Annotated in this window: 57 protein-coding genes, 1 tRNA gene and 3 pseudogenes (1 of these 61 cut by a window edge); 23 read left to right on the top strand and 38 right to left on the bottom strand. The window is 69.7% G+C overall.

Features of this window, described 5'->3' with window-relative positions:
- Positions 1-367, top strand: partial view of a YiiD C-terminal domain-containing protein gene (locus tag LWC35_RS18445; RefSeq protein WP_232871392.1) — the 3' portion only. The gene continues 167 nt to the left of window position 1, outside the view; 367 of the gene's 534 nt are visible here — the last part of the coding sequence; its start codon lies off the left edge, out of view; it ends in the stop codon at positions 365-367.
- 119 nt (positions 368-486) lie between these two features.
- Here LWC35_RS18445 and LWC35_RS18440 read toward each other — a convergent pair whose 3' ends face one another.
- The 3 genes from LWC35_RS18440 to LWC35_RS18430 form a co-directional block, all read right to left on the bottom strand.
- Entirely contained in the window at positions 487-2109 is a 1623-nt protein-coding gene (locus LWC35_RS18440) for an AMP-dependent synthetase/ligase (protein ID WP_232871391.1), read from the bottom strand.
- Between the two features lie 62 nt (positions 2110-2171).
- On the bottom strand, positions 2172-3029 hold the full coding sequence (locus LWC35_RS18435; protein ID WP_232871390.1) for an MBL fold metallo-hydrolase: 858 nt from the start codon (positions 3027-3029) through the stop codon (positions 2172-2174).
- Positions 3030-3141: 112 nt separating this feature from the next.
- A complete protein-coding gene (locus tag LWC35_RS18430) occupies positions 3142-4056 on the bottom strand; it encodes a LysR family transcriptional regulator (RefSeq protein WP_232871389.1) in 915 nt (304 codons plus the stop codon).
- Between the two features lie 222 nt (positions 4057-4278).
- Between LWC35_RS18430 and LWC35_RS18425 the strand changes: the two genes are divergently transcribed.
- From LWC35_RS18425 to LWC35_RS18400, 6 genes are all read left to right on the top strand, one after another.
- Positions 4279-5151, top strand: a complete 873-nt coding sequence (locus LWC35_RS18425; protein ID WP_232871388.1) for a PDR/VanB family oxidoreductase — start codon at positions 4279-4281, stop codon at positions 5149-5151.
- 159 nt (positions 5152-5310) lie between these two features.
- Positions 5311-6426: an ABC transporter ATP-binding protein gene (locus tag LWC35_RS18420; RefSeq protein ID WP_308194583.1), complete on the top strand. Its 1116-nt coding sequence runs from the start codon at positions 5311-5313 to the stop codon at positions 6424-6426.
- 16 nt (positions 6427-6442) lie between these two features.
- Entirely contained in the window at positions 6443-7816 is a 1374-nt protein-coding gene (locus LWC35_RS18415; protein WP_232871387.1) for an ABC transporter substrate-binding protein, read from the top strand.
- Between the two features lie 20 nt (positions 7817-7836).
- Entirely contained in the window at positions 7837-8601 is a 765-nt protein-coding gene (locus LWC35_RS18410) for a metallophosphoesterase (RefSeq protein ID WP_232871386.1), read from the top strand.
- Positions 8598-9557: a carbohydrate ABC transporter permease gene (locus LWC35_RS18405; protein ID WP_232871385.1), complete on the top strand. Its 960-nt coding sequence runs from the start codon at positions 8598-8600 to the stop codon at positions 9555-9557. The genes LWC35_RS18410 and LWC35_RS18405 overlap by 4 nt, the downstream gene beginning before the upstream one ends.
- Before the next feature lie 18 nt (positions 9558-9575).
- Positions 9576-10445, top strand: a complete 870-nt coding sequence (locus LWC35_RS18400; RefSeq protein ID WP_232871384.1) for a carbohydrate ABC transporter permease — start codon at positions 9576-9578, stop codon at positions 10443-10445.
- A gap of 53 nt (positions 10446-10498) precedes the next feature.
- Here LWC35_RS18400 and LWC35_RS18395 read toward each other — a convergent pair whose 3' ends face one another.
- Positions 10499-11701, bottom strand: coding sequence for a cytochrome P450 (locus tag LWC35_RS18395; protein ID WP_232871383.1), 1203 nt, complete (start codon positions 11699-11701; stop codon positions 10499-10501).
- A 163-nt stretch (positions 11702-11864) separates the two neighbouring features.
- On the opposite strand from LWC35_RS18395, the gene LWC35_RS18390 reads away from it, so the two are divergent.
- The 9 genes from LWC35_RS18390 (at position 11865) to LWC35_RS18350 (ending at position 19002) form a co-directional block, all read left to right on the top strand.
- Entirely contained in the window at positions 11865-12296 is a 432-nt protein-coding gene (locus LWC35_RS18390; RefSeq protein ID WP_232871382.1) for an acyl-CoA thioesterase, read from the top strand.
- Positions 12297-13580, top strand: a complete 1284-nt coding sequence (locus tag LWC35_RS18385; protein ID WP_232871381.1) for an FAD-dependent oxidoreductase — start codon at positions 12297-12299, stop codon at positions 13578-13580.
- Positions 13577-15190 (top strand): AMP-binding protein, encoded by a 1614-nt coding sequence (locus LWC35_RS18380; RefSeq protein WP_232871380.1) that lies wholly within the window; start codon positions 13577-13579, stop codon positions 15188-15190. Before LWC35_RS18385 ends, LWC35_RS18380 begins: the two co-directional genes overlap by 4 nt.
- A 5-nt stretch (positions 15191-15195) precedes the next feature.
- Positions 15196-16014 (top strand): ferritin-like domain-containing protein, encoded by an 819-nt coding sequence (locus LWC35_RS18375; protein WP_232871379.1) that lies wholly within the window; start codon positions 15196-15198, stop codon positions 16012-16014.
- Positions 16011-16475: a PaaI family thioesterase gene (locus LWC35_RS18370; protein WP_232871378.1), complete on the top strand. Its 465-nt coding sequence runs from the start codon at positions 16011-16013 to the stop codon at positions 16473-16475. The genes LWC35_RS18375 and LWC35_RS18370 overlap by 4 nt, the downstream gene beginning before the upstream one ends.
- Positions 16476-16485: 10 nt before the next feature.
- Positions 16486-16740, top strand: a complete 255-nt coding sequence (locus LWC35_RS18365) for an acyl carrier protein (protein WP_232871377.1) — start codon at positions 16486-16488, stop codon at positions 16738-16740.
- A complete protein-coding gene (locus LWC35_RS18360) occupies positions 16737-17573 on the top strand; it encodes an SAM-dependent methyltransferase (RefSeq protein ID WP_232871376.1) in 837 nt (278 codons plus the stop codon). The genes LWC35_RS18365 and LWC35_RS18360 overlap by 4 nt, the downstream gene beginning before the upstream one ends.
- A complete protein-coding gene (locus LWC35_RS18355) occupies positions 17570-18403 on the top strand; it encodes an acyl-ACP desaturase (RefSeq protein ID WP_232871375.1) in 834 nt (277 codons plus the stop codon). The genes LWC35_RS18360 and LWC35_RS18355 overlap by 4 nt, the downstream gene beginning before the upstream one ends.
- A gap of 164 nt (positions 18404-18567) precedes the next feature.
- Positions 18568-19002, top strand: a complete 435-nt coding sequence (locus tag LWC35_RS18350; protein WP_308194581.1) for a ketoacyl-ACP synthase III — start codon at positions 18568-18570, stop codon at positions 19000-19002.
- 393 nt (positions 19003-19395) lie between these two features.
- Here the strand turns inward: LWC35_RS18350 and LWC35_RS40975 are convergent, their stop codons facing one another.
- The 5 genes and pseudogenes from LWC35_RS40975 to LWC35_RS18330 all read right to left on the bottom strand — a co-directional run bounded on the left by LWC35_RS40975 (position 19396) and on the right by LWC35_RS18330 (position 24370).
- Positions 19396-19746, bottom strand: a complete 351-nt coding sequence (locus tag LWC35_RS40975; RefSeq protein ID WP_372463064.1) for a DUF4386 family protein — start codon at positions 19744-19746, stop codon at positions 19396-19398.
- A 154-nt stretch (positions 19747-19900) separates the two neighbouring features.
- On the bottom strand, positions 19901-20581 hold the full coding sequence (locus LWC35_RS18345; RefSeq protein ID WP_232871373.1) for a response regulator: 681 nt from the start codon (positions 20579-20581) through the stop codon (positions 19901-19903).
- Between the two features lie 463 nt (positions 20582-21044).
- Positions 21045-22282, bottom strand: a pseudogene (locus LWC35_RS18340) (IS701 family transposase).
- A 117-nt stretch (positions 22283-22399) separates the two neighbouring features.
- Positions 22400-23002 (bottom strand): cadmium resistance transporter, encoded by a 603-nt coding sequence (locus LWC35_RS18335; protein ID WP_232871372.1) that lies wholly within the window; start codon positions 23000-23002, stop codon positions 22400-22402.
- Positions 23003-23365: 363 nt separating this feature from the next.
- Positions 23366-24370, bottom strand: coding sequence for an Abi family protein (locus tag LWC35_RS18330; RefSeq protein ID WP_232871371.1), 1005 nt, complete (start codon positions 24368-24370; stop codon positions 23366-23368).
- Positions 24371-24465: 95 nt separating this feature from the next.
- On the opposite strand from LWC35_RS18330, the gene LWC35_RS18325 reads away from it, so the two are divergent.
- The gene (locus LWC35_RS18325; protein ID WP_269804394.1) at positions 24466-25611 is read left to right on the top strand and encodes a tyrosine-type recombinase/integrase; all 1146 of its coding nucleotides are present in this window, start codon (positions 24466-24468) and stop codon (positions 25609-25611) included.
- Positions 25612-25811: 200 nt separating this feature from the next.
- Here LWC35_RS18325 and LWC35_RS18320 read toward each other — a convergent pair whose 3' ends face one another.
- The 13 genes from LWC35_RS18320 to LWC35_RS18260 form a co-directional block, all read right to left on the bottom strand.
- A complete protein-coding gene (locus LWC35_RS18320) occupies positions 25812-26735 on the bottom strand; it encodes an IS982 family transposase (protein ID WP_232871369.1) in 924 nt (307 codons plus the stop codon).
- Between the two features lie 142 nt (positions 26736-26877).
- Complete coding sequence (locus LWC35_RS18315) at positions 26878-28212, bottom strand: MFS transporter (RefSeq protein WP_232871368.1); 1335 nt, start codon at positions 28210-28212, stop codon at positions 26878-26880.
- A 21-nt stretch (positions 28213-28233) separates the two neighbouring features.
- Positions 28234-29190 (bottom strand): PDR/VanB family oxidoreductase, encoded by a 957-nt coding sequence (locus tag LWC35_RS18310; protein WP_232871367.1) that lies wholly within the window; start codon positions 29188-29190, stop codon positions 28234-28236.
- Positions 29187-30371, bottom strand: a complete 1185-nt coding sequence (locus LWC35_RS18305) for a cytochrome P450 (RefSeq protein WP_232871366.1) — start codon at positions 30369-30371, stop codon at positions 29187-29189. Before LWC35_RS18305 ends, LWC35_RS18310 begins: the two co-directional genes overlap by 4 nt.
- A 115-nt stretch (positions 30372-30486) precedes the next feature.
- A complete protein-coding gene (locus LWC35_RS18300; protein ID WP_232871365.1) occupies positions 30487-31359 on the bottom strand; it encodes an alpha/beta hydrolase in 873 nt (290 codons plus the stop codon).
- On the bottom strand, positions 31356-32360 hold the full coding sequence (locus LWC35_RS18295) for an AraC family transcriptional regulator (RefSeq protein ID WP_232871364.1): 1005 nt from the start codon (positions 32358-32360) through the stop codon (positions 31356-31358). The genes LWC35_RS18300 and LWC35_RS18295 overlap by 4 nt, the downstream gene beginning before the upstream one ends.
- Positions 32361-32388: 28 nt before the next feature.
- On the bottom strand, positions 32389-34050 hold the full coding sequence (locus tag LWC35_RS18290) for an AMP-binding protein (protein ID WP_232871363.1): 1662 nt from the start codon (positions 34048-34050) through the stop codon (positions 32389-32391).
- Between the two features lie 23 nt (positions 34051-34073).
- On the bottom strand, positions 34074-35198 hold the full coding sequence (locus LWC35_RS18285) for an FAD-dependent monooxygenase (protein ID WP_232871362.1): 1125 nt from the start codon (positions 35196-35198) through the stop codon (positions 34074-34076).
- Positions 35195-35767, bottom strand: coding sequence for a flavodoxin family protein (locus LWC35_RS18280; RefSeq protein ID WP_232871361.1), 573 nt, complete (start codon positions 35765-35767; stop codon positions 35195-35197). The genes LWC35_RS18285 and LWC35_RS18280 overlap by 4 nt, the downstream gene beginning before the upstream one ends.
- A gap of 5 nt (positions 35768-35772) precedes the next feature.
- Complete coding sequence (locus LWC35_RS18275; protein ID WP_232871360.1) at positions 35773-37035, bottom strand: alpha/beta hydrolase; 1263 nt, start codon at positions 37033-37035, stop codon at positions 35773-35775.
- Entirely contained in the window at positions 37032-37289 is a 258-nt protein-coding gene (locus LWC35_RS18270; RefSeq protein ID WP_232871359.1) for a hypothetical protein, read from the bottom strand. The genes LWC35_RS18275 and LWC35_RS18270 overlap by 4 nt, the downstream gene beginning before the upstream one ends.
- On the bottom strand, positions 37286-37888 hold the full coding sequence (locus LWC35_RS18265; protein WP_232871358.1) for a VOC family protein: 603 nt from the start codon (positions 37886-37888) through the stop codon (positions 37286-37288). The genes LWC35_RS18270 and LWC35_RS18265 overlap by 4 nt, the downstream gene beginning before the upstream one ends.
- 87 nt (positions 37889-37975) lie before the next feature.
- The gene (locus LWC35_RS18260) at positions 37976-38707 is read right to left on the bottom strand and encodes a TetR/AcrR family transcriptional regulator (RefSeq protein ID WP_232871357.1); all 732 of its coding nucleotides are present in this window, start codon (positions 38705-38707) and stop codon (positions 37976-37978) included.
- 485 nt (positions 38708-39192) lie between these two features.
- Here LWC35_RS18260 and LWC35_RS18255 point away from each other — a divergent pair, with 485 nt between their 5' ends.
- From LWC35_RS18255 to LWC35_RS18240, 4 genes are all read left to right on the top strand, one after another.
- Complete coding sequence (locus LWC35_RS18255) at positions 39193-39417, top strand: hypothetical protein (protein ID WP_232871356.1); 225 nt, start codon at positions 39193-39195, stop codon at positions 39415-39417.
- A 74-nt stretch (positions 39418-39491) separates the two neighbouring features.
- The gene (locus LWC35_RS18250) at positions 39492-39707 is read left to right on the top strand and encodes a hypothetical protein (protein WP_232871355.1); all 216 of its coding nucleotides are present in this window, start codon (positions 39492-39494) and stop codon (positions 39705-39707) included.
- Between the two features lie 11 nt (positions 39708-39718).
- Positions 39719-40048, top strand: a complete 330-nt coding sequence (locus LWC35_RS18245; protein ID WP_232871354.1) for a hypothetical protein — start codon at positions 39719-39721, stop codon at positions 40046-40048.
- 807 nt (positions 40049-40855) lie between these two features.
- On the top strand, positions 40856-41728 hold the full coding sequence (locus tag LWC35_RS18240; RefSeq protein WP_232871353.1) for a trypsin-like peptidase domain-containing protein: 873 nt from the start codon (positions 40856-40858) through the stop codon (positions 41726-41728).
- On the opposite strand, the gene LWC35_RS18235 is transcribed toward LWC35_RS18240, so the two are convergent.
- From LWC35_RS18235 to LWC35_RS18195, 9 genes are all read right to left on the bottom strand, one after another.
- Positions 41725-42291 carry a hypothetical protein gene (locus LWC35_RS18235; RefSeq protein WP_232871352.1) on the bottom strand — a complete coding sequence of 189 codons (567 nt, stop codon included), beginning with the start codon at positions 42289-42291 and terminating at the stop codon, positions 41725-41727. The two genes, LWC35_RS18240 and LWC35_RS18235, sit on opposite strands and share 4 nt — an antisense overlap.
- A gap of 577 nt (positions 42292-42868) precedes the next feature.
- Entirely contained in the window at positions 42869-43447 is a 579-nt protein-coding gene (locus tag LWC35_RS18230; RefSeq protein ID WP_232871351.1) for a hypothetical protein, read from the bottom strand.
- Positions 43444-43629, bottom strand: coding sequence for a hypothetical protein (locus LWC35_RS18225; protein WP_232871350.1), 186 nt, complete (start codon positions 43627-43629; stop codon positions 43444-43446). Before LWC35_RS18225 ends, LWC35_RS18230 begins: the two co-directional genes overlap by 4 nt.
- A complete protein-coding gene (locus LWC35_RS18220) occupies positions 43610-43825 on the bottom strand; it encodes a hypothetical protein (protein WP_232871349.1) in 216 nt (71 codons plus the stop codon). Before LWC35_RS18220 ends, LWC35_RS18225 begins: the two co-directional genes overlap by 20 nt.
- A 286-nt stretch (positions 43826-44111) precedes the next feature.
- Positions 44112-44369, bottom strand: a complete 258-nt coding sequence (locus LWC35_RS18215) for a hypothetical protein (protein WP_232871348.1) — start codon at positions 44367-44369, stop codon at positions 44112-44114.
- Between the two features lie 52 nt (positions 44370-44421).
- A complete protein-coding gene (locus tag LWC35_RS18210) occupies positions 44422-44919 on the bottom strand; it encodes a hypothetical protein (protein WP_232871347.1) in 498 nt (165 codons plus the stop codon).
- 217 nt (positions 44920-45136) lie between these two features.
- The gene (locus tag LWC35_RS18205; protein WP_232871346.1) at positions 45137-45424 is read right to left on the bottom strand and encodes a hypothetical protein; all 288 of its coding nucleotides are present in this window, start codon (positions 45422-45424) and stop codon (positions 45137-45139) included.
- 404 nt (positions 45425-45828) lie between these two features.
- Positions 45829-48090: a hypothetical protein gene (locus LWC35_RS18200; protein ID WP_232871345.1), complete on the bottom strand. Its 2262-nt coding sequence runs from the start codon at positions 48088-48090 to the stop codon at positions 45829-45831.
- Positions 48087-48470, bottom strand: coding sequence for a hypothetical protein (locus LWC35_RS18195; RefSeq protein WP_232871344.1), 384 nt, complete (start codon positions 48468-48470; stop codon positions 48087-48089). The genes LWC35_RS18200 and LWC35_RS18195 overlap by 4 nt, the downstream gene beginning before the upstream one ends.
- Positions 48471-48584: 114 nt before the next feature.
- Here LWC35_RS18195 and LWC35_RS18190 point away from each other — a divergent pair, with 114 nt between their 5' ends.
- A complete protein-coding gene (locus LWC35_RS18190; RefSeq protein ID WP_232871343.1) occupies positions 48585-49157 on the top strand; it encodes a hypothetical protein in 573 nt (190 codons plus the stop codon).
- 44 nt (positions 49158-49201) lie between these two features.
- Positions 49202-50500: a site-specific integrase gene (locus tag LWC35_RS40350; protein ID WP_232871342.1), complete on the top strand. Its 1299-nt coding sequence runs from the start codon at positions 49202-49204 to the stop codon at positions 50498-50500.
- Here the strand turns inward: LWC35_RS40350 and LWC35_RS18180 are convergent.
- The 7 genes and pseudogenes from LWC35_RS18180 to LWC35_RS18150 all read right to left on the bottom strand — a co-directional run.
- Complete coding sequence (locus tag LWC35_RS18180) at positions 50497-50733, bottom strand: hypothetical protein (RefSeq protein ID WP_232871427.1); 237 nt, start codon at positions 50731-50733, stop codon at positions 50497-50499. The genes LWC35_RS40350 and LWC35_RS18180 overlap by 4 nt on opposite strands.
- 197 nt (positions 50734-50930) lie before the next feature.
- Positions 50931-51034, bottom strand: a pseudogene (locus LWC35_RS18175) (transcriptional regulator NrdR); the annotation flags it as partial.
- Positions 51035-51226: 192 nt separating this feature from the next.
- Positions 51227-51742 carry a hypothetical protein gene (locus LWC35_RS18170; protein WP_232871341.1) on the bottom strand — a complete coding sequence of 172 codons (516 nt, stop codon included), beginning with the start codon at positions 51740-51742 and terminating at the stop codon, positions 51227-51229.
- A gap of 120 nt (positions 51743-51862) precedes the next feature.
- A tRNA-Thr gene (locus LWC35_RS18165) sits at positions 51863-51939 on the bottom strand.
- 889 nt (positions 51940-52828) lie between these two features.
- Entirely contained in the window at positions 52829-53986 is a 1158-nt protein-coding gene (locus tag LWC35_RS18160) for a DNA polymerase III subunit delta' (RefSeq protein ID WP_232871340.1), read from the bottom strand.
- A complete protein-coding gene (locus LWC35_RS18155) occupies positions 53983-55956 on the bottom strand; it encodes an MFS transporter (protein ID WP_232871339.1) in 1974 nt (657 codons plus the stop codon). The genes LWC35_RS18160 and LWC35_RS18155 overlap by 4 nt, the downstream gene beginning before the upstream one ends.
- 219 nt (positions 55957-56175) lie before the next feature.
- Positions 56176-56707: pseudogene (locus LWC35_RS18150) on the bottom strand (hypothetical protein); the annotation flags it as partial.

The following is a 56707-nucleotide window of genomic DNA, read 5'->3' as shown; positions in this document are numbered from 1 at the left end:
CGGGCAGGCCGAGTTGCCCGTCCGCCCCGAGCTGCAGAACCACTTCGGCACCGTGCACGCCGGCGCGCTGTTCCTCGCCGCCGAGGTGGCCGGGGCTGCGGCGTTCGCCGGCGCCATGGCGCCGCGCATCACACAGCTGCAGGGATTCGTGCTCCGCTCGTCCAGGATCGCGTTCCTCAAGCCCGCGAACGGCCACATCCGGGCGCGCGCCACCCTGGAGCAGAAGGCGATCGACGCGGTCCTGACGGGTGGCCAGGCCGGACGCTTCGAGCTCACGGGCCTCGCCCTCCTCCACGACGACGCGGACGTGCTGCTCGGGCGCGTCGAGCTCGACTACGTGGCCTGGCTGGGCGCCGCGTCCTCCTGACCTGGTACATGAAGGGCACTCTCGTGCAGACCTGCCGCGCGAGAGTGCCTTTCGTGCGCATCGGCCGGGACGCACGAGTGGCCTCCTGCTCGAGTGGTGTGAACGAGAGAGCCGCTCGTTCAGCTGTAGAGGGCGGCGATGTCCGCGGCGTAGCGCTCGGCGACCGCGGCCCGGCGCAGCTTCAGGCTGGGGGTGAGGGTGCCGTCGGCGACGGACAGCGCCCCGTCCACGATGCGCCAGCGACGAATCGACTCGGCCCGGCTGACCAGCGTGTTGGCGTCGTCCACCGCGGCTTCGACGGCGGCGTCGTCCAGGAGCGCCCCCGGCTCGGGGAAGACCAGGGCGCTCACGTACGGCCGACCCTCCCCGATCACGACCGCGTGCGCGACCCCGGCGTGCAGCCGGATCCGGTCCTCGAGGGGCTCGGGTGCCACGTTCTTGCCGCCGCTGGTGACGATGATCTCCTTGCGCCGCCCCGTGATCGCGAGGAACCCGTCACGGTCGACCTCGCCGAGGTCACCGGTGCGCAACCACGGCTCGGGCTCCCCGACGAGCGGCCAGTACCCGGGCGAGACCTGCTCGCCGCGGACCAGGATCTCCCCGTCGTCGGCGATCAGCACCTCGCACCCCGGCAGAGCGCGGCCGACCCGGCCGGGTTCGACTGCTGACGGCGAGCTCATGCTGACGACAGTGGTCGACTCGGTGAGGCCGTAGGCGCCCAGCACCTGCACGCCCAGCGCAGCCGTGAAGGCGGCGGTGGTCGGGTCGAGCGGGGCCCCGCCGCAGATCACGTGGTCGAGCCTGCCGCCGAGGGCGGCCCGGAACGTCTCGGCGGCAGACCCGGACCACGCGGCGCCGGCTGCGACGGCCTCGGACTCCAGCTCCGGGGTGAGCCCGCCCGCTCGCGCGCCCTTACGGAGTTTCTCCAGCGCGTACGGGACCAGCACCAGGAACGAGGGCCGGAACCGCGGCAGCTCGGCGGCCAGCTCGGCGGCCGACGCCAGCAGTCCTGTCCGCACACCGGCCCACAGGCAGCCCAACGCACTGACCCGGCCGAACACGTGGGACAGCGGTAGGAAGAGCAGCGTGGAGGCATCGTCACGCGCGAACAGTTCGGGCAGGTAGGTCACGACGTTCCCGGCCGCCGCGAATAGGTTGCGGTGGGTGAGGACACAGCCCTTCGGGGTGCCCGTGGTGCCGCTGGTGTAGACGATCGTGGCGATGTCGTCCGCGCCAATCTCGCCCGCATCCGGCGCCTCCCCGCCGGAGAGCCGCGCAACGGCCTCCGCGAACGGCTCGCCCCGGGACAGCTCCACCTGTGACGGGGTCTCGGCGAAGACCCGGGTCGCACCGGAGTCGGCGAGGACGTGCTCGATCTGGATGCGCGACGCGGTCGGGTAGATCGGTACCGTGATCGCGCCCGCGGCCAGCACGGCCAGGTCCAGCACGATCCAGTCCGGGGTGTTCCCGCCGAGCAGGGCGACGCGGTCCCCCGCCCGGATGCCGTCGCTGCGCAGACCACCTGCGACGGCTCGGATCCGGCCGGCGAGCTCTCGGCCGGTCAGGTCGGCCCAGCTGTACCCGTCGGCCGGGCCAGCCGGATCCGTTCGCTCCGGCCAGGTGGGTCGCAGCGCGGCGAGGACCGGGCGCTCACCGACGGCTTCCAGCCTGCGCAGGATCTCCGCGGCGATCCCGCCACGGCCGGGCAGGGTGACGAGCGACGGATTGAGGACGGCGGTCACGAGGGCCTCCCGGAGGCGGAGCGCGCGGAGCCGACACGGGCACCGCGAGGAAGGCCTGGGCGTCAGCCCCGGGTGGCCGGCGCCGGTGCCGGGCGGGTGTCGACGCGAAGGCCTGGTTCGGCGATGCGGATCGGGCCCGGGTAGGCCGCGGCCGCGTCGTCGCGGCGGGCCTGGAGCCAGGAGGGGTCGGAGGAGATGAAATGGGTGAGGACGAGCTCGCCGACGCCACCCTCGGCCGCGGCCGCACCGGCGTCGGCTCCGGAGAGGTGCCCGTGCGGGCCGGTGTCGGTCGCGGCGAGAGTCGCCTCGGCGAGCAGCAGGTCCACGCCCGCGGCGAGCGGGGCCAGACCGGGCGTGACGCCGGTGTCGCCGGTGTAGGCCAGGGACGAGAGAACGGTGTCGACACGGACGCCGCAGTTCGCTGCCACGTGTCGCAGCGGGTGCAGCGAGACGCGGGCGTCGGCGATCTCGATCTCGTCTCCCGAGGCGTACTCGACGACGTCGAAGGCCAGGTCGAAGACCCTGTCGAGGAGGGGCATGGTGGTGACCGGGAAGAGCGAGGCGAGCCGGTCGAGCACGGTGCGGCCGCCTTGGGGAACGTAGAGCGGGAGCCGCGGACCGCCCAGGTCGAGGTGCCGCGCGGCGGACACCGGGTCGCCGGCCGGTTCGCCGATCGCCTCCTGGAGTCGGCGGTAGAGCAGCGCCTTGCCCAGCGGCAGGAGGTCGTAGCAGTGGTCGGAGTGGAGGTGGCTGATCACGACCCCGTCGAGCGCCGGATCCTCGGCGGTCAGGACGGTCGCGACCCCGGGGCCGCAGTCGAGCAGCAGGCGCGTCCGTTCCTCGGTCTCGACCAGGTAGCCGGAGCTGGCCTGTCCCTCGGCCGGCATCCCCGACCGGCATCCGAGCACCGTGAGCCGCACGGCACCTCCCCTCGCAGGCGACCGGTCGTCGATCACCGGCCGTGGCCGTCACCGTGGCCGACCGTGCCGAGCCCGGGCAAGGAGCGGTTCCCAACCGGCCGATGGGTGAGACCTATCGTCGCTGGTCGGGCCAGGTGAAGGTGAACGGGCCCGCACTCTGCAGGGCATTGAGCAGGGCGTCGATCAGCGGTGTCCGGTCCTCGGTCCGCCACACGACGTGCAGCGCGAGGGTGGGGGACGGGGCGGTGAGCGGTACCGCGACGAGCCCCTGTGCGGGCGCGCGCGCTGCCCGGGAGGCCGACGCGAACCCGATCACCTGGCGGGCCGAGACCAGCACACCGGTCGCCACCGGGTCGTCGACCTCGGCGGTGACGGTCAGCTTGATGCCCGCCTGGTCGGCGGCGCCGATGATGGCGTCGTGCATCGCCGGGCTCTGCTCGCGGCGGAAGAGCAGGCAGGGTTGGCGGTCGAGCATCCGCATCGGCACGACCTCCCGCCCCGCCCACGGGTGCCGTTCCCCGACCACTGCGACGATCGGGACGGTCATGAGCTCCGTCGACGACAGGTCGGGGCTGACCGGGCGCCCGTAGACGAACCCGACGTCCAGCTCCCCGGTGAGGACACCCTCCAGCTGCGGGCCGGTCCGCCGCTCCCACAGCTGCGTCTGCACCCGGGGGTGCTCGGCGTTGAGCGTCGCGAGTGTCGCAGGCAGGACATCCTGCCCGGCCGGGAAGTTGAACCCGATGTTCAGCGTGCCCGCGCGGCCCATCGCGACGGCATTGGCCGCAGCGACGGCGCGTTCGACCTGGTCGAGGAGCTTCCGGGCCTCCTCGCGGAACGCTTCGCCGGCCGGGGTCAGCCGGACCTCGTGCGAGCTGCGGCGCACCAGCTCCACGCCCACGTCGCGCTCCAGTCGCTGCAGCTGTTGCGACAGCGAGGGCTGTGCCAGGTGCAGCCGCTGCGCGGCGCGACCGAAGTGCAGCTCCTCGGCGATCGCCAGGAAAGAACGCAGGTACCGGAACTCCATCTGATCCCTCTCCCCGACGGTGCGCCGCGACGGTAGGCCGCGTGCGTCGTCGGGGGTCGACGGCCAGGGGTTCAACAGACGAACGATCCGTGACCAGCAGACCCACGATCGGGTGAATCCGCTGCTCACAGACGGTGCCCGGACGGTGTGCCGAACCGATCACACGATCGCCGTTCGCGCTCGCGGGGCGCGGGGGGGTAGCTGCGCCCTAGCGTCCGCCTCGTGCTGTGTGAGATCACCTCCCGCCGGACGGTCGCCGACGGCGTCGTGGAGCTCGAGCTGTCCGGCCCGGACCTGCCTGACTGGACGCCCGGTTCGCACATCGACCTCCACCTGGCGCCCGGGCTCGTGCGCCAGTACTCGCTGTGCGGTCCCGGCTTCCGGATCGCCGTGCTGCGCGAGGCCGACGGTCGCGGCGGCTCAGCTTTCGTCCATGACCGGCTCGCCGTGGGCGACCAGGTGGAGGTCGGTGGTCCCCGCAATCACTTCCCACTGGTCGCGGCGTCCAGGTACCTGTTCGTCGCGGGTGGGATCGGGATCACCCCGATCCTGCCGATGATCGAGGCCGCGAAGGCCGCGGGTGCCGACTGGCGCCTGCTCTACGGCGGCCGGTCGCGGGAGTCGATGGCCTACCTCGACCGGCTAGGCGGGGATCCACGGGTCATCGTGCAGGTGGGTGGTCTGCTCGGCCTGCGCGCCGCCGTGGCCGACGCGCCGGGCGCGGAGGTCTACGGGTGCGGCCCGGCCCCGATGCTGGACGCGCTGCTGGAGGTCTGCCCCGCCGCGCATGTCGAGCGGTTCACCCCGGTCGCCCTCGACCTCCCGGAGCGGCCGTTCGAGGCGGTGCTGGAGCGCAGCGGCGTGACCGTGCTGGTCCCGGCCGGGACCAGCCTGCTCGCCGCGATCGAGGCCGGCGGTGTCGACGTCGTGCAGTCCTGTCGCGAGGGGACCTGCGGCACCTGCGAGACCGTGGTGCTCGCCGGCGAGCCGGAACACCGCGACTCCGTGCTCGACGAGGCCGACCGTGAGGCGGGCGACGTGATGATGATCTGTGTCTCCCGGGCCCGTGGGCCGCGACTCGTGCTCGACCTCTGAGTGCCGATCGATCGTCCAAGAACGCCGATCGTCGCAGCTCACGCCCCGCGCCGGGTGCGCGGGCGGCGCTCCACCGTACTCCCGCGACCCGCCGTTCATCTGCGGTCCATCCCGCGCTGCTGACATCCGCCCGTCCCGACCACGCCCGAAGGAGCCACCGTGAGCCGCATCCAGATCGAGGGCTTGACCCGCCGCTTCGGCAGCGGGAACCACGCCGTGAACGCGGTCGACGGCATCTCTCTCGACGTGGCCGACGGTGAGTTCCTCGTGCTGCTCGGCCCGTCCGGTTGCGGCAAGTCCACGCTGTTGCGGATGATCGCCGGGTTGACCCCGCCGACCGGCGGCCGGATCCTCCTCGACGGCCGCGACATCACGGCTGCCGAGCCGCGCGAGCGGAACCTGGCGATGGTCTTCCAGAGCTACGCCCTCTACCCGCACCTGACCGTCGCGAAGAACATCGGCTTCCCGTTGCGCACCCGGCGCCGCAAGGACGTCGACGCGAAGGTGACCGAGGTCGCGAAGGCGCTCGGCCTCGAACAGCTCCTCGACCGGCGCCCACGCGCGCTGTCCGGTGGCCAGCGCCAGCGCGTCGCCCTCGGGCGCGCGCTGGTCCGCGATCCCGGCGCGTTCCTGCTCGACGAACCGCTGTCCAACCTGGACGCCACCCTGCGAACCGCGACCCGGGCCGAGCTCACCGACCTGCACCGCCGGCTGCGCTCCACCTTCGTCTACGTCACCCACGACCAGATCGAGGCGATGACCATGGCCACCCGCATCGCCGTGCTCAACGGTGGGAGGCTGGAGCAGGTCGGCACCCCCGAGGAGGTCTACGACGCCCCGGCGTCGACCTTCGTCGCCGGGTTCATCGGCTCCCCCGCGATCGGCCTGCTGCCCGCCGAGGTGCGCGGCGCGGACGGGGAGCTGCGGGCCGTCGGCGACGGCGTCGACATGCCGCTCGGTCCCGGGCACGACGCCTCGGGCCGTGAGGTGCTCGTCGGCGCCCGGCCCGAGCACCTGCGGATCGGGACCGGCGCCGTCGGCCCGGAGTGGCGCGGCACCGTCCGGCTCGTCGAGAACCTCGGCGGCGAGGAGGTCGCGCACGTCACCGTCGGCGGTGGTCGGGTCGCCCTGCGCGGCCCCCGCCCGCTCGGCCTGGCAGTGGGGGATGCCGTGCGGCTGACCTGCGATCCCGACCGAATCCACCTGTTCTGCGCCACCAGCGGCCGCCGCCTGGTGCGCACCCCCGAACCCCGCCGCGCCGCCGTGGCGGTCTGAGATCCTTGGAGGAACCGTGCGTCCCATCCGTCTCGCCGCGGTCGCGCTCGCCGCGACCGCGCTGCTCGCCGGCTGCGGCGTGGGCGGCGCGGGAAGTGCCGACAGCGCGTCGGCCACCGTGCAGCGCGCCCCCGAGCTGACCCCCGACCAGAAGGTCTCGATCACCTTCGAGTCCTACAACTTCGGCCAGGCCGGCCCCTGGAGCGACACGTTCAACGGGCTGCTCACGGCCTTCCGCGCCCAGCACCCGAACATCACCGTGACCGCCCAGAAGCCGCAGGGCAACAGTTCCAACCCCGCGGCCGACTCCGTTTCCAGCGTGCAGACCCAGGCTGCGACCGGCAACCCCCCGGACGTCGCGCAGCTGGGCTTCTCGGACATGGGCTTCACCGTGCACCAGCTCGGCGCCAAGCCGCTCGACGACCTGGTTGGCGCCGACACCGTCCGGCAGAGCTTCGGCGGGACCCACCCCTACGCCGCGGCGGCGGCCTCGCTGGGGCAGCTCGACGGGAAGACCTACGGCGTCCCGTTCGTGCTCTCGACCCCGGTGCTCTACTACAACGCCTCGCTGTTCACCGCCGCGGGCCTCGACCCGGCGAAGCCGCCGGCCACCTGGGCGGAGGTCGCCGACGCGGCCGCGAAGATCAAGGCCGCGACCGGCAAGGAGGGTGCCTACGCGGACTGCGTGACGACCCAGGCCAAGGACTGGTGCCTGCAGAGCATCGTCCGATCCAACGGCGGGCGCGTGCTCTCCGAGGACCGTACGACGCTCCAGTACGCCGAGCCGAAGTCGGTGCAGGCGGTGTCGACGCTGGCGGACATGGTGAAGTCCGGCGCCAGCCCCAAGTTCAGCCAGCAGCAGGCCGTGGAGGCGTTCACGCGCGGCGACCTGGGCATGATCCTTGAGTCCTCGTCCCTGCAGGGCACCTTCGCCAAGGGCGCGAAGGGGGCAGGCTGGCAGCTGCGCGGCGCCGCCACGCCGTCGTTCGGGAGCACTCCCGCGGTGCCGACCAACTCCGGTGCGGCGCTGTACATCCTGTCGAACGACCCCGCGAAGCAGCGTGCCGCCTGGGAGCTCATCACCTTCCTGACCAGCGACCAGGCCTTCACCGACATCGCGAAGAACATCGGCTACCTGCCGCTGCGCACCGGGCTGATGAACGACTCGCTCAAGGACTGGGCGGCCGCGAACCCGACCACCGGGATCAACGTCGACCAGCTCAACCGGATGGAGCCGTGGGTGTCCTTCCCCGGGGACAACTACCTGCAGATCCGCGACGGCATGATGGACGCCGTCGAGAAGGTCGTCCTGCAGGGCGCCGACGCGCAGGCCACCCTCACCGAGGCCGAGCAGCGGGGGCAGGCGCTCGTGCCGACGGGGGCGCGGTGAAACCCGGCAGGGGCCCCTGTTTGGCCGTCCTGTCCGACACCCACCTGACCGCCGATCCCGGCTCGGCCGCGACGCTGCGCGAGGCGCTCGCGCGGGTCGCGGCCGCGGAGCCGCCGGATGCCCTGCTGCTCGCAGGGGACCTCGCCGCCGACGGCGAGCCCGAGGCGTATCGGCAGCTGAGCGCGCTGCTGGAACCGGTCGCCGTCCCGGTGGTGCCGGTGATGGGCAACCACGACGAGCTCGCCGCGTTCACCGCCGCCTTCGGCACCCCGGACCGCGTGGTCCGGACGGGAGGCGCGCGCGTGGTGGCCCTGGACAGCACGATCCCGGGCCACCACCACGGCAGGGTCGATCCCGAGCAGCTCGAGTGGCTGGCCGCGGAGCTGGCCACCCCGGCTCCCAACGGCACCGTACTGGTACTGCACCATCCGCCGCTGCCGTCGCCGGTGCCCTCGGTGGACCTGCTCCGGCTGCGCGAGCCGGAGAAGCTCGCCGAGGTCGTGGCGGGCTCGGATATCCGCATGATCGTCTGCGGACACGCCCACCACGCCGGAGCCGGCACACTCGCCGGGATTCCGGTATGGGTCGCACCCGCGCTCGTCTACCAGGTCGACCCCTTCCCGCCCGCCGGACGACTGCGCGGGGTCTCGGGCGCGGCGCTCTCCCGCATCGACCTTCTCGACGGGACCGCGGTCGCGACGGCGGTCCCGCTCGGCGGGGAACCCGTCTACGACGTCGACGCCACCGAGCGGGTGGCCTGGATGCGGGAGCGGATCCCGGGATGACCGTCATGGCCCCCGAGACGTTCGTCGAGGTCGCGGCCCCGGAGCGGGTCGCGGCCCCGGCGGCCGTCGCTGTCCCGCTGCTGCGGCGGATCGCGCGGGCGGCCCCGCCGTACCTGTTCCTCGCCCCGGGGCTCGCGCTGCTGGGCGTATGGGTCTACCGGCCGCTGGTCACCTCCATCCAGCTGTCCTTCCTGTCGTGGAACCTGCTGCCGACGAGCCCGGCGAAGTTCGTCGGGTTCAGCAACTACGAACGGCTGTTCGCCCTGCCGGACTTCACGGCCGCCCTCGGCCGCACCGCGGTGCTGATCCTGGGGCTGCTGCCGTTCACGCTGGTGGTGCCGACGGTCGTCGGCCTGCTCGCGCGGCGGGTGCGGGGCCGAGCCGCGACGGTCTACCAGGCGATGGTCTTCGCGCCGCTGCTCGTCGCGCCGGTCGCAGGGGCCGCGGTGTGGCAGTGGATGCTCGACCCGCGGGGCGGCCTGGTCAACCGGGTGCTCGGCACCACCACGAACTGGCTGCAGGAGCCCGGGCCCGCCCAGGTCGCGATCATCGTGATCACGGGCTGGCACGTGCTCGGCTTCGCGACGCTGGTCGTCGCGGCCGGGCTCGCGGGGATCGACTCCGAGTACTCGGCGTCGGCCTCCCTCGACGGCGCCACGCGCTGGCAGACCACCCGCTGGATCACGCTCCCGCTGCTGTCCCCGACGCTGTCGTTCCTGCTGCTCATGACCCTGTTGTTGGCCGCACAGTGGAGCTTCCCGCTGGTCAACACCATCACCCACGGCGGCCCGTCCGGCGCCACCACGAACGTCTACTACCTGCTCTGGGACTACGCCTTCGGCTCCTTCGACGCCGGGCTCGGAGCGGCCGCGGGGATGATCTTCTTCGTGCTCTTCGGGATGGTGGCGCTGGTGCTGGTGCGTCTCACCGAACGGCTGACCTTCCATGACTCCTGACCGGCTCGTGAGGTCCCGATGACGCTGATCGAGGTCACCACTCCGGCGCACACGCCGTCGGACGGGGCGGTCGTGCTCCGCGAGTCGCGGGTGCGCACGGTGCTGGGCCATGTCGTGCTCGGCGGCCTCGGGCTGCTGTGCATCGTGCCCGTGTACTGGTTGTACGCGACGTCGCTGCGGGCCCCCGAGGACATCTACTCGCTGAGACCGTTCCCCTGGCCCCTGTCGGTCGCCAGCTACGCCGAAGCGCGGGACACGGTCGATCTCCCCCAACTGCTGCTCAACACGTTCGTGATGGCGGCGCTGATCGCGCTCGGGCAGCTGGTCACCGGGCTGCTGGCCGGGTACGCGTTCGCGGCGTGGCGCTTCCGCCTGCAGAACACGCTCTACCTCGTGTTCGTGGCCACCTGGCTGGTGCCGTTCCAGGTGACGATGGTGCCGAACTACGCGCTGCTGAACCAGCTCGGAACGCTCAACACCATCACCGGGGTGGTCATCCCCAACCTGTGCTCGGCGCTGGCGGTGATCATGCTCCGCTCGCACCTGCGGTCGATCCCGCACGAGCTGCTCGAGGCGGCGCGGATGGACGGGCGTGGGGCGTGGTCGACGCTGTGGACGGTCGTGGTCCCGAACCTGTGGCCGGCCCTCGCGGCGCTCGGCGTGCTGCTTTTCATCAACGCGTGGAACGAGTACTTCTGGCCCGCACTGGTCCTGCAGCGCACCAACAACGTCCTTCAGCTCGCCCTGCACAGCTTCATCGGCCCCGAGGGCACCCAATGGGGACCGCTCATGGCGACGGCGGGACTGGCCTGCCTGCCCGTCCTCCTGCTGTACCTGATCCTGCAACGCAGAATCGTCGACGGATTCGTCCGCTCGGGCCTCAAGTAGGGGACGACACTTTCGCTCGCACCTGGTGAGCGAAAGTGCCGTCCGTACGTTCTTCAGGCGAATCGGAGAGGCAGTTCCTTCAGGCCGCGGATGAGCAGGTTCGGGCGGTAGACCGGATCGCCCGCGAGCTCCAGCGTCCGCACCCGGCGGGCCAGCTCCCGGAAGAGGACCTCGCCCTCGAGGCGGGCGAGGGCAGCGCCCATGCAGTAGTGAATGCCCAGGGCGAAGCCGAGGTGCCGCGGGGTGGCGGCGGTGCCGGCGTAGCGGGTGACGTCGAACGCGTCCGGATTGTCGTAGGCCCGCGGATCGCGGTTCGCCGAGCCGACCAGGATGCAGACGTTGTGCCCCTCCGGGAACGTCCGGTCCCCCACCACCAGGTCCTGCTTCGCGGTCCGGGTGGTCATGTGCACCGGCGAGTCGAAGCGCAGCACCTCGTCGACCGTCGGGCCCGCCAGCTCGGGGTTCTCGCGGACGGGGGCGAGCTGGTCGGTGTTGCGGGTGAACGCGAGCAGCCCGTTGCCGACCATGTTCACCGTGGTCTCGTGACCGGCGATCAGCATCGTCACGCAGGTCGCCAGCATTTCCCCCTCGGTGAGGACGTCGCCGGAGTCGTAGACCTGCGTGAGGCCGCTGACCAGGTCGTTCCGCGGCCGTGTACGGCGCTCGGCGATCAGCTCGGCGAAATGCAGCAGGATCTCGCGCGAGGCCAGGTCGCGAGCATCGCACTCCTCGGGCGACAGCACGAAGTCCGGATCGAAGCCGCGCGCGAGGTGCGGGCCGACCCGGTGCACCAGCTCGGTGTCCTCCACCCCCAGCAGCTCGCAGATCACGACGAGCGGCAGCGGATAGGCGATCGCCTCGATCGCCTCGACGGTCCCCTCCTCGAGGGCCGCCTCGATCAGCTCCGTGACGAGCGCGGTGATCCGAGGCCGCAGGTCCGTGACGCTCTTCGGGGTGAAAGCCTTGCTCACCAGCCTGCGCAGCCGGGTGTGGTCCGGCGGGTCCATCCACAGGAACGAGGTCGGCAGGTCGACCTTCGCCGCCTCGGGATGGAACAGCTCGGCCTCGTCGCGATGGCTCCACAGGGTCTCGGACAGGATCTGCGTACACTCGGCGTGCCGGGTCACGAACTCGACACCGAAGCCGCTGTCGAGGTAGGGGGTCGCCTCGCGCACGAGAGCGTAGCGGGAGTAGGGATCGGGGCGGTGTTGCGGCGCGAACGCGTCGAACACGGGCGGGGACAGTTCGGTCGTCATCCTTCGAGCCCACCTTCCGAAAATGACTCGCGGTTGAACCGTGAATGGCCGGGGCGGGACCACTCCGACCGTTCTCCGAACGTCGATCGGCGTCCGCGATGGCACGATTCCCGCATTACCGGCGGCGTTGACCGGGCTGGGTTCGAATCGGTCTGCTGGGACCATGAGCGCCCCCACCACGCACCGCACCGAGCTGACCGTGCGGGGCTACGAGATCGACGCCCTCGGGCACGTCCGGCACACCGTGTACCTCGACTACGCCGAGCACGCCCGGTGGGAGTGCCTGCGGGCGGCCGGACTGTCGGCGCAGACCCTCCTCACGAACGGCGTCATGCCGATCATGCTGGAGACGACGATCGCCTACCGCCGCGAGCTGCGCTACGACGACCGGATCACCGTCGGGTGCGAGTTCGAGTGGGGCACCGGGAAGACCGCGCGGATCACCCAGCCGCTGACCCGTCTCGGGGACGGGACGGTGGCCGCCGAGGTGACCAGTGTGTCCGGCTTGCTCGACCTTGCCGCCCGCAAGCTGGTCGCGGACCCGCTGGAGCGGCTGCGCGCCCTCGCCACTGCGCCCGAGATCCTGGGACTGTAGATGCGCTCCGTCGTGATCGGGGGCGGGATCGCCGGGCTGCTCGCCGCGCGGGTGCTCGCCGAGCGCGGCCCCGTGGTCCTCGTCGAGCGGGACACCGGGACCGGTGCGCGCCGCGGGGCCCCGCAGGGCCGCCACCTGCACGGGCTGCTCGACCGCGGCAGGCGGATCGTCGAGGAGCTGCATCCCGGCTTCACCGACGAGCTCGTCGCCGCCGGAGCCCTGACCGCCGAGCCGCTCGTGCAGACCCGCTGGTTCCTGCACGGCCGCAGGCTGCATCCGACCCGGACCGGGCTGCGCTCGGTCCTGGCGTCCCGGCCCTTGATCGAGGACGTCCTGCGCCGCCGGAGCGTGGTACGGGTCCAGGAGGGCAGCGCGACCGGTCTGGAGCTGGATGCCGGACGGATCGCCGGCGTCCGGCTCGCCGACGGCGCGACGCTCGCCGCCGATCTCGTGGTGGACGCGTCCGGGCGCGCCTCGCGGCTCCCGGACCACTTCGTGGAGCTCGGGCTGCGGGCGCCGCGCGAGGACCGGGTCGACGTCGGCCTCGGCTACGCCACCCGCACCTACCGGCGTCTGCCCCACGACCTCGGCGGCGACCTCAACGTGCTGGTCTCGACCGTGCCGCGGTCCCGCGGCGGCGGCGCGATGGCCGTCGAGGGCGACCGCTGGCTGGTCACCCTCGCCGGCCTGCTGGGCGACCATCCCCCGCTCGACGACATCGGCTTCCGCGCCTTCGCCGCCTCCCTGCCCGCCGGCCCGGTCGGGAACATCGTGGCCCACGGCGAGCCGCTCGACGACCCGGTCCCCTTCCGGTTCCGCGGCTCCCGGCACCGGCGCTACGACCTGCATCGCTGCCTCCCGGAGGGCCTCGTGGTCGTGGGCGACTCGGTGTGCAGCCTGAACCCGCTCTACGCCCAGGGGATGACCCTCGCCGCACAGCAGGTCACTGCGCTGCGGGCATGGGACGGTCGGCGAACCCGCGACGTGAACCGCACGATCGGCAGGCTCTGCACCGCAGCCTGGAAGATCGCCACCCGCGCCGATCTGGCGCTGCCGGAGGTGGGGGGCTACCGTCCGCTGCCGGCCCGGGTGCTCGACGCCTACGTGACCCGAGTGCAGCGCGTCGGACACGCCGACCCGGCGGTCGCGCGGGCGCTGATCCGGGTCGCCAATCTCACCGACCCCTCGGCCGCCCTGCTGCATCCGCGGATCCTCGGCCGTGTGCTGCGTCCGGGCTCCGACCGGGTCGTGCCGCACGAGGCACCTGTGGGGGTGCCCGCATGAGTGCCCTCCCGCCCGTCCCGCGAGAGGCGCCCCGGACCGAGCCCACCCTGCACGAGCGGCTCGACGCCGTGGCGGCGACCTGCCCGGACCAGCGCATCCGCTTCCACTCCGAGAACGCCGAGCTGACCTACGCCGAGCTGGTGGCCTCCTCGACGCGAATGGCTGCCGGGCTCGCCGAGCACGGTGCCGGACCCGGTGACACGATCGGCCTGCTCGCCCCCAACGGGCCGGAGTTCCTGCAGGCCGTCTTCGCCGCCTCCCGGCTCGGTACGGCGGCCTGCCCGCTGCCGCTGCCCGCCGGGCTGCGCGACCTCGTGGAGTACGGCCACCGGACGGCGACGATCGTCGCCGCGTCCGGGATGCGCCATCTCGTCCTCTCGACACGGCTGCAGCGCATGCTGGGCGCGCGGGCCGCCCAATTCGGTGCGTCAGCGGTCCTGGACTCGAGGGCGCTCGTCGACTCGAGCGCGGAGCTCGCGCCCCGATCGGTGGACCCCGCGAGTCCGGCTGTCCTGCAGTTCACCTCCGGCAGCACCTCGGCGCCGAAAGGCGTAGTGCTCACCCACGCGAACGTCCTGGCCTGCGCCGAGTCGATCACCGAGGCGATCGCGCTCGGGCCCGCTGACGCGCACGCCTCCTGGCTGCCGCTGTTCCACGACATGGGCCTGTTCGGCACGCTGACCGGAATCTTCACCGGCATCCCGGTCAACCTCTGGAACCCGGCCGCGTTCGTCAAGGACCCGGGTCGCTGGCTCGCCGAGTTCGCCGCCACCCGCTCGACCATCTCGACCATGCCGAACTTCGCGTTCGACGCCCTGCTCGACGCGGAACCGCAGGGCCTCGAACTCTCCGCCTGGCGGGTCTGCTTCAACGGCGCGGAGATCATCCGCCCGGCCTCGGTGGCCGCCTTCGGCGCGCGGTTCGCGCCGGCGGGTTTCCGCGCCGAGGCCATGACACCCGGCTACGGCATGGCCGAGGCGACGCTGGTCGCGACGTTACCGCCGCTCGGACGTACCCCCGTCGTCGACGCCGTTGACCGGGAGGAGCTGACTCGCGGGCGGGTGGTCCCCGGCACCAAGGAGATCATGGGGCTCGGCCGTGCGGTCCCGGGAATGGAGGTCAGGATCGCCGGCGGTGCTCCGGACGGCACCGTCGGGGAGATCGAGCTCCGCGGCGCGGCCGTGACCGGCGGCTACCTCGACGGCACCTGTCCCTTCACGGACGACGGCTGGCTGCGCACCGGCGACCTCGGCTACCTGCGCGGGGGCGAGCTGTTCTTCGCCGGCCGCGTCAAGGAGATGATCACCGTCCGCGGTGTGAACACCTACCCCGCAGACGTCGAGGCCGAGGCCGGCGCGGTCCCCGGCGTGCGGCGCGGCCGCTGCGTGGCGCTCGCCCGCCTCGAACCGCACGAACACGTCGCGGTCGTCGCCGAGACGGCCGCGCCGGAAGCGGAGCACAAGGCGCTCCGCCACGCGATCGCCGCGCGGGTCCGCCGCGCGCTGGGCCTGTCGGCGCTGACGGTCCACCTCACCGCACCCGACTCCCTGCCGCGCACCACCAGCGGAAAGCTGCGCCGACTGGCGACAGCCGCGCTCCTCGAGAGGTGACCGACGTGACCAGCACGATCCCCGGTATGGACGCCATGCACAGCCTGGACGTCTTCCGTCACTACGACCGCAGCCACTGGAAGCTCGCCCAGCTCGACCTGTCGACCATCGACCGGTCCCTGGTGAGGCCGGAGCACGTCACCCTCGTGAAGAGCGCGGTGATGGGCGAGTCCAACGTCATCGCCGCCGTGCACGGCTTCCTCAACGAGTTCGCGGACGACTACGACTTCTCCGCCTTCGCGGTGATCTGGGGGTACCAGGAGGTCCAGCACCACTACGCGTTCACGTCCTGGCTACAGGCGGTGGGCGAGGACGTGGACTCCCGCGCCGTCGCCGCGATGCGCGCCCCCTACGAGCCAGGCTCCACGCCCTCGGCAACCTTGGCGACCAACATCATCTCCGAGCTGACGGTCAACCACGTGTACCGCGCGGTCGCGACCTGGGTGCAGGAGCCGGTGCTGGCCGACCTCCTGCTGCGGGCGAGCCGCGACGAGGCCGGGCACGCCCGCGAGTTCCGGCACTTCGCCGCGCAGCGCCTGGCGCAGCACCCTCAGGAGCTCGCCTCGGTGCTGGAGACGCTGTACTTCTACACGTCGGACGACACGATCAAGCACCCCGTGAGTGTGTTCAAGTCCGGTCTCGATGCACTCGAGGGCCACGAGACCATCGACACCGGCTTCCAGCTGTTCCTCGACCGGCTGGCCGGCACCGGCGAGCTCGACGAGCTGCAGCGAAAGATCCGCAGGACCTTCGGCTCGTTGACCGACCGGGACCTGTCCAGCAACGGCAAGGTCCGGCGCGCCCTGGCCGAGGCCCTGTCGTGACCGTCGGACCCGCCGTTCCGGTGGCTCTGCCCTGGCGCACCCGGACCGATCACCGCTGCTTCGGGTGCGCACCAGGGAACCCGCACGGGCTCGGCCTGACCTTCTCCGCCGACGGGAACGGCCTCCGCACCGACTTCGACCTGGGTCACCACTACGAGTCCTACCCCGGCGTGGTGCACGGCGGCATCGTCGCCCTGATCTGCGACGAGACGATGGGCAACCTCATCGTGTTGCGAGATGGCACGCCGGCCGTGACCACCAGCCTGCGCATGCGCTACGTCGGAACCGTCCATGTCGGACGCCCTTACCGCGTGACCGCCGTGCTCTCCGCCGTCACCGAGCCGATGGCCGGCTCCGCGAACGCCGCCGCCGGCGGCCTCGTCAAGGCCACCGCCGACGTGACCGACGCCCGCGGCGACGTCGTCGCGAGCGCCACCGCCACCTACCACCCCGTGTCCTGAGGAGCCCGCCATGTCCGTCCCCATCGCCGACCAGATCACCGATATCGTCCGCGCGATCGTCGCCGAGGTGCTGGCCGTGCCCGCCGGCGAGCTCGCCACCGACACCGACCTGCGCGAGGTCGAGGGCACGGACTCCATCAAGGTGCTGCGGTTGATCGCCCGGATCGAGCGCGAGTACGACGTGGAGCTGGAGGACGACGACGTCTTCGGCGTGAGCACCATCGCCGACGTGGCAGGCGTGGTGCGAAAGGCGCTCGACGGATGACCACGCTCGAGCACCCGACCAACCAGCACTACGACCTCGACCCTCGAATCTTCGGGCTGTTCCTCGGGGAGTCCCGCAAGTACAGCTCTGGCTGGTTCGACACCGGGAAGGAGACCCTGGACGAGGCCCAGCGGCGGAAGATGGATGTCGTTGCGGACCTGGTGCACGTGCGGCCAGGCTCGCGCGTGCTCGACATCGGCTCCGGCTGGGGCGCCCTGGTCCTGCACCTCGCGGGCGTCCACGGCTGCGATGTCACCGGCATCAGTCCGGCGCGGCGGCAGCGGGAGTACGTCGAGAAGCGTGCCCGGGAGCTCGAGCTCGCAGACCGGGTCCGGGTCATCACCAGCCCGTTCGAGGATGCGACCGAGCTGCCGCGCGGGCTGGATGCGGTCACCGCGCTCGGCTCCGTCGTGCACATGCCGGACCTGCAAGCCGTGTTCGCCAAAGCGCGCGGGCTGCTGCGCCGCGACGGCCGCATGTACGTCTCGGAGTCCTGCTTCCGCAACGCGGCGACCCGTGCCCGCTTCGACCGGGTGGACGGGACCGACTTCGTGCGGCGGAGCATCTTCGGCAACGGCGAGCTGCGCCCGCTGTCCGAGCTTGTCGCGGCCGCGGAGGACGTCGGCTTCTCGATCGAGACGACGCTCGACCTGACCTGGCACTACCACCGCACGATCGAGCAGTGGAGCGAGAACGTGCGGACCGGCGCGGCAGCACTCGACGCAGTCCGGCCGGGGATCGCGGCGCAGCTGGAGCACTACCTCGACGTCTCCAACGCCGGGTGGGGCTACACCACCAAGCACTACGCGCTCGTGCTGAGGAACGCGCGGTGAACGGGCTGCTGACCGCCGCCCAGCTCGCCCCGGCCGTCGACACCTACCTCGCGGCGGCGACTCCGGAGCGGCGCTGGGACGCGGAGAGCTCCTTCGCCTGGGCGGCCGCGGACGCGGACCGGCTCACCGAGGGGCAGCGCTCGGCAGTCGAGTTCGTGACCGTGATCGAGGATCACCTGCCCGGATACTTCGACGTCTACCAGCGGCACTTCCCGGTCGACGACACCGTCGAGCCGGAGGTGTTCGCACACAACCGCGAGCTCTACCACTTCACCGTCCGTTGGGCGTCCGAGGAGGACACCCACGCCCGCGCTCTGGCGCGGTACCAGGTAGCGGCGGGCATCTCCGAGCAGGACGCCCTGCGAACCTCGCTGGCGGCCGTCGGGGCGCAGCGGTTCGACCTGCCCTACGAGCACCCGGTGCAGTTCTTCGCCTACGCGCTGGTGCAGGAGAAGGCGACACAGATCTACTACCGCCAGCTCCGCTCGGTGATCGACGAGCCGGTGCTCACCGACGTTCTCACCCGGCTGTCCCGGGACGAGGCCCGGCACTTCACCTTCATGGCCGACGTCGTCACCCGTTATCTGCAGCACCACGGGGACGCTGTCGTCGAGCCCATCCGCGACGTCATCGCGACATTCCGCATGCCCCTCGCCGACACGATGCGCGGGTACTGGCGCTGGGCGCTGAAGATCGCCGACACGGCCCGGTACGACCACACGGATGCCTACGACAGCCTGATCAAGGTCCTTGACCGGGCGACCATGGCCCGGACCGACAAGCTCGACGAGCTCATGGCCTTCGTGGCAGCTGCCCGCACGATGGCGTGATGGACGCGCAGTGGACCAGGATCGGGCACGCCCCCCCGAGCGGATGGTGACGAACGCCGACCTCGTCGCCCGGATCGACTCGACCGAGGAGTGGATCCGGAGCCGCTCGGGCATCGTGACGCGGCACCACGTCGACCAGGGGACCGCGACCTCCGATCTCGCCCGTGCAGGCCGGAGCGCGGGCCCTCGAACACGACGGCATCGGCGGGGTGGACGCCCTCGTGCTGGCCACCACTACCCCGGAGCGTACGTGTCCGGCCACGGCCCCACTCGTCGCCACCCGTCTTGGGTTGGGACCAGTACCGGCCTTCGATGTGAATGCCGTGTGCTCGGGGTGCCTCTACGGACTCGCCACCGCGAACGGCTTGGTCGCGACCCGTTCCTCGGTCCTGCTGATCGCCGCGGACACGTTCTCGACGATCATCGACCCAAACGACCGGCGCACTGCCTTCCTGTTCGGCGACGGAGCCGGCGCAGTGGTGCTACGGCCCGGGTCGGACACGGTGCACGCGCTCACGCTGGGTTCCGACGGCGACCAGGAGGACCTCACCCTCACACCGGGCGGCGGCTCGCGGGACCCCGGCTCGACCGAGCGCTGATTCACGATGCAGGGACAGGCGGTATACCGCAACGCCGTCGACCGGGGGACCCGCGCAACCTGTGACGTGTCGGCCCGGACGGGATGGGCGGTCGACGTTGTGGACCGGTTCGTGGGGCACCAAGCCAACCGAAATCCTCGGCGCCGTGGCGAGGCGGCTCGGCCTGTTCGGCCGAGGCCGCGAAGACCCTGAGCAGCGCGAGTATCCGCGTGCCGCGCCCGACGGTGACTAGCCTAGGACTGCAACGGCACTCGGTCATGAGGGTCTGAACTGCAGCGACGAGCTCGGCGGCGCGGCGGGGTCGGATCGGTGGCCGTAGGGTGCTGCGGGCCAGGGGACGATTGCCCGGGGTCTAGTCCGACGCCGATCGTGCGAAGAGCCACGGGTCGATCGCTATGGAGGTGCTCCGGACGACTCCCTTGTTCGCCAGGCGACCACAACAAGCCATATGATCCAGGCCAGGATGAGGACATAGCCGCCCAGGATCGCGAACGTGTTGCTTACCGGGAAGCCCTCGGATCCGACCACCCAACCCTGCACGACATGGGCAAGACCGGACAGCCCCATCACGTAGCCAAGGGCTCTCGGCAGTCTTGCCGTCGAGGCCACCGCGCTGCCGAGAAGGATCAAGGCGAGACCAAACATGAAGCTCTGATAGCTCCTGGTGCCCCACTCCAGCCACCTAATCGTCTCGGCGCTGGCGAAGCGGGCCCTTCTCCGCTTCCGGCGCGCTCGCCCAGGCATCAACGGCCTGTTTGAGAGCGATCCGTCCACCGCCTGCAGGACGCCGTAAAGTCCGAGCGCCACCGCCGCAGCCGGCTTTGTGCGCTGAGCACGCGGCGCCGCCGAGGGGCATCATTCGCTGCGGCGCTCCCGGTGTGTGCGTTCCCAGCCTCCGTCACGGACCGGCGCGCGGGACCCTTCGAGACGGCAGGCCGTCACGGCGTTCGATGGCGTAGACAGCGGCCTCGGTTCTGCGGGAGAGGCCGAGCTTGCGCAGCAGCGTGGAGACGTAATTCTTGACTGTCTTTTCCGCCAGGTAGAGTTCCGCGCCAATTTGTCGATTGGTCAGCCCTTCGGCGATCAGCTTGAGGATGCGACGTTCCTGTGCCGAGAGGGCGGCGTAGCGAGGGTCTTCTTCGTGGTCTTCCTTTCCGTTGCGAAGGCGGTTCAGCACCATGGCAGTGGCTCTGGGATCGAGCAGCGAGCCCCCAGCAGCGACAGTGCGTACGGCGTCGACGAGACGGGCGCCCGCGACGTGCTTCAGCACGTAGCCCGCGGCGCCCGCCAGGATCGACCCGAACAAGGCTTCGTCGTCGGAGTGCGAGGTGAGTATCAGACATGCTGGCGGTAGCTTCATCGTGGCCCGCACCTCCCGGCACACCGACACCCCGTCGCCGTCAGGAAGGCGTACGTCGATGATGGCGACGTCGGGCCGGAGTGCCGGAATGCGGACCAGCGCTTCAGCGGCAGTGCCTGCCTCGCCAACGACCTCAAGATCGTCCTCCCTCTTGAGCAGCCAGGTGACGCCGAGCCGGACGATCTCGTGATCGTCCAGGACGAACACAGTGAGGGTCACTAAACCTCCTCAACGACCTCGATCCTCTGCACAGTCTTCACCACATCTTCAGCGCAACCTCTACCTCTCACCACTCGATCAGCTCGCCATGGATCGTTCATGCAGGCGGGTGATGCGAATCCTCAGGGCGGCCTGTGGTGATCAGATCTGAGCCGCCTCAGATCCGGTGAGCTCGCCCGCCACCGTTGCAGTAGTAGGAGCGCTCAGCCGCCGAGCAGCTCGCACCAGAACGTGTAGTTGATCCCGGACGAGATGACGCTGCCATCGCTGGTGTTCATCAGTACTGAAACGGCAGTTGAGCAGACGGGTGGTCGTTGGCCGCGGCGGCGGTGGTGACAGGCGCGGGCTTGGTGTTGTCGTCTGCGGCGCCAGGCCGACTAGGCGAGTGTGCTGGTCAGGCAGTTGGCCGGGGCGAGTGCGACGGCGGCGAGCAGGCGGCGGATCTCGCTGGCCGAAAGCGGGATCAGCTCGTCATCGGACTCGCCGTGACGGCCTGGAGGTTCCCCTTTTCGGTCGCCCGATGGTCGTCCCGGTCGATCTCGTGGGCGCGCGTGGTCGCGAGGTAGGCGGCGGCGAGCCTGGCCAGGGTGATGTGGGCGTACCAGGCCCGCCATGATCGGACCTGTTAGTGGTCAAGGCCAGCTTCATTCTTCGCGGCCTGGAAGCACTCCTCGATGGCCCAGCGCGCCCCGGCCACCCGGATCAGCTCGCACAGCGGGGTGGCCGCGGGGGGGCGCAGCAGTAGAACGCCAGTTCGCGGACGGTCTTGCTGTGCGGGGGTTCGGTCTGGCGGCGCACCAACAGCCAGTGTCCCCACCCGTCGGGCAGGCCCTCGGCGTGCAGGACGACCGCCGTTCAGTCGTAAACGCGTTCGCCGTGGGCGCCGATCGACCGCCGTTCCCAGCCGGAGGTGTCGGTGTCGGGGTCGCGCGCCCCGCGATCGTGGCCAGCACCTTGGCTTGGCGGCGGTGCCCGTCCGGGCTGGTCAGCAGATCGTCGTTGCGGGTGGCCAGCACGAACAGGATCTCGTGGTCGACCAGCCAGTTGCGAAAGGTCGGGTTCTGGCCGTAGAGCTCATCCGCGGTCACCCACGGCGCCCCGGCTGTCGACCCGGGTTCGCGGTCGAGCAGCCCGGCCCGCCAGGCGCGGGTGAGCATGGCGATCCCGAGCTGCGGTTTCGTGGCGAACCCGACCTCGGCGGGGATCCCCGGGCAGCCGCGCAGAGATCCGGGTCCTCGGTCCACGAGGTCGGCAGGTAGAGCTCCCCGTCGATCAACGCCCGCCCCCGCGAGCTCGCGTAGGCCAGGAACGCCCCGACCTGACAGTTGTCGATCTTCTCGGTGGTGCCGGTGTACTGGCGGGCCACCCCGGCCGAGCGGGTTCCCTTGTTGATGAACCCGGACTCGTCGACACGAACACCCCCGAGGCCGGGTCCCCGAGCTCATCGAGGACATAGCTGCGCACGTCATCGCGCACGCCCTCAACGTCCCAGTCCGCGGTCCGAAGCAGCCGCTGCATCCCATCCGGGGACACCGCCTCGGAATGCTCGGCCAACGTCCCCGCGTTCTTGCGCTCTAAACCCGCCAGTAGCCCTCGCACGTAGGCGCGGACGCGGACCCGTGGTTCCGCACGGGCGAACCGACGACCGACCCACTCCACCAGCTCGTCCAACGAGGCCACCCACCCGGCAAGATCCACCACGCGGTGATCTTCACCGCCGAACGGTGCTCAGCTCTCACGACACGCCGCGACTGCCGTTGCAGTACTAGCCTTGGCTGCGCTCCGTTCACTTCACAGCGAGCGCGAGTCTGGCGCAGCTCAGAGCCCGAAGGCCCCGCCCTCGATGAGGATGACCAGGCCGATTCCGATCAGGACGACCGGCAGCACGATGTGGCCCCACCTGCCCAGGGCCCGGGCGATGAGCGGGCGGGTGGCGAAAAATCGACCCAGAACGCACCACAGCGCCACCAGTACGAGGAACACAATGCAGTAGGCGACTATCCCTCCGACGCCGCTGGTGGCGAACACCGGGACGTACACACCGATGTTGTCGCCGCCGTTGGCGAACGTCACGCCGGCCACTGCCAAGATCGAAAGGCCGATGGCGGATCCGGACTCCGGGATGTCTTCTTCCTCGTCGTGACGGTGGCGCCAGGCCTGCCAAGCTGCTCGAACTCCGAGAAAGAGGGGGAGCAGGCCAAGGTAGGGAATGACCGCGTCGGGGAGGAGCCCAGCCCCCAGGGCGCCGACCACCGAGGCGGCCAGAATGGCAAGGAAGCCCAGGTACTGGCCGACCACCACCCGGACCTCGGCGGCGCGGCGGCCGGCAGCCTGGCTGAAGAACAGTGCGAGGATCAAGATGTCGTCGACGTTGGTGACGGCGAACATCCCGGCTGCCTGGCCGATCTGGCTGAGCGACATCGTCTCCCTGTCGTCCGCTGGCTCGCTAGCTCCCAGACTGGCAGAAGCGCCCCGGGCGTGTCGTAGACGGCCGGTTCGTCACACCTCTGTCCAATCACGAGCGGACCGGCGAGCCCGGATCTCGGGGCGCCGCCGTGACCAGAACTGTGACCACGACCCGGTGCAACTGCCGATCGTTGGTGTTCACTGCTGAGACGGCGCGAGAATGTCCAGCAAGGTCAGGGCCTACAGGGGGCTCGGATGAGACGCCCAGAGACCTACTGCTCCCGACTCATAACCCAGAGATCATCGTTGGCTCCAACCTCGCGACAGCCCCGGGCCGAGGAGCCCGCTGACGAACGCAAGCACCGCTCAAGCCGGGACTCAAGCGAGGTGTCGGCTCCAGAAGCCGTCGTCCGCCCAGCCATCTGGGACGCCCATGCCGCGAAGGTTCATCGGCGGCCGCGTGCTGAGAAGGTCGTGGAGCCGCTTCGCCCACCTACTGCGCGGAGACGCAGAGTCCAGGATCGACTGCAGAGACACCAGCACCGGGTAGAGGCGCTTTCGCGACCTCTCCGGAAGGGAGTCCGCGTTCTGCAACCACGAGATCGTGGGAGTTGTCGGGATCGCCGGGTACACGCCGAGGCCGACGTTCCACAGCCGCCCATGGTGGGCGCAGACGTTACGTACGCGGACGTAGGTGTGCATCCAGGACCCAAGCACGGGGGCGGTCAGCCCGATGCTCGTGGCGACCGCGGTTCGGTCGGACCGTTTACCCAGGTTGCGGTATGCGCTGGCCAATTGACCGATGGTCAGGGTCTCGACCATGAGCCAGGACGGCGGAAGCTCGGGCGAGCCGTAGGTCGTCAGGTAGTGCTCAAGGGCGGAGCGGTGGACTAGCGAGTCCTCGCCGGCGTCCGGTGTCCCGCGCAGCCGCTCGTCGCAGGTGGTTCGAACGATCTCCACTAGCCGATTGTGCCTGCCGCGATCGTTGAAGTGCCTGGCGTCCGTGTACCAGTGCGGGTCGTCGTACGTCGTCGACATGCGGTCGGTTAGCGCGGCGCGCACGGCGACCTCGACGCGTTCGAGCGCGTCCATGACGAGCAACCGAAGGGCGCGGTCGGAGGCGTAGAGGCCGAGCACGTCGTCGAACCCTGTGTCTTCGCGGAAGAGGTGATTCGGTCCACCGTGCTGGAAAGGGATCGTGTACGGCGAGAGCCTGTAGTAGCCGATGTGTCGCAGGTACCTTCGAGCACGATCCGGGGCCGGGATCCGCAGCCCGCGCTCGGTGAGCCTGTCGACGAGTTGGTTCAGGCTCAGCGGCGGCTTGTCGTAGGGGAGCGAGCCGCGGGGACGCAGCGGCCGTGGGGCGCGCGTTCGTCCAGGCATGCAGCGCTCCTCCATGCCCGCGGCAGAGAAAATCCCCCAAGTGCGCATCGTGGAGAGGCGTGGGGGATGTAGTGAGCGCACTGTAGCATGGATCACTGGCGCAGTGCATCGGAGAAGCAAGCGGAGCTGGTGCAACTGGCTCTGCCAGGGCAGCAGCCGAGGCATCAAGAAGGCGCTCCAAACACTTCACCCGGAAGATCGACGCGGAGCGCTGGCTCGCAGGCGTCGAGGTATCGAAGTCCCGCGGCGAGTGGATCGACCCCAACCTCTCCCGGATCACAGTCGGTGAGTGGGCCCGAACCTGGCTGGACGCCCAGTCGCAGCTGAAGCCAACCACGATCGCGCGCTACGGCGGCATCGTCGACAAGCACCTCGCTGCAACGTGGGGGCAGATCGCTATCGCGGACGTCACGCCGGCCGATGTGGCCGCGTGGCTGCAACGGCTGGCGTCGTCAGGTCTGGCAGCCGGGTCGGTGCGGTACATCCACCGAATCCTGTCGCTCTCCTTGGCCTACGCGGTTCTCGACGGACGGCTGAGCCGCAATCCCGCCGCCGGCGTTCCGCTCCCTCGAGCGAAGGCCAAGCCGAGGGTCTTTCTCACCCACGCCGAGGTCGGCCGACTCGCCTCCGAGTGTGGCGACTATGCCGTCCTCATCAACGCGCTCGGCTACACGGGCATGCGCTGGGGCGAGGCGGTGGCCCTCCAGGTCGAGGACGTCGACCTCCTCCGCCGCCGCATCCGCGTGACTCGCGCAATGGCCGAAGTTCGTGGGAAGGCGATCATCGGCACTCCAAAAGACCACGAGCGGCGAGACGTCCCAGTGCCGGCATTTCTTGTCGACGATCTCGCCGAACTCGTCGCCGGGCGCTCGCCCGCAGAACTCGTCTTCCCGTCGCCAAAAGGCAGCATCCTCCGCAACGGCAACTTCCGCCGCAATGTGTTCGACGCCGCCGCGCAGAGGGCCGGACTCGGAGGAATCACTCCACACGGTTTGCGGCATACCGCGGCTTCGTTGGCGATCCAAGCCGGCGCGACCGTCGTGGTGGTCTCCCGGATGCTCGGCCACAGCTCGGCGAAGGTCACCCTCGACGTCTACGCCCACCTGTTCGCCGACGACCTCGACACGGTCGCGGACCGCCTCCACGAGGCTCGCGCTCGAGCAAGTGCGGACCAAATGCGGACCAGCCGCCCGATGATCTTCGCTGAAGATCGCTTCGCCGGAGGTCAACATGCCGTCTGACCTGCGGACTTACGTGGAGCCGCCTTGGGGAGTCGAACCCCAGACCTACGCATTACGAGAATTGCCGTCCACGCGGTCGCGACAGGCATGTCCCGTATCGCCGCAGCTCAGCGGCTCGCAACGAGGCAGCACTGGCATCGCCGGAACCAATTGGAGGCCACGAAGGAGGCCACGCCGTCTGAGTCTGACCGACTTCGGACTTACTCATCTAGGTGGTTTCCAGGACGAAACGAGTGGTCGTAGGCGGTCAGGGATCGGGTGATGGGCTGGCCGGTGGCGCGGTTGTGCCAGATGACGGCGGTCATCGCGAGGAGGCGTTGCCCGATCCGGGCGCCGACCCCGTCGATGCTGCGGCCGTCGTGAAGTTCGAGGTCGAGCTGTCCTTTGAGGGTGTCGAAGATCGACTCGACGAGCTGGCGGACGGGTTTGAGCAGGTGCTCACCAGGTTGTGGGGTGCGGTTGCGGTAGGACGGGCGCAGCAGCGTGACACCACGGTCGGCGAGGTAGGTGTCGAGCTCGCGGGACACGTAGCCCTTGTCGGCGATGATGGTCAGGCCGGGCCGGTCAGCGGTCAGTGAGTGGTCGTGATCGAGCGCGGCGATCAGCACTTGGCGCTCGTCGATCTTCGGGTCGGCCAAGGCCCAGGTGATGGGGAGCCCGGCCGGGGTGGCGATCAGGTGCAGGCGCAGCCCCCAGAACCAGCGGGAGTGGCTGGCGCAGTAGCTGTAGCCGGCCCAGCCGGCCAGGTTCGACCGCTGGGCTGTGGGGCGGGGTCGGGCGCACTCGACCGGAGTGGAATCCACGACCCACACCGGGTCGGGCCACAGGTCGGTGTCACGAGCCAGGACCCGGATTAGGTGTTTGATCAGCGGTAACGCGGCGCGCAGGCGCTTGTTGTAGCCCGATTGGCCGGGCAGGTACGGGAAAGCGGCAGGCAATGCGCGGGGCACGAACCGCAGCCAACGGGCCTCGGACCGGACACCGAGCAGCACCTGCGCCACGGCCAGGGTGAGCAACTCGGCGTCGGTCAACTTCGGTGGTCTGCCCGTGCGGGTGCGCTGTCCGAGCCAGTCATCGATCTTGACGTAGAGTCCGGTCAGGAGGGTGTTGAGGTCTGTCGTCACAAACGGATCTTCAACACCCTCCTGCCATGTTCTGGGCAGGCTCGCCGTTAGGACTTACTCGTCTAGTGCGCCGATCCCGCGGACAGCCGACGCACGAGTGCACGCCCGAGCGGATCGTCCGCTCGGGCGTGTCGGAAGTCCGCTACGCGTTGGCCGCGGGCTCGGCAGGCGAGGCCGTTGATCCGGTGACATCGTCCGGGCGGTAGGGGCTGCGCAGCGCCAGCGTGGCGATCAGGCTGACGAGGGCGGCGACCGCCACGTACCCCGCCACCGCGGTGAGACCCCCGGTCGAACTGGCCAGCAGCGTCGCGACGATGGGCGCACACGCACCGCCCAGAACCCCACTGATCCCGTAGGCGACGGAGGCACCGCTGTATCGCACCTCGGCCGGAAAGGCCTCGGTGAGGTAGGCGCCGTACGGCCCCGTCATCAAGGCGATCGTCAGCGCGGCGACGATCGACCCGACGAGGAGGCCGATCGTCGAACCCGACTCCACCAAGGCGAAGTAGGGGAACGCCCACAGCCCCATCGCCACGATCCCGGCCACGAGGACCGGCCTGCGGCCGTAGCGCCCCGCCAGCATCGCCGCGAGCGGGAGGGCCACGCTCCAGAGCAGCGCGGCGACCATCGTGACCGTCAGCATCGTCGAGGCGCTGTGCAGCTTCGCCTGCGCGGCGTACCCGAGCACGAAGGCGAGGAGGAGGTTGCCCAGCACCGAGGCCGCGATGGTGACCCCGGACGCGGGGACCCAGATCCGCGGGGCACGGAACACGTCCGCGATCGGGGCGCGTCGGACCGTGTTCCGCGCCCGCAGCCGCTCGAACTCGGGGCTCTCGTCGATCTTCAGGCGGATCACCAGGCCGACGACGACGAGCACAGCGCTGGCGAAGAACGGGAGGCGCCAGCCCCAGGCCATGAAGCCCTCGTCCCCGATGGACAGCCGCACGAAGAGGAACACCATGCTGGAGAGGACCACGCCCAGCGGCAGGCCGACCTGGGGCAGGGAGCTGAACAGCGTGCGTTGTGCCGGCGTCTTGGCGTGTTCGAGGGCCAGCAGCGTGGCACCGCCCCATTCGCCACCGACCGCGAGCCCCTGCGCGAGCCGCACCACCACGAGGAGGATCGGGGCGGCGACGCCGATGGTCTCGTAGGTCGGGAGCACGCCGATCAGCGCCGTCCCGATGCCCATCACGAGCAGGGACAGGACCAGCATCTTCTTGCGGCCGACTCGGTCCCCGAAATGGCCGATCAGCGCGCCGCCGATGGGCCGGGCGACGAAGCCGATGGCGAAGGTCGACAGCGCGGCCAGCGTGCTCGCCAGGCTGGACGTGCTCGGGAAGAACTGCGGGGCGAACACCAGCGTCGCCGCGAGCGCGTAGATGAAGAAGTCGTACCACTCGATGGTGGTGCCGATCAGGCCCGCGATCGCGACGCGCCAGGGACGACCGGTCCCCGTCGTGGGTGTGGCGCCAGACATCGTTGTCCTTTCGGGGTGGTGTCAGAGGTCGAGCACGAGCCGGGAGCCGAGGCACCGCGAGACGCACGGCAGGAGCCGGTCCCCCGCGGCCTTTTCCTCGTCCGTCAGCGCGGAGTCGCGGTGATCGGGGAACCCGGCCACCACGGCGGTCTCACAGGTTCCGCAGGTGCCCTCCTCACACGAGGTGAGGATGTCGACGCCTGCCGCGAGCAGGACGTCGACGATCGTCCGGTCGGCGGGCACGAGGTACTCGGAGCCCGTCGAGGCGATCGTCACCGTGAACGCACGGTCCACGGCGGTCGGATCCACGTCCTTGGGCGCGAAGCGCTCCGTCCGCAGCCGGAGCCCACGGGCGGCGCACGCCGCCTCGGCGGCGGCGAGCAGCGATTCGGGCCCGCAACAGTAGACCAGGGTGTCGGGGGGCACCGCGTCCAGCGCTGCAGTGAGATCGATCAGCCCCGACTCGTCCTGCGGGACGAGGGTCAGCCGCCCACCCGCGACCTCGGCCAGCACCTCGCCATAGGCCATCGCCGCGCGGCTGCGCCCGCCGTAGTGGATCGACCACTCCGCGCTGCCCGCCGCGACCCGGCGGGCCATGACCAGCAGCGGGGTGATACCGATGCCGCCCGCGAGGAACAGGTAGCCAGGTGCCTCCTCGAGTGGGAAGTGGTTGCGCGGGCCACACACGGTGAGCTTGTCGCCCACCACGACGCGGTCGTGCAGCCACGTGGACCCGCCACGTCCCGCAGGCTGGCGCAGCACGGCGATCCGGTAGGCGGTGCGGTCCGCCGGGTCGCCGCACAGCGAATACTGGCGGACCAGCCGATCGGTGTCCACGTCACCGACCGCGACGTCGATGTGCGCCCCCGGCTCCCAGGCGGGAAGCGCGCCACCCGCCACCGGGCGCAGGACGAACTCGAGCACGTCCTCAGCGAGGCGGGTGCGTGCTTCGACGACGACGTCGATCTCGTCCGTCATGGGGAATCCTCCGGGGTGAAGGCGACGGGCAGGGCGTAGTGCGTCATCAGCGACCCGCCGACCAGGCCGCTCTCGACGGGATCCCCGTCGAGCCGCAGGTCCGGGATCCGGTCGAGCAGCCTGCCCAGCGCGATCCGCAACTCGGCCCGGGCGAGGTGCTGGCCCTGGCACACGTGCGAGCCCGACCCGAAGGTGACGTGCCGGTTGCGGGTGCGGGCCCGGTCGAAGGTCTCGGGATCGCTGAACTCGCGCGGGTCGCGGTTCGCCGCCGCCAGGTCGAGCAGCACTCGGCCGCCCTCCGCGAGCTCGTGGTCGCCGACCTGCACCGGGCACCGGACCGTGCGGGCGAACAGCTGCAGCGGTGTGGTCAGCCGCAGGCTCTCCTCGATGACCCGCGGCAGTCCCTTTCGGTCGGCGATCAATTCGTCACGCAACCCCGGCAGGGTGAGGACGTGCCGGATCAACCCGCCGAGTGCCGACCCGGTGGAGTGGTGGCCACCGACGATGTAGGCCAGCAACAGCCCGGTCGCGCCGGCCTCGTCGATCGTCCTGCCCTCGACGACGCCCTTCGCCATCTGCGTCAGCATGTCGTCACGCGGATGCTCGCGACGGTCGGCCAACCACCGCTGGGTGGTGTCGTGGAACTCGGCGTACCGAGCGGGGAACTCGGCGGTGCCCATCGCCGCGTACAGCGCGGCGGCGATGCCGCGGGCCCGCACGGCCTCCGGCTGCTCGAGCCCGATCATCCGCCCGATCACGATCGCGGGCAGGGGCTCGGCGAGCTGGTCGACGAGGTCCGCCTTCCCCGACCCGGCGAAGGCGTCGATCAGCAGGTCGACGACCTCGGCGATCACCGGCTCGAACGCCCGCACGGCACGCGGGGTGAGCGGTCCGTCGAGGACCCGCCGCCACTCGGCGTGCTCGGGCTCGTCGAACTCCAGGGCCGGGACCGGCGGGAGCAGGGGGTTGGCGGGGATCTTCACACCGTCGGCGGAGGAGAACGCCACCGGGTCGTTCAGGGCGCTCCGGACGTTCTCGTACCGGGTCAGGTAGTCGAAACCGCCGTGGCGGTCGCTGTGCACCACCGGGCAGCGCTCGCGCATCTCGGCGTGGGCGCGACGAACCTCGGTGGCGGGCAGGGTGCCGTCGAGGTGGTCGAAGGCGGCGGGTGTAGTGGACAAGACGGCTCCTTCGTCTGCACTGACGGGTGCGCTCAGCGTGGTCCGGGAGATCCGGTCGGTCTATCCGGTCGACGCGGCGGTGTCCGCACGACGCGACCGGTCGGCGGTTCGGCGCTCAGCGGCGGGCGGCGCATTCCGCGGCGAAGGCGAGCTGCCCGAGGTGAAACGCACGCGAGAGCCGGTGATGGTCGAGATTGTGGCCCGCTCCGCGCTGGATCCGAGCGGTCACCCAGGGCGCCGAGCTGAAAGCCTGGGCGAAGGCCGCCAGCCGGTCCTCGTCGACGACCCACAACCCGTCGTACTCGGCGAGTGTGTAGTGGACGGGGACGACTACCTCGGCCGCGACCTTCCCGTGCTCCGCCGGCCATCCGTCCACGATCTCCAGCATCTCGGCGAGTGGCAGTGGAGCGACACTGGTCCGGGCCGCGTCGACGGCGTCGTCATCCACCGTGCCCGCCGGCCCGTACAGCAGCGCCCGTCGCTGCGGAGCCGGGAGCTCCACCGGCCCCGCCCCCGGCGGGACGGCGCGCCATGCGTCGATCACGTGGGCAGGCGACCGGTCACCGACGCCGTGCAGAGAGAGCCCGAGCAGTGGCCACTGCGGCCGGCGGGCCGCCAGGTGGACCGCGATCGCCGAGCCGATCGAGTGCGAGACCACGACGACGCCCGGCCGGGCACCGCCGCGCTCCCGCCACAGTGCTCCGATCGCCTCGTCGACGACCTCCGCGGAACGGGCGAAGGTGAGCTCGCCGGCCGGAGGGTGGCTCCCGCCGTACCCGGGCCGGTCCAGCGCCACCACCTCGAAACCCGCCGCGGCGCCGACGTCGAGCAGCGAGTGCCCCGGGACGTCGAAGTAGCCTGAGTGATGACCTCCGCCGTGTAGGGCCACCACCAGCGGTGTGTCCCTGGCGGCCGGGCCCGCGCCGCGGCCGGTGACCGGCCCTGCTGTGGTTCGCACCTGCACCGTCGTCGTTGCCATCATCGTCATCCCCTCGTTGTGCGGTGCCGCCCGTCGCGCTCGGCACGTCGGGCGCCGTGCAGGGTGACGGACGGCGTGATCCCGTAGCGGGCGCGGTAGTCCTGCGCGAACCGGCCCAGATGAACGAACCCGCAGGCCAGGGCGATGTCCGCGACCGTCGTATCGTTCGGGGAGCCGGACAACATCCGATGGGCCCGCACGAGCCGCTGCTCGCGCTGGTAGCGAGTGAGCGAGGTGGCGAACCGCGAGCGGAAGCCCTCCTGGAGCGTGCGCAGCGACACCCCCGCCGCAGCGGCGAGCTCCTCGGGGCGCAGCGGCGCGACCGGGTCTGCCGCGATCCTCTCCGCCACGGCACCCGCCGCCCGGTGTCCACGTGCTCCACCGCACCGGGTCATGGCGGCCGCGTGGTCGTGCGGCTGGGCCAGCAGGAGAGTGGTGACCAGCATGCGTTCCAGCTCTGCACCCGCAGCGGCGGGTAGCACGCCGCTGTCGAAGCGGTCCACCGTGGAGGCCGCCAGCCGGAGCACCCCGGGCCACGGCGAGTCGTCCGGCACCCGCAGGTCGAAGGTCAGACCGTCTGGCGGCTCCGTCCCGACCCGGGAGAACGCCTGGTCGACGACGGCGCGCGGCAGCTTCGCCGCGACCTGCGCCGTCCGGGGGGCGAACCGCAGGCACAAGCGCTCCCCCGGTGAAATCACGCAGGCCCCGCCCGCTGCGATGCGGTGCCGCCCCAGATCGGTTGCGACGTCCATCCCACCGCTGAGCGCGAGCACGGCGGTGTAGTAGTCCATCGGAACCCGAGCCGTGACCTCGGCTTCGCCCTCGTACAGTGCGGAGAGCAGCGTCGATGTGCCGATCGCGACGGCGTGCACGCGGGATCCGAACTCCCGGGGGCGGGTCGCGCGCAGCCGGTGCGCCGACATCACCCGGCCCGCCACCTCCTCGGCCTCGTCGAGTGCGGTGGTCTGCATCCGGGTGTGTCGGCGCAGCGGCAGGGGCGTCGTCGTCATTTCGGTCCTCCGTACCCGACCGCGCCCGCTACGCGCCCGCCCGCGGGGCCAGATCCTCGGCGAGCCGGCGGAGGCGGACCCGGTCGATCTTGCCGACCTGGCTGACCCGCGGCATCTCCCCCAGCACCTCGACGTGCTCGGGCCACTTGTACTTCGCGACCTCCAGGCGCTCGAAGTGGGCCCGGACGGCCGCGAGGTCGATCTCCGCGCCCTCCCTCGTCACGACGAAGGCACAGGCCCGCTCGCCGAGCCGAGGGTCGGGCATCGCGACCAGCGCCGCCTCGGAGATCGCGGGGTGCGAGCCGAGCAGCAGCTCGACCTCCTCGGTGTTGATCTTCTCTCCGCCCCGGCTGATCATGTTCTTGATCCGGCCCTCGACGGTGTAGCAGCGCACTCCCGCGATGGTCCGCTCGGCCATCAGGTCCCCGGTGCGGTAGAACCCGTCGGCGGTGAAGGCCCGGCGGTTGTGCTCGGCGGAGTCGTAGTACCCGCGCAGCGTGTAGGGGCCGCGGGTGCAGAGCTCACCCACCTCGCCGGGCGCCACCTCGTCCTCGGTCCCGGGCTCGTAGAGGCGGATCTCGTCGGCGCTGCAGATGGGGACACCGACGCTCTCCGACCGCGCGTCGAGCGGGTGGTCGAGCGGGGTGGTCAGGCACAGGCCCTCGCTCATCCCGAAGATCTGTCCGGCCCAGATACCGTGGGCGTCCAGGGCGTCGACATGGGTGCGTGGGACCTTCTTGCCGCTGAAGAGGACCCGACGCAGCGAACCCGCCGCGGCGAGCCCCTCGTCGAGGGCGACGTCGTAGGCGAACGGGCCGAGCAGCAGGTCAGTGGCCTCGTTACGGACCACAAGATCGACGGCGGCCCGCGCGTCGGGCACGCCAAGCACGAGCGTCGCGCCGACGCTGTGCGGACCCTGCAGCCCGATGATCACCCCGGCGTTGTGCACGATCGGCATCATGAAGGCCATCCGGTCGCCAGCGCCCCAGCCCATCGCGCGGGCCAGACTCGCACCGTAGAGCCAGTACGGGGCCTGCAAACAGGGGATCACCTTGGGCACCCCGGTCGTGCCGCCGGACAGCTGGAACGCCGCCAGGGACTGCATGCCCAGCCCCGCCTGCACACGCTCCACGATCGCACGGGCCGCTGCGGGGTCGATGTCGTCCCCGAGGTGGTCGAGCTCGACCGCACGGGGGTCGGACGCGGCGCCGTCGGACACGAGGACCGTCCGCTCGGTGCCCGCCGCCTGCTCGAACGCGAAGGCGACCAGGTCGAAGCGCGGGTCCGCGGCGGCGACCAGGTGGGCGGCGGGCGAGGTCTGGCGGGCGATCTCCCCGATCTCGTGTCCACGGTGGAGCGGCAGCGTGCAGACCGGCACCAACCCGGCCTTCAGCAGCGCGTACCACGCGACCACGGTGTGGACGGTGTTATGCACCTGCAGCAGCACGGCGCCGCCGGGGGCGAGCCCCAGCCCGTTGAGGCCCGCGGCGCGCTGGTCGCTGAGCCGGTCCAGCTCGGCGAAGGTCAGACGGGTGGTACCGCAGACCACCGCGTCGGTCGTCGGGTGCTCGAGGGCGATCGCGTGGAGGTGCTCCGCGATCGTCGGGGCCTGCCAGAGGCCCTCGCGGACGTAGCGGGCCTCGACCTCGGGTGGGTAGCGGACGATCGTGGTGTCGGAAGCGAGCGTCATCGCACGTCTCTCTCGTCGGGGCGTCAGCGTAGGTCGCGCTCGTAGCCGAGCACCACGTCGCGGTTCTGGCGGCGGAAGTCGCGGTAGGAGACCCGCCCGGTCCGCATGAGGTACTCCAGCGCGAACTTCGTGGGGTGGGTGACCGTGCGGCCGGGCAGGCCCTCGTACCAGTCGATGCTCCGCTTGGCGGCGGCCTGGAAGGCGTCCGCGACAGGCTTGCGGGTGCGCTCGAACTCCTTGAGGCCCACCTCGACGTCCCACCCGGAGCCGGCAAGGGCTTTCGCCAGGTAGACGGCGTCCCGCATTGCGAAGCGGGTGCCCGACCCGATCGACGGATGCACGGTGTGCAACGCGTCCCCGATCAGGACGAGGTTGCGGTGGGTCCAGCGGGCGCAGCCGAGGAACTTCGTCTGGAACCACGGCGAGTGGTTGCTCCGCAGCGGGGCGCCGTCGAGCGAGCTCGCGAACAGGTGCTCGCACAGCGCCCGCGACTCCTCCTCGGTCATCTCGCCGAACCCGAGCCGGTCGAAGGTCTCCTGGCCGACCTCGACGGTGAAGTTGCTCATCTCCGGGGAGAACTGCGAGGCGTGGCTCATCAGCAGGCCGTGGTCGCTGTTCTGCAAGATGATCGACGGCGGGTAGGCCTTGGGCGTGCCGTACCAGGCCAGCCAGTTCGTGCCCAGCTCCTCGGCGGGGGCGAACTGCTCGGCGAACCGCTCCCGGGTCCGGCTGTTCACCCCGTCCGCGCCGACCACGAGGTCCCAGTCCGCCAGCTCGGCCTCGCTGACGGCGGACTCCGCATCGTGATCGACGGTCACGCCCGCCTCGCGGGCGATCCGTTCCAGCGCCGCCAGCAAGGTCCAGCGGGCGTTGAGGAAGCTCCGCCCGACGTGCACCGGAACGTCCGTCCCGTCGAGGCTGAGCACCATCTCGTCGTGACTCATGCCCGCGGTCAGGGCGTCGACGACGTCCGGGGCGGCGGGTCGCAGCGCCTCGGCCGCGCTCTCGCTGAAGGCCACTCCCCAGCCGTAGGTCACACCGGGCGGGTTCTGCTCGCGGACCTGCACGGTCGCCGTCGGGACGGCCCGCTTGGCGAGGAGGGCGAAGAACAGGCCCGCGGGTCCGCCGCCGACCACCAGTACCCTCACAGTCCGGTCCCCTTCCACAGCGCCGCCTGACGCGCGACGCGCTCACCGAGCGACGCGGCGGTCCGCAGGTCGCTGTCCTTCATGCCTTCCAGCCCCTGGTCCGAGTTCGACTGGGCCATCGCGCCCGCGTAGGCACCCAGCCGGTTGAGCTCGGCGTCGGAGCCGGAGCTGCGCCCGTTGCCGTCCAGCAGGCCCAGGCCGACCCAGACCATCCCGTGCTGCATCGCGAAGAGCCACAGCTGGGTCAGGGTGCTGAGCTTGTCCCCGGAGTGTCCGCTGGAGTTGGTGAACCCGGCGGCGAGCTTGCCCTTCCACCCCTGGTCCAGCCAGATCTTGGAGCTCGCCTCCATGAACGTCTTGAACACGGCGGAGCCGCTGCCCATGTAGGTGGGGGTGCCGAGGACGAGCGCGTCGCACCCGTCGAGCTGTCGGGGGTCGAGGGCGACCTCCTCGGCGAAGTACAGCGAGACCTCCGTCCCGGGGACCGCGGCGGCCCCCTCCCCGACGGCCCGGGCCTGGGCGGCGGTGTGGCCGAAGCCGCTGTCGTAGACGACTGCGATGGAGCCCACGTGGGTCACCTCTTTCCGTGTGGTGCTGCGGTGCCGAAGCGCTCGGCGAGCCAGTGGCCGACGTGGACGGCGGCGGCGGCGTAACCGGTCGGCTCGCCCTCGGCCACGGGCTGGCCGAAATGCTGTCCGCGCACGACGTGGTGCGTGAGATCGCCCGCCCCGAGAGCGGCGACCATCCGGGCGCCCGAAGCTGGCCGCGCCGCCTGGTCCCCGCTGAACTCCAGGTACAGCGTCGGGACCGTGACCCTGGGGGCACACCGCACGAAGTCCGCACGGGTGTGGTTCGCCGACCAGGTCGAGAGCCAGGAGTCCGGGGTGGTGAGCCTGCCGAAACCGACGAGCCCGTAGTTGATCAGGTCCGGTCGGCGTCCGAACAGCGACCCGTAGTGCCGGTCGTTGGGCTCGATGCTCAGGTCCACGTACGCCGGGTCGGCGTCGGTCCGGTAGGTGGTGAGGATGCGCGGAGCCAGCGCCGCTCGCCGGTCGGCCGGGTCCTTGCTCCTGCTGAACCGGGCTCGCATTCGCGCGACCTCGTCGGCCGCGGCGAGCGCCCGTGCGTCGATGCGGGCGATCCGCTCGGCCTGCGCGGCGCGGTAGGCGGCGAGGAAGTCCGCCGAGTAGCGGCTCGGTTCCGGCGGCGCCGCGAAGCCGTTGCGGGCCGAGTACATGTCGAGCGCGGGATCCACCGACATCGGGTCCGTCTCGTCGATGACCGACGGGTCGATGCAGTGGCGCAAGACCTGCCCCTGCCCGGGATGGGGCGCGAGGAAGATCGCCCCGTCGGGCATCGGCATCCGCGTCCCGGGAAGTGGGACCGGCCTGCCCGCCGGAGTCACATCGAGGCGCCGCTCGGGCTCCGACGCGGCCTGTTCGATGTAGAAGGCCGAGAGCGTGCCGCCGCCGGAATGGCCGAAGGTCAGCACCGTCTCGAAGCCCAGGTCACGCAGCAGGACGTGTCCGGCCGCCGCGTCGAGCAGCGCCTGCTCGTGCACGAGCGCGATGTCGTTGTTCGGCGACCGGGTGCCCTGGGTCCAGACCGACACCCCCGCCCGCAGGAACTCGGGGATCATCGGATGATGAGTCAGGGACTGTCGGGGATGCATGACGGTGACCACCGCGGTGGCGCCGTCGAGGGTGTGCAGGACGCCCTCCACCTTGGCCCCGTCCGCGGTCGTCAGCTGGTGGGTGGCGATCGTGACGCCGGGCGGCGGCTCCGACGTGTCGACGTCTCGCCCCGCACCGAGACGGTCGACGGCGATGGGACTCACGGTGCGTCGCCCCACGGCTCGACGACCAGCTCGACCTTGTCCCAGCGCGACACCCGGCCTCCCTCGACGGCGGCGACCGAGCTGTACCAGACCGCGTTGCGACAGCCGGTGGCACCGCGTTCGATCCGGATCTCGCCAACCGTTTCGACCTCGAGGTAGGGCCCGCGACGGCGGACGGTCGCGTCCGGGTCCTTGCTCGCGACCTCGGCCAGTGGCCGGAAGTCGTCGACGTCGAGGACGTAGAGGGTGGTCATGCGAACGTCACCAGCTCGGCCTCACCCGCGTAGCGCTCGGCGATGAGCCGAGCCTTGCGTGCGAAGAACTTCTCCAGGGTCGGCTCGTCCCCGCCGGTCACGTCCATGAGGGCGTCGACGCTGACGTTCGCGTCGATGTCATCCTCGACCGTGATCGCCCGCAGCGGGCGGGTGATCTCCATCAGGTAGCCGTTGGGATCGGTCACGTAGATCGACTCGACCGTTTCGTGCCGGACCTGGAGCTCACACGGCCAGTCGCTGGCATCGAGCCGGCGGCGGTACTCCTGGAGGTGCTCCTCGGAGTCCACGTGGATCGCCAGGTGCCGGGCTCGATGGATCAGCTCCGGAATCGCGGTGTCCCGGTAGGGCTCGACCCCGAAGTAGTAGAAGAACGCCAACCGGTCGCCGTTGCCGATGTCGAAGAAGAAGTGGATGAAGTCCGGGTGCTCGCCCGGACCCCAACCCAGGGCGCAGGTCGCGTGCACGACGGGAAACCCCAGCACGTCCCGGTAGAACGTGATGGTCCCCCGGGGGTCGAACGTCGGGAACGCGGCGTGGTCGACCCCTCGGACCACGTGCGCTCGTTCCGTGGTGGACATCGGATGACTCCTCCCGCGTCGGATGGTGCGGGCTCGAGCCTAAAGCGATCTGTCACACACGTCAAGAAACTGACGAGCAAGTATTGCTCAGTCTTCTTCGCGGAGCAGTCGGGCCAAGTAGTCGAGGTCCTGCTGCAGGAGGGCGACGGCGCCGAGCGGCGTGGGTGCGCTGGGGCGGCGCTCGTCGACCTGCGCGACCATGGCCAAGGCGTTGGCCGCGATCTGCTCGGCCACCGGGTCAGCCGGATGAGCGGGTGCGGGGTGGAACCACCAGGCCACCCAGTTGCACATACCGATGATCGACAATGCCGTGACGCGACTGTCGAGCGGCCGGAACAGCCCGGCCGTGACGCCCTCGTCCAACACGGCCGTGATCTCGCGCAGCACGGCCCGGCGGGACCCCAGGTGACGCTCGGCGATCTCGACGGGCAACGACTGCTCACTACGGTCGAGCGTCCGGAACTGGGCCGGATGCTCCGCTCGCTGCAGGACGAGCGTCTGGACGAGCGTGCGCAGCTTCTCCGCGGGATCGAGGTCCCCCCGCTCCCGCACCGCACGGAGGGTGTCGGCGGCCTCCTGGCTCGTCGCCTCGACCATCGCGACCAGCAGCTCCTCCTTGCTCCGGACGTAGTTGTACAGGTTCGGCCTGCTCAACCCCACTGCGTCCGCGACGTCCTGCAGCGTCGTGCCCTCGTAGCCGCGCTCGGCGAACAGCTGCATCGCCTGCTCCAGGATCTCGCTCATCAGGAGCTTGCGCCGCGGCGCGGCCTGCTTGCGAGGTCCCCGGCCGCTGCCACCCCGCTCGGCGTCCTCCGTCACCTGGCCACCGTAGACGGCTATCGCTCCCACGACCGGACGCTCCTCCGCGTCCGGCCGGCCCCGGCCAAGATGGGGCGGAGAGATCGACCCGGCCGCACCAAGCCGACTGACCCCTACCAGGTCTACTCATGCCAGCCATGAGACGACCGAGCTACGCACAGAGGAGGCCACGCAATCTTGAACAGAATGCCGAGCACAAGCCTCTGACCTGCAGAAATGGAGCCGCCTTGGGGAGTCGAACCCCAGACCTACGCATTACGAGTCAATTATTGGTCGTATTTCTTCGTAGTTCGACGTCTATTCCGCTGTTGCAACTCCGTGCACTTTCCCAGGTGAGACGGCAAACGAGTCATCGGGCGTATCAGCGTGTGCCGGAACGTTCAGCATCACATCGGTGACACACACTGAACACATGCTCGGGCTCCACACGAACGGACCAGGACGACAGCCTTAGATCGACGGCGCTGGCGTCCTACGTTCATCTCATGACGACGAACACCGCACACGCCGCTTGCAGCCACCCGACCACGAAGTCCGCCCGCGCGAAGTGCCGCCGCACGAACGGCAAGGCTTACGCCGCGTCGATTCTCGCCCGCTCGATCGCGTCGAAGCCGTCCGCAATCATCGAGCCCTGTTCGTGCCGTGGCCCTGTCGAAGACAACATGTGCACGCTGTGCGATCGTCCCGTTCCCGCGCTCGTCGCGGCCTGACGCTTCGAGCTCTACACAATCGTACTAGGCGAGAACGGTAGGGACTGGCAGCCACAGTTTCCTACGTTCGTCTTATGACTCTGATTGAACGCCTCGTCTCGATTGGCGACGTGTACGGGCTCTCCGCCCTGTCGCTCGTGCACGCCGTCAATTTCGAGGTCCCGGCTCCAGCCGACGCAATCACGAAAGCGCGTGAGGCAATCATCGCCGACCGCGGATACGTCAGCGAGTCCGTCATTGATGAGCTGATCGACGAGATGCACCACACCGCAGACAACGCAAACGACTGAAGGAGAACACGATGAGCGAGACCGTTCCCACCAAGTCCGCTGCCGAGGCGTGTGGCACCACACCCCGCCTGCTGCGTCAGTTCCTCCGCGCAAGCAAGGACTACGAGGCCGTCGGCTCCGGTGGCCGCTACGCGTTCGAGGCCGACGCCCTGCCCCAGCTCACGGCCCGCTTCCGTGCGTGGCTCGCCGAGCGTGAGGCCGCAGCCAAGGCCCGCGCTGAGCAGGCCGCGAAGGAGGCTGCCGAGGACACACCCAACCCGAGCCCCGAGGACATCGTCGAGGTCGAGGACGACCAGCCCGCTTCGAAGCCCACTCGCGGACGCAAGCCCTCTGCTGCCTGACCGAACCAGAGCCCTGCACCGATCTCCGGTGTGGGGCTTTCTGGTGGACGCGCCAGCATCGTCACGCCCCGACACGTCACGCATTGACGCGCGCACGGACGTCTGAGCTTGTCCCTGCGCGTCTTTGACAACGCGACCGACAGCAACTATGGGCGACGACGTGCGGACGCGTCAGGGACGAACTGGGCCCGGGATTGTAGAGCCTCCAAGCCCATGACGTCCCGAGAGTTCGCCACGAGGAAACGCATGGGCGCTGGTCTGGGACCCGCTCGGCATTTCTCCCCATAATTTGTCCACACCCTGCCTCGCTCCTGTGACCAGCGGATGCGTCGGGTGGACGAGGAGTTATCCACAGGACTCGCCCGAGTCTTCCACCGATGTAGTACCGCATGTCCGCGGATTTATCCACAGGGACATCCCCAGATGTGTCCACACGCGGACTTGCGGACCTGTCGGCCCGAGCTATTAGCGTTTCCGGCATCGCCCGACGAGCGGATCTCCCGGGCGACAACGTGGAGGCATGAATGAGTCCGGAGCTGTGGGTGTCGCTCGCAGTGGGTGTGGTTCCGACCGTCGGCACGGTTCTCGTGGCGTGGATCAACCGTGGTCGTCGCACACGTCGAGGAGAGGCCGATTCTGAAGCCTGAGTTCGTCCCTCAGCGTCTTAGAGGCTTGTACGACAGCGACAACTAGGGCGACGTCGTCAGGTTCGCTCGGACGCTTGCTAGAGTCGTCCTCTCGTGCAACTGCTTGAGGCCGAAATGGAGTTTCTACGTGCCGCGAGTCCCACACCGATTGATCAACTCAGTGGTCTTCATCTACGGCTCTGAAGAGGCTTCATACGCGGGCGCCTCGGCTGGCGGAACGGGCTTCCTTACTTCAGTACCCTTCGAGATGTCCGGCATCGGTCAGCTGTACGCGCATCTCTACCTGGTAACTAACTCCCATGTCGCGGCTCATGAGTCGTCCGTGGCAGTGAGGATCAACGCTAAGGATGGCGGCGCAGAGGTCTTCACGATCCCCGGGGACATGTGGCTCCATCATCCCGACGGAGACGATATTGCAGCCGTCTCAATGGAGAGTCTCAGTCGGGATAGCTACCAACTGTCGGACGTGCCCTTCAACCTCTATATGACGCAGGAGCAGCGAGATAACGGCACGTTCGGGGCTGGCGACGAATGCTTCGTGGTCGGACGAAATGTTGGGCTAGAGGGCCAGGAATTTAATACTCCGGCATGTCGCTTCGGAGCGGTTTCCATCATGCGCCCAGACAAGATCTACCAGCCGCGCAGGGCACACGCTCAGGATAGTATCGTCGTGGAGGCCAAGTCGCTCGGCGGATACTCAGGTGCGCCAGTCTTCATTTACCAGTCACCAGGAATTTCGGAACCCACTGGGGGCTTTATGGAGAACTGGCCGGTAGTCGTAAACAGCTACATGTGGAGCGGATTCGCGCTGCTCGGAATCACGTGGGGGCATGCGAACGGACGAACCCCCGTCGAGGGCCCTTGGCTCGATCTCACGCAAAGCGAGAAAGACTTGGTTGTGAACTCGGGCATGATGTTGGTCGTGCCAGCGTGGAAGATTGCAGACCTACTCAATCAAGACGTATTCGTCGAAGAACGACGACGCACCGAAGCCAAGTACGTCAAGGTTGCCGAGCAGGAGAGCTACCCCTAGTCCCTGCGACGCAGAACTGCTGGACTGTCGCTGTCCTCCATCGGGTCGTCCTCGACCACTTCACCCTCGATGATCTGGTGGCTGGGCTCGCCGTCGGGGTTCACCAGGATGCCGCTAAGCAGCTCGCCGAGCTGACTACCCGCGTTCACATCGACCGTGGCGGTGGCCTTACCCATGAACTGGTCCACGAGGTACTTGCCCGCATCCACACGCACCGAGGCAGGCACGTTCGGCTTGCCGTTGTCGTCGCGGCTGTCGTCCGTCATCACTGCATGGATCGTGCGCAAGGCGTCTGCGGCGAAGGTGCCCAGCTCATCAGCCATGAGCTGCCGCAGGCGTCGCTGACGTTCGGCCTGCAGTGCAGGGGTGAGCCACGACGGACGAGTGCCCCCGAAGTTGCCGTTCTTGTCCCTCGGCCGTCCTCGGGCCAGCTCCTCATCGTCCCACTTTTCGAGTGGCTTATAGAGCATGGCTATCTCGGCGGAGATATCACCTTTCGCCGCCTTCGACTTAGCCCGACGGCGCGCGTTGTGCCGGTCCATCTCCTCGCGACTCTTAGACATCGGACTTCCTTACTGATTGTGAATGCGTAGGCTGACTTGTTTCCGCAGATGAGTCAATGTGTGTGGCAGCTGTGTAGGCGCGCGTCTGCTTCCAGTAGCAATTCTTCGCCGAGAATGGGCCGGAGCGATCACGACGGGCGAGCACGGTGCCGTGTGGCCGGGTGCCGTAGCCGCCCATGTCCTGCACAAAGTTGGCGAAGGACTCGCGCCATCGATCAGCCACGACCACACCCCGCCCGCCGTAGCGCGCGTAGTTCGGGTGGCCCGGGTCGTGACACCAGCTGTTGATCGCTACCCACATGCGCCACTCGAACGAGTCCCGCTGCATGCGCACGACAGGCCTACGGGTGGGCTTGAACCTGCGACGGCGGCTAGCCATTGCTGGGCTCCCCCGGTAGGGCCCGCGGAAAAGGCGACACAGGCCCTACCGGAGGCATGGCGCGTGCCGCAGCGGCTCGACACGCGTAGATCGTGGAGCGCCTGACAACGTCCCGAAGCGTCCGTGCGCGAGCGAGGGGGTCGTGACCACACCCCGCCCTGTCGAGCGCGTCAGGGACGAAGCCAGGAGCCACCTCGGTCAGCCCTGCCTGTTCCCGCGACGCAGCTCCTTGAGCAGGGTGTCCTGCTCGGCGTCGATCTGCGCCTTGGACAGCCGCGGGCCTCGGTGGGCCGGACGACGGTTCGCGTACTCGGCGAGCTTGGCTCCGAGGGTGGTGGCCCCGTTCATCGTCAGCGGGAACCGCTCGAACTGGGCTTCCTGATAGTCGGACGCGGTCATTGCTTCGACGTCGGTCAGGCGCTGCTCAGAGGCTTCGATGCCGCGGTGCCACTTCGTGAGCTTGTCGAAGTCTGCACGAACGTCGCGGAGCCACTTGCGGACATCATCAGCGGGCCGTCGCCCGTTGCGCACGTCGTCGGTCGCCTGGGCCACCGCGTCGCGAAACTCACCGACAGCAGCGAGGACTTCCTCATGGTTGCGGTCCCGCTCAGCGATGCCCTTCTCGTAGCCCGAGCGCTTGCGGTTGCTCCACTCGGTGTCGATCTCCTCGATGGCCGTCTCGATGCGTCGGCGAGCGGTGTCGTTCAGGTCCTCGTCCTCGAGCAGCTGCCGCATGTCGGCGATGCGGGGCGAGAACATGCCCGGGTGATCAGTCATCGCGCGCTCCTGAAGGCCGAGAACCTCTCGCGTGCCTGCTGCGCCTTCTCCCCCTCGGTCTTGCTGAACCGCTCCTGCCGGGCCTCCTCCTCAGTCACCAGCCGTTCCAGCTCGTTGACCGCGTGATAGAGGGCGTCGAGCGCGGACTGTCGCTCGTTGCTGTCAGCTCGTGTGTGAGCCACGGTTCTCTCCTTGGTCGGTCTGCCGCGCCAGCAACGCCTCGGCGGTCAGGATGCGCACGACTTCTTGGAAGGTCACCGACCACATCGCAGCCAGAACCCGCATCTCGGTCTCGGAGTCCTGCCAGAACCGAACTCGGACCGGATCACCGAGCTTCGAGACCTTTCCTCGCGCACCCATCGACTTCACCGCCTTCACGTAATCGCTGACCAGCAGTTTCTAAAGTGCTGACCAGCGATATTCGCAGGGCCTTATTGAGGATGGCAAGGAGCGATTCATCGCCCCATGTGAAACTGGCAGGCGGCTATTGCGACCACACCCCGCCTACCGGGCGAGCAACATCGGCAGATACCGCACCCTCGACCACCGGCTGTCATTTCGCCCGTGCGCGTCCCAAGCAGGGCAGGGGTGGCGACGCCTGCACGAGCGTCGTTGGTCGCGTCAGGGTTGATCTGAGACAGGGCTACGTCGACCGTGGGCGCGCTCATCGGGCGTCACCCGCGCCTCTCGTGTGCCGGGCGTCTATGGCACGAGCTCGCCGCCTGTCCTCGGCCTCTTCTTCCTCGCGGATCTCGCGGTAGAAGGCCTGCAGGGGATGCTCGCCCATGCCCACGGGCAGGCCGTACTCCGAGGGCTTGCTGTCGCGCGGATGCGGCCGCATCTCACGCGGCGCAGGCGACAGGTCCTTCCACTTGTCGGCGTTCTCGTCGGACGCGGAAGTGGTGTCAGGAGAATTCGACACGAGAGTTCCTTACTGATTCGATGTGCGTAGGGCGGCTGTCCGCCCCTGGTAGTCAGCTGTGTGATTTCAGTGTGTGGCGCACGTATTTGCCGAGTTCGTCGTTGCACGTGCACATCTGGTCCGTCCCCGCGACAATGTGCGAGTCGCAGAGCATGAGCAGCACGAGCGCTGGGCCGATCGGATAGACCGCCGGCCAGACCGTGGTGTTGGCGCTCGGCTTAGAGCCGCACCAGTCGCAGGCGTCCTGCGATCGCTCAGCGGCTGTCAGCCAGCACGACGAGCACATGAGGTGGCCCGGCAGACTCGCCATGCCGAAACAGAGTTGTGGGGTCGGCAGGTGACCGCAGGAGGTCCAGTCGTGTTCGAGGACCGGGCCTCTCGGTCGGGTAGCCGGGGCAACGATCTCGCCCTCTGGCAAGCCCCTGAACCAGGTCCAGAGAACCCGGCTGCTGTACGGGATCCGCGGGATACGGGCATCGCCAGCAGCCGTCGAGATGCGCCCGGCCTCCTCGAACGCGGCGAGGGCCTGATCGTGCATGGCGGTGGTCATCGGTTGGTCTCCTTACTGAGGAACGGGTCGTAGCGCTGCGGGTGCATCGAGAGGTGTCTCTCTCGCTTCTTGAGGTTCGCGGCAGCGGGTCGGGCATAGCTTCGGTAGCAGTCACGACCGGGTAGGGCACGGCAACGCTTCGAGGGGCAGCGGCGCTGGAGGGCCCGCTCGTAAAGGTTGGTCACGACAGGCACACTCCTGTTCTTAGAAGTCGCAGTCAGACACGACTCAGCTGCGATCGGTCCACACCTCGCCGATTCAGGTGGGCGATCTCGGGGCAAGTGGGCTCGTGGTACTCGGTGCGCTGGACCCACTTCTTGTAGCTGGCCTCTCGATAGACCTTGCCCTCCCAGACGATGTCTTCGAGCGGAGCGTTCTTGTCGAACTCCCATTCGACGGTCACGTCAGTCGAGCCGCAGTCAGAACAAACCCAGCGCCGCGCATCCTGGACGAGGTACTCCGGAACTGCCGTGTTCATCGCCTTCTCGTAAGCGGAATTATTCATGGCGTTCCTTCCGTTATCGGGGCCTGACATAAACGCTACGTCTCGTCGCCAGTGCGTCCCTAATTCGAGGGCCTGCCACCGCTTGAAATGCAGTGAAATTGCCAGAAGACGACCCTGGTGCGACGACGTGCGACGCAAGGCGCGACATTCATTTCCGCACGTCAGCGTTGCTACGACAGGCGCGACAGGTACGACGACGACGCGCACCCACACGCAGCGGCTTGGCCTCACGCGTAATATCCGCGAGGAGAAACTGATGATAATGATTATCAATAACGTTACTGCCCACTGTGGACTGCTCATTCGTTCGTTCGTTCGCACCCGCGTCGGGCCTGTCGGACCTGTCGCACGTTGCCTGAACAGGCCAAACAGGCGTCGCACCACCCCGTCGCGCGTGTCGCGCCTTACACGAGTCGATAGCACTTCGTCGTGCTGCCGTTCACGGGATGCTTGCGGTTGAAACGCTTGATCAGGCCCGCGCGGCGCAGGTCTTCGAGCGCAGCCTCTGCATAGTCTCGCAGCGACGCTGTCAGCGCAGACTTCAGCAGCCAGCTCTCAGTACGTGGTTCGGCCTTGATCTTCTCAAGCAGCTTGTCCCTGGCCCGCTTGAGCTGTAGGTCGTCCTTCGCCCCCTCGCTGATCGCCGCGCGCTGTCCGGCCCTCAGAGCCGCGCCCTCGGCCTTCTTCGCGAGCTGCGCCACATGGTAGGCGTGCGCCTGCTCCCGGACGTTGTCCGAGTGGGCCAGGATCTGCCCTGACAGGTGCCAGTCCTCGTCGTTCACGGCGTCGGTGCGGCCGTCCATGAACATCAGCACGGCGGCGACCTTCAGACGGCCCAGGATGCGGTGCGAGTCGATGCTGGGGTCCAACCCCTTGCCCCGCCGCATGTAGTCGCGAACCACGATCTTGGCGACGAAGTCCGGCATATCGATCAGGCGGAAGTCGCTGACCGACGGCTCCCGTGCGAAGTCGGGTCCTCGATCGACGATGTCGGGCCGTTTCCACACCCACGGCTCCATCGTGCGGGTCCTCGGCTCCTCAGCGTCCATCGGCAGCCGGGCGTCGAACCAGAGGAATCGCTGCGGAAAGCCGCTCTCCTCCTGTTCCAGCAGGACGTCGGTCAAGCCGGGCTGGACGCCGATGTGCAAGCCCAGTCTGTAGGTGTGGGCAGGGATGATGACGCGCTTCGTCGGGTCCGCGTTCGCCGCGCCGAGCATGCCGCCCGCCCAGGCTGTGTTGAGCTCGCCGAGCAACGTCGACTCCGGCCGCTTGAGGTTGGCCCGAAACTTGCTGACCTCATCGACGGCGAAGATCATCGAGTCCGTGTGGTAGATCGCTTCGTCCTTGCCCGGCGTCACGTAGCTGCGGGCGATGCCCTGGCCGGTGCTGACGGGCGCCTGTAGCGGCTCGAACGGCAACGGCACGGCTCGCTTCGAGGCAGAGCCGGACGACGTCTTGCCCCCACCACTCGGGCCGACCAGGGCGACGAAGAGGTTCAGACCGCCGAAGTCAGCGACGACGTCCTTGAGCACGTAGCAGGGCGGGATGTTGGCCGCGAAGCGCAGGAGGGTGTGGCCCAACAGCGCCCATGGAGGGAGAAGCCGCTCGGCCGCGTACTTGCGGATGTGCGCGAGGATCGGCCGGCTGTCCCAGAACTCGTTGGACGGCACCTGCGGTAGGCCCTCGCGCTCGGCCTCGGCGTAGATGCGCTCGACGTCCTTGCGCACCCAGTCCTCGTCACCCTTGCACCACGGCTGATCGAGGATCAGCGCGACGGTCGCCTCCTGCGGGGCGTTCGCCTTGTAGCACTCACGGCCGACGGCGAGGTGGGCCTCATTGCGCTTGCCCTGCTCGGTTCCGCCCCACAGCACCAACGCGCGTTGCACGCCGGGGATGCTGCGTAGCTGGTCCTCAGTCATCGCCTGCGCGCTCTGCGTGCGCGTGCCCTGTCGTCGCTTGGGCGTGACGGGGGCTGTCGCCAGGGACGCGATCAGCGCTTCCAGTTCGTCGAGCGTCCAACGCTTGCCCTCGGCCTTGACCACACGCACCCGGCGAGGAGCGGCGTCATCGTCACGGCGACGAGCGGGCAGGCCCTCGGCCCAGTACGACTTCCAGTTCCAGCTCTCGGGCGCGCGGAGCAGCGCGTTCGCTTCGTACTTGAGCGCGACACCCGAGCCGGGCTGCCAGTCGGCAACAGCCTTGGCGAGCGCTTCGGTCAGCCGGTCAGCGGTCTCACTGTCGACGGGCTCATCGAGCAGGACGTGAACGTGGGTGTGGTCCTCGGTCCCGCTCAGCACGATCACCGCGTCGAGCTTGTCGAGCAGTTCCTGGTCGGCCGCAGGCTCGTCCAGCTCGAACGACAGCGTCCAGATGTCGGCTGCGTTGTGGCGGGTTCGAGACTCGTCCTCGCGGAGCGCGGTGCACAGGTACACGTCCCAGCGCTGTCGCTGCATCTCGTCGATCGCTCGACGGGCCTGCTCGCGCTCGTCGGGCCATGCGAAGGTACGCGGCTTCCACGGGCGCTTGTGGCCCTTGACCTTTGGTCCATGGCCGAACTCGACGGCGAGATAGCCAGGCCCCGGGCCAAGCACCGTGTCGAGGAAGTCGTCGAGCGGTTCACGCACGTTGCGGAAGTCGAGGACGAGGCTGTCGGGCAGTTCGCTCACGACTCACCCCGCGCAGCGCGACGACGCAGAATCTCGGCTCCGATGACGACCTCGCCCGACGGCCGCAGGCGGTACCACCTCTCGGGGTCGATCGGCCTACGCATTGCTGATGTGTTGGACGACCCTCCGTCCGAGGTAGCGGCTGTTGTGTGCCCGTTGTGTGGCTGCACACCCAGGTACTTGAGCAGCGCGGCTGTCGGAATCTTGAACCGCTTGCCGATCTTCAGGACGGGGATGTCATCGAACGGCCACTCGTCGTTCTTGACCATCTGGTAGGCACGGCCACGCGAAACTCCGATGGCCTTGCCCGCAGTCGGGATGTCGATGGCCGGCGGGAGAGCCAGCAGCTCCTCCATCGTCATCGGCTGTTGCTTCGGCATGTCTGCCCCTCATGTGTGTTGTCGTAACACCCATGTTGTATCAGGGCGTCATTGACAGTGACAACCCGTAGTGCGTGGTACGGAAACACACACGAGAGTGGTACAGTTACACACATGACGAAGTCGAAATCCGTAGGTCAGGTGGTGGGCGAGCGCTTGGCTCGTCGCCGAGTCGACCAGAGCGGGCAGACCCAGGGCGATGCCGCGCAGCACGTCCGCCTTGCCGGCCTGAACTGGACGCGCGATCACGTCGCCTCGCTGGAGACCGGCCGTCGCGAGTCCCTGTCGCTCGAAGAGCTGCTGCTCCTGTCGTCGGCGTACGACATGAAGTTGGCCGACTGGTTCGAGGGCGACGGCGAGGTGCGATTGACCCCCGAGATCACCGTCAGCCGGTCCGACCTTCGGGCTGCGCTCGGACGCGGAAAGCCCCTCGCCCGCCAGCTCGTCGTGGACTTCACGAACGTGCCCGACGTCGACCGCACCGAGGCGTTGGTCGCTCACCGGCTCGGCGCCGAAGCACCGGTCGTACAGCAAGCCGCACAACAGCTCTGGGGCCGCTCGTTCGCCGAGGAACGAGACCACCGCCTGGGCAACGTCGGAGACCCGCAACGCGCACGCACGCTCAGAGCAGGGATGACCAAGCGCATGACGCGCGAGATCGAGGAAACCGTCCGGGAGCTGTCGTGAGTAGCCGTGGGTCGACCTACAAACGCTGCGGCTGCACTGTCGTGGTGGACGGCAAGCGCCGTCAGCTCGGCTCGAAGTGTCCGAAGCTCAAGCGCCCTGGCGGGGGTTGGAACCCGAAGCACGGCACGTGGACGTTCAAGATCTACGTCGAGGGCGCGCTCGGGAAGACGGAACGCGTCGTTAGGGGCAAGTTCGCCACACAAGGCGAAGCCCAGGCCGCGATGGACGATCTCAAGGCGAAGGCTGCTCGGGGTGTGGTCGTCACTCATCGGCTCACGGTCGGGCAGTTCCTCGCCGAGTGGATCGACGCCAAGACCGACGTGAAAGAGGGCACGGCGCACTCGTATCGACGGCACATCCAGCTGTACTTCGAACCCTTGATCGGTCACATCTTGCTGGCGGATCTCCGGGTGCATCACGTCGCCGCAATGCTCGCTGAGGTCGGCAAGGTGCCCGGCGCACGAGGGGGCGGTCCTGCCACACGCCAGCGCGTACGGGCGTCGCTGAGAACGGCCCTGGGCGACGCTGTGCGACAGGGGCTCATCACCGTCAACCCCGCAGCCCTGGTCAAGCTCGAAAGCGGTAAGCGACCGAAGGCCCTCATCTGGACCGAGCAGCGAGTCGAGCGGTGGCAGGCCGAGGTCGACAAGCTCACGAAGAACGGCAAGATCACAAAGCGCGCACGTCAGCAGGTCCCCACACCCAGTCCGGTCATGGTGTGGACCGCCGATCAGCTAGGTCAGTTCCTCGACCATGCGGCATCCGATCGTCTGTATGCGCTCTGGCACCTCATCGCCTTCCGCGGATTGCGACGAGGCGAAGCCTGCGGACTCGAATGGCCCGAGGTCGATCTCAAGCGCGGGACCATCGCCATTGTTCGAGAGCGCATCGTCGTCGGTGGTCGGGTAGTCGAGGACACGCCGAAGTCGGACGCGGGGGATCGTTCGATCGCACTGGACGAGGGGACGGTGGAGGCCCTGCGAGCCCATCGCAAGAAGCAGCTCGTCGACCGCATGATGTGGGGCGACGCCTGGGTCGAGTCCGGCAAGGTCTTCACTCGTGAGGACGGTTCACCCCTGCACCCGAACGACGTCACGGACCAGTTCCAGGACGACCTCATCATCGGGGCTGGGCTGCCACCGATCAGGCTGCACGATCTTCGCCACGGCGCTGCCTCGCTGATGATGGCTGCGGGTGTGGACCTGAAGATCATCCAGGAGACGCTGGGCCACTCGAACATCGCGCTCACGGCGAACACCTACACGAGAATCTTCCCCGAGGTGGCGACCGCCGCAGCCGAAGCCACGGCGGCCGTCGTACCCCGCGCTCGTCGTGACGCTTAAAGCTTCCAGGACTTGATGCAGTCGAGCACCTTGCCCAGGACGACGACGAGCAGGTTCGCCCGCTCACGCTTGGCGGTTGCCAGCGCGAACTTCTGGATCTCCTCGTCGCTCACACCCTGACGGCGCAGGCTCCAAGCGACGAAGTTGATCTCCATCAGCTTCCTCAGAATCCCGGCGATAATCGCCAAGAGCCCGAAGGCAGCGACGAACCCCAGCATCGGAACGATCGTCATGCTTTCCTCATTCGCATCCGACCATGTGCTGCACCCTCCGCCGGCTGGGGCGACGGACGATGTCCTGCCTGCGAGATCGGGGTCGGCTCGACTTCCGTAGTCCGGGTCGGCCCCACTGGTCCCTGAAGACCCTTGCCCGGTCGGTCCCGCACCCCGACCGGCCCGATCTCCGTCGGTCAGCTGCTTCCCCGGCAGCCGCGTCCGCAGATCGGCGATCTCCTTCTCGAAGTCCTCGATGGACGAGAAGGAGCGGTACACGCTCGGCGAAGCGCAGGTACGCCACCTCGTCGAGCTCCTTCAGCGAGTCCTCAACGGCTCAGGACCCTGTGAAGTCCCCACCTCGCGGACATCACGCCCAAAGAGTAGCAGAGGGTGACGATCACGCGCATATCACGGCGTCGACCACACCCCCGGGTGACGGCCCAGCGCGTCCGCAGGGTCGACTGCGCGTATTCGCGAGGGTGATGACATGGGCGCGAACGCGCAGAGGCCCTCAGGACGCGTCGTCGGGACCTTCGAACCCCTCGAACCAAACCGCTGGGTCCGGTGGCTCCGCAAGACCCATTCGCTCAAGGTCCTCGTCGGTCAATACCTCTAGGCCGAGACCTCGCGTGTGGGCGTCGAGCCGTTCCTCGAAGTCGTCTAGCCGGGCGAGGACCTTGGCGAGTTCATCGGCAACGTGGTGGCAGAAGTCCACGTCATGCAGATACGGAGCCCTGTCCCGCATGAAGCGATGCACGAGATAGTTGCGGGTATCAACGGCAGTGTCTGCCTCAGCCTTGAGCTCGTCCGGAAGATCGAGCACGCCGACAAGCCGGCCCATGGTCTGAGCGTCCCAGGACGCAACCTTCGCCATGCCCTGGTCGAGCGTCACGCCCTTCTTCAGCCGCAGAGCCAGGATGCTCCAGAACGTCATCTCGAGCAGCTGAAACCGCATCACCGTCTCGCCGAAGGCTCCCATGACCAGGAAGCGAGCCTCGTCCTGCTCGCTCGGGACAGTCTCGGTCACAGGGCCACCTTCCACGCGCGCGAGGCGCACTCCCGGGATCACAACGGACACACACTGTCGTAGTTGCAGTTCGTCCAGGATATGAGAGATCCCCCGGCAAGCGTTCTACCAGGGGATTTGTGGAGCCGCCTTGGGGAGTCGAACCCCAGACCTACGCATTACGAGTGCGTCGCTCTAACCGACTGAGCTAAGGCGGCGTGGTGCGACATCAGTCTACCCACCGTCCCGAGACCGGCGACCGGACCCCCACCCCGCCCCCCGGTCGGGTCGTCTTCGCAGCTCAGGTGTGCGCCGGGCCGGGCGTCGCGATGCTCCGACCAGGACGACGGTCGGCACGGACATGCGGATCGGGGACGTGCTGGTCGCGGAGGGGCGAATCAACGCGGAGCAGGGGGACCGGGCGGTCGAGGCGTCCGCACGCAACGGGGCGCGGACCGGGCGGTGCTGGTCGCCGCCGGGTTGGTGAAGCGGACCGAGCTGTACCGGCTGCTGGCGCGGACGTGGGAGTGCGGGTACGTCGACCTCGCAGACACCGGCATCGACCGCGACCTGCTCGACGGCCTCGACCCGCAGGAGCTCGGGGCCGGGGCGGACCTGCTGGGCCTCAGGTTCGCCTACCCGCCGCTGCCGACCCTGCTCGCCGGCGTGCTGCCCGGCGGCGGCATCGCGCCGAGCATCGTCGCGGCCCTCTTCGTCGGGGTCACCCTGCACCTCACGGGGGAGCAGCTGCTACGGCGGGGATTCGACCTGATGACGGTCGCGGGGCTGGTCCTGCCCGTGTTCGCCGTGGCGTACGCGGCGAGCCAGTCAGTGCCCGGGATCGCGGCGCCCGCTTTGCTGGCCGTGGCGCTGCACGGGTTCGTGTGGTTCGTCGTCGACGGCGACACCGACGCGGGCTCCACCTGCGGCCTCGCCCTCGCCGCCTGCTTCCTCTTCGCCCCGGTCGCGATCTTCTCCGCGCTCGCGCTCGGGACCGCAGTTCCGCACGACCCGCCCGCCGTGGTCAGGCTCGCGCGTCATTGCGACGGCGGGCCGACGGTCCACGGCTCCTCCTCGGGTCGGGAGGAGCAGAGCGGGCAGGGCCGATCAGCCCTGCTGCAGCGCGGTCATCATCGCCTCCACCGCGATCCGCGGCTTCACGTTGAGCTCGAGGGCCTCGCGGCAGGCGAGCACGGCCTCGAGGCGGCGCAGGGTGGACTCGGGGCTCCACTCGCGGGCGGCCTGGCGGATGTCCGACTCGCGGTCGGGGTTGCCGAGCGCGACGACCGCGGCCGTGCCGGCCACCAGCACGTCCCGGTAGAAGCCGGCGAGGTCGACGAGCGCCCGGTCCAGGGCGTCGCGCTGGGTGCGGGTGTTGCGCGACTTCTGCCGGCGCTCCAGCTCGCGCTCGGCGGCCTTGGCACCGCGGGCGGCGGCGGCTGCGCCCTTGCCGGTGCCGCCGGCACCCATCGCGACGGCGAGCTCCTCGCGCTCGGCCGCGTCGCGGGCGCCACTGACGTCGGCTGCCTCGGCCTCCGCGGAGCGGACGAGCGCGTCGGCGAAGGCGAACGCGTCCCCCAGGTGGCGCAGCCGCAGCGGGACGCCGAGCACACGCTCGCGCCGCTCCCGTGCCTCCGGGTCGCGGGCGAGCCGCCGGGCCCGGCCGACATGTCCACCGGAGACCGAGGCCGCCCACCGCGCCTGCTCGGGCTCGATGCCGTCCCGCTCCACGAGCACCTCGGCGATCGCCTCCGGCACCGGCGTGCGCAAGGCGACGACGCGGCACCGGGAGCGGATCGTGATCGGCACGTCCTCGGGGTGGTCCGACGGCGCACAGAGCAGGAACACGGTCTGGTCCGCGGGCTCCTCCACCGCCTTGAGCAGCGCGTTCGCCGCGCCCTCGGTGAGCCGGTCCGCGTCGGTGATGACCAGGATCTGCCAGGCGCCGGTGGACGGGCGGCGCGCGGCGAGCTGCACGAGGTTGCGCATCTCCGCGACCGAGATCGACAACCCCTCGGGCACGACCTCCCGGACGTCGGCATGGGTGCCCGCGAGCACGGTGTGGCAGGCCTGGCACTCGCCGCAGCCGCCCGTGGGGCACTGCAGCGCGGCGGCGAAGGCGCGCGCGGCGTTGGAGCGGCCGGAGCCGGGCGGGCCGGTGAACAGCCAGGCGTGCGTCATCGCCGACGGCGTGGACGCGGCGGTGCTCAGCTCCTCGACCGCGGCGGGCTGCCCGACGACGTCCCGCCAGACACCCGCGCTCACGGCTCGACCGTGGGCCGGGGGATGTCCTCGGGCTGCTCAGGGGCCTCCGGCAGCGAAGGTGTGACCCCGGTCAGGATGCGCGCGGCGACCTCCTCCGGCGCCCCGTCGGCGTCGACCACCACGTAGTGCTGGGGCTCGGCCGCGACCAGGCCCGCCAACAGCCGCTGTACCCGGACGTGCTCCTCGCCGGCGACGCCGCCGGGTCCCGCGCTGGCGCCCTCGCGGTCGAGCAGGACGGTGATGTCCGGGCGGAGCCGGCCGGTGGCCCAGGCGGCGAGGCGCTCCAGCTCACCGCGCTCGAGCTCGGCGTCCATCCGGTCCGCGGCGACGCCGAACTGCGCGATCGGGCTGACCATGAACCGGTCCATGACGACGACCGCGCCCTCGTCGAGCGCCGGGCGGATCACCCGCTCGACCAGGTCCGCCCGGATCGCGGCCGCGGCCAGGGCCTTCGCCCGGGCGCCGGCCAGGTGGGCCTCGCGGGTGGCGGCCGCCCAGCGCAGCTCGTCCCGCTCGCCGTCGTCGGGTTCGACGACGACGTGCCCGCGGTCGCGCAGCGCGCGTGCGAGCCGCTCGGCCTGGTCGGCGGCCTCCTCCGGGGTGGCGCCCTCGACCGCGACGAGGGTGCCGGAGCCGCGGCGGACCTCGCCCTGGCGCAGCGCCGAGACGAGGTCGCCCAGCAGCGGCTCGAGGCGGCGCTCGTCCATCTGCCGGTAGGCCAGCGTGCCGATGACGGCGGCGACGAGACCGCCGCCGGCCAGCACGAACCGCGTGCCGTCGACCGTGAAGTGCCAGCCGAACAGGTCGACCGCCCGGGTGCTGACCAGCCCGACCAGCACCGGGACCAGCGACATCGAGCCGAGCAGCACCAGCCGGACCAGGGACTGGACGAACGCGACGATCCGGCCGCGGATGTCGTCCGACACCTGGGAGCCGATGATCGTGAGCCCGGTGAGGAAGGCGATGCCGGCGAACCCGCCCACCAGGGCCACGGCGAGGAGCGCCATGAACAGGTGCCCGGACACCGCGACGACGATCAGCGCGACGCCCGCGCCCACGATCGCCGTGCCGAACAGCCGGTTGTGCGGGAGCCGGTGCGCGAGCCGCGGTGCCACCGCCATGCCGAGCGCGAGGCCGACGAACACCGCGGTGAACAGCACGGAGTACGCCGCGTCGCCGCCGCCGAGGCTGGCCGCGTAGAGCTTGGCCGAGGCGATGACCGCGCCACCGGCGGCGAAGGCGCCGATGATGCCGAGCACCAGGCCGCGGATCAGGGGCGTGGTCGCGACGTAGGCGAACCCCTCGCGGAGCAGCGTCAGCAGGCCCGGCTGCTCCTCGGAGTCCCGCGGTCCGGACCGCCCGGAGATCTCCTTGATCCCGAACCAGACGACCGTGGCGGAGAGGAGGAACGCGCACCCGTCGAGCACCAGCGCGATGTAGACCGTGGTCAGCGCGTCCTGCTCCGGCAGCAGGTGCTGGATGCTGGAGATCACCGCGAACAGACCGGACGCGACCAGCACCGAGATGCCGTAGGTGAGGACGAGGCCGAGCTGGTTCGCCGTCTCCACCTGGTCCTTGCGGCGGAGCAGGTTCGGGACCGACGCGTCCTTCGCCGGGATCCAGAACATCGCGCACAGCTCGATGAGGAACGTGGCCGCGAACAGCCACCACAGCGAGCCGACGATCGGGATCGACACGAACAGGCAGAACCGCAACACGTCGCACGTGACCATCACGCGGCGCCGGTCGAAGCGGTCCGCCAGCGCGCCGGCGATCGGGCCGAGCAGCAGCGCCGGCAGCAGCTTGGTGGCGACCACGCCGCCGAGCGCGAAGCTCTGCGCCGCGTACCCGCTGGTCAGCTGGGTGGCGAGCGAGGTGAGCGCGAGCAGGCTCAACCACTCGCCGGTGGCGGTGAACGCCGTGACGGTCCAGAGCCTGCGGAAGGCGGGGATGGCCAGGACGCTGCGCACGCGGTGCGCCGTGGGTGCCGGGTTGGCCGTACCCGCCAGACTGCCGGGAACGCTCTCCGAGCCGATCGCGGGTCACCTCCCTCGCGTGCGACGCCCGCCGATCCTCGCTCGACCGGGCTGGTCGACGGCGGGCCGCGCGCGAGCCGGGCCTGCCCCTGTCGTCGTCCTCAGGGTAGACGGGCGCACCGACAGGACGGCGCGGGCTCCGTGCGGGCGGTCTCAGGGGTTCATCAGCGCGACGATCAGCTGGACGAGGATCAGCAGGTAGACACCCACGAAGACGAGCGTGAACGCGCGGGATCCGACACGCCCGCGCAGCCGCCGCGAGAGCCCGACGATCTGCGGGTCGGGGCGGACGGGCGGGCGGTGCTCGATCCCGTCGACCACCGCACCTCGCCGTCGGTCGCGAGGTGGCGCGGACGGGGCCGCCGGCGAGCGGGTGAAGGCGCGGAACAGCAGCGGGTCGACCAGCGGGGCGGGCTCGGGCTCCGGGGTGGCCCGGCCCAGGTCGAGGGCGTGCGCCTCGGTGGGGACGGGAGGGGGGCCGGGGACGGGAGGGCCGGGGACGGGGAGGCCGAGCGGGGGTGCGGCCGGGGCCTCGCTCCGCGGCGCGGGAACCGACTCGACGGTCCGGCCCGTCGGGTCGGCGGGCTCGGGCACCCTGGTTCCCGACGTGGCGACGTCGGCGGGGCGCGGGCGGGTGGGACGGCGGCGGCCCGTCTGCCAGGGCGTCTCCGGCGGGGTGCGCTGC

This window comes from Pseudonocardia kujensis (genome assembly GCF_021283305.1).
Lineage (GTDB): Bacteria > Actinomycetota > Actinomycetes > Mycobacteriales > Pseudonocardiaceae > Pseudonocardia > Pseudonocardia kujensis.
Note: the sequence above shows the minus strand (reverse complement) of the source record. Positions and strands in the feature narration are given on the sequence as shown.

Excerpts from the sequence above, each read along its gene's own strand:
- LWC35_RS18390 (WP_232871382.1), top strand. The coding sequence starts at position 11,865 with ATGAGCGCCCCCACCACGCACCGCACCGAGCTGACCGTGCGGGGCTAC.
- LWC35_RS18365 (WP_232871377.1), top strand. The coding sequence starts at position 16,486 with ATGTCCGTCCCCATCGCCGACCAGATCACCGATATCGTCCGCGCGATC.
- LWC35_RS18385 (WP_232871381.1), top strand. The coding sequence starts at position 12,297 with ATGCGCTCCGTCGTGATCGGGGGCGGGATCGCCGGGCTGCTCGCCGCG.
- LWC35_RS18265 (WP_232871358.1), bottom strand. The coding sequence starts at position 37,888 with ATGTCCACCACGGAACGAGCGCACGTGGTCCGAGGGGTCGACCACGCC.
- LWC35_RS18210 (WP_232871347.1), bottom strand. The coding sequence starts at position 44,919 with ATGACCACCGCCATGCACGATCAGGCCCTCGCCGCGTTCGAGGAGGCC.
- LWC35_RS18430 (WP_232871389.1), bottom strand. The coding sequence starts at position 4,056 with ATGGAGTTCCGGTACCTGCGTTCTTTCCTGGCGATCGCCGAGGAGCTG.
- LWC35_RS18205 (WP_232871346.1), bottom strand. The coding sequence starts at position 45,424 with ATGAATAATTCCGCTTACGAGAAGGCGATGAACACGGCAGTTCCGGAG.
- LWC35_RS18235 (WP_232871352.1), bottom strand. The coding sequence starts at position 42,291 with ATGTCTAAGAGTCGCGAGGAGATGGACCGGCACAACGCGCGCCGTCGG.
- LWC35_RS18195 (WP_232871344.1), bottom strand. The coding sequence starts at position 48,470 with ATGCCGAAGCAACAGCCGATGACGATGGAGGAGCTGCTGGCTCTCCCG.
- LWC35_RS18400 (WP_232871384.1), top strand. The coding sequence starts at position 9,576 with ATGACGCTGATCGAGGTCACCACTCCGGCGCACACGCCGTCGGACGGG.
- LWC35_RS40975 (WP_372463064.1), bottom strand. The coding sequence starts at position 19,746 with ATGCCTGGGCGAGCGCGCCGGAAGCGGAGAAGGGCCCGCTTCGCCAGC.
- LWC35_RS18255 (WP_232871356.1), top strand. The coding sequence starts at position 39,193 with ATGACGACGAACACCGCACACGCCGCTTGCAGCCACCCGACCACGAAG.
- LWC35_RS18315 (WP_232871368.1), bottom strand. The coding sequence starts at position 28,212 with ATGTCTGGCGCCACACCCACGACGGGGACCGGTCGTCCCTGGCGCGTC.
- LWC35_RS18330 (WP_232871371.1), bottom strand. The coding sequence starts at position 24,370 with ATGCCTGGACGAACGCGCGCCCCACGGCCGCTGCGTCCCCGCGGCTCG.
- LWC35_RS18295 (WP_232871364.1), bottom strand. The coding sequence starts at position 32,360 with ATGACGACGACGCCCCTGCCGCTGCGCCGACACACCCGGATGCAGACC.
- LWC35_RS18405 (WP_232871385.1), top strand. The coding sequence starts at position 8,598 with ATGACCGTCATGGCCCCCGAGACGTTCGTCGAGGTCGCGGCCCCGGAG.
- LWC35_RS18190 (WP_232871343.1), top strand. The coding sequence starts at position 48,585 with ATGACGAAGTCGAAATCCGTAGGTCAGGTGGTGGGCGAGCGCTTGGCT.
- LWC35_RS18250 (WP_232871355.1), top strand. The coding sequence starts at position 39,492 with ATGACTCTGATTGAACGCCTCGTCTCGATTGGCGACGTGTACGGGCTC.
- LWC35_RS18290 (WP_232871363.1), bottom strand. The coding sequence starts at position 34,050 with ATGACGCTCGCTTCCGACACCACGATCGTCCGCTACCCACCCGAGGTC.
- LWC35_RS18335 (WP_232871372.1), bottom strand. The coding sequence starts at position 23,002 with ATGTCGCTCAGCCAGATCGGCCAGGCAGCCGGGATGTTCGCCGTCACC.
- LWC35_RS18245 (WP_232871354.1), top strand. The coding sequence starts at position 39,719 with ATGAGCGAGACCGTTCCCACCAAGTCCGCTGCCGAGGCGTGTGGCACC.
- LWC35_RS18310 (WP_232871367.1), bottom strand. The coding sequence starts at position 29,190 with ATGACGGACGAGATCGACGTCGTCGTCGAAGCACGCACCCGCCTCGCT.
- LWC35_RS18380 (WP_232871380.1), top strand. The coding sequence starts at position 13,577 with ATGAGTGCCCTCCCGCCCGTCCCGCGAGAGGCGCCCCGGACCGAGCCC.
- LWC35_RS18395 (WP_232871383.1), bottom strand. The coding sequence starts at position 11,701 with ATGACGACCGAACTGTCCCCGCCCGTGTTCGACGCGTTCGCGCCGCAA.
- LWC35_RS18360 (WP_232871376.1), top strand. The coding sequence starts at position 16,737 with ATGACCACGCTCGAGCACCCGACCAACCAGCACTACGACCTCGACCCT.
- LWC35_RS18270 (WP_232871359.1), bottom strand. The coding sequence starts at position 37,289 with ATGACCACCCTCTACGTCCTCGACGTCGACGACTTCCGGCCACTGGCC.
- LWC35_RS18180 (WP_232871427.1), bottom strand. The coding sequence starts at position 50,733 with ATGACGATCGTTCCGATGCTGGGGTTCGTCGCTGCCTTCGGGCTCTTG.
- LWC35_RS18230 (WP_232871351.1), bottom strand. The coding sequence starts at position 43,447 with ATGACTGATCACCCGGGCATGTTCTCGCCCCGCATCGCCGACATGCGG.
- LWC35_RS18300 (WP_232871365.1), bottom strand. The coding sequence starts at position 31,359 with ATGACGATGATGGCAACGACGACGGTGCAGGTGCGAACCACAGCAGGG.